This window comes from Pseudoclavibacter chungangensis, from assembly GCF_013410545.1.
Lineage (GTDB): Bacteria > Actinomycetota > Actinomycetes > Actinomycetales > Microbacteriaceae > Pseudoclavibacter > Pseudoclavibacter chungangensis.
In genome coordinates, this window is sequence record NZ_JACCFV010000001.1 from 2178696 (window position 1) to 2235877 (window position 57182).

General features: G+C 68.1%; 52 protein-coding genes, 1 tRNA gene and 5 pseudogenes (2 of these 58 cut by a window edge). 25 read left to right on the top strand and 33 right to left on the bottom strand.

Going from position 1 to position 57182, the window contains the following annotated elements:
- The 14 genes from HNR16_RS09770 to HNR16_RS09835 form a co-directional block, all read left to right on the top strand.
- Window positions 1–201, top strand: the 3' end of a protein-coding gene (locus tag HNR16_RS09770) for a helix-turn-helix transcriptional regulator (RefSeq protein WP_225737996.1). It extends 696 nt beyond the left edge of the window; the window shows 201 of its 897 coding nt (coding positions 697–897); the start codon falls outside the window, past its left edge; the stop codon is at window positions 199–201.
- Window positions 202–433: 232 nt separating this feature from the next.
- Window positions 434–1408 carry a bifunctional DNA primase/polymerase gene (locus tag HNR16_RS09775; RefSeq protein ID WP_158042068.1) on the top strand — a complete coding sequence of 325 codons (975 nt, stop codon included), beginning with the start codon at window positions 434–436 and terminating at the stop codon, window positions 1406–1408.
- Window positions 1409–1424: 16 nt separating this feature from the next.
- Window positions 1425–2054 (top strand): DUF2637 domain-containing protein, encoded by a 630-nt coding sequence (locus HNR16_RS09780; protein ID WP_158042067.1) that lies wholly within the window; start codon window positions 1425–1427, stop codon window positions 2052–2054.
- Window positions 2051–2491: a hypothetical protein gene (locus HNR16_RS09785; RefSeq protein WP_158042066.1), complete on the top strand. Its 441-nt coding sequence runs from the start codon at window positions 2051–2053 to the stop codon at window positions 2489–2491. The genes HNR16_RS09780 and HNR16_RS09785 overlap by 4 nt, the downstream gene beginning before the upstream one ends.
- A gap of 91 nt (window positions 2492–2582) precedes the next feature.
- Window positions 2583–3428, top strand: coding sequence for a hypothetical protein (locus HNR16_RS09790; protein WP_158042065.1), 846 nt, complete (start codon window positions 2583–2585; stop codon window positions 3426–3428).
- Window positions 3428–4408: a ParB N-terminal domain-containing protein gene (locus HNR16_RS09795; protein WP_158042064.1), complete on the top strand. Its 981-nt coding sequence runs from the start codon at window positions 3428–3430 to the stop codon at window positions 4406–4408. Before HNR16_RS09790 ends, HNR16_RS09795 begins: the two co-directional genes overlap by 1 nt.
- A 30-nt stretch (window positions 4409–4438) precedes the next feature.
- On the top strand, window positions 4439–5152 hold the full coding sequence (locus HNR16_RS09800; RefSeq protein ID WP_158042063.1) for a hypothetical protein: 714 nt from the start codon (window positions 4439–4441) through the stop codon (window positions 5150–5152).
- 17 nt (window positions 5153–5169) lie between these two features.
- Window positions 5170–6786, top strand: coding sequence for a M23 family metallopeptidase (locus HNR16_RS09805; protein WP_158042062.1), 1617 nt, complete (start codon window positions 5170–5172; stop codon window positions 6784–6786).
- The gene (locus HNR16_RS09810) at window positions 6786–7052 is read left to right on the top strand and encodes a DUF6112 family protein (RefSeq protein WP_158042061.1); all 267 of its coding nucleotides are present in this window, start codon (window positions 6786–6788) and stop codon (window positions 7050–7052) included. The genes HNR16_RS09805 and HNR16_RS09810 overlap by 1 nt, the downstream gene beginning before the upstream one ends.
- A gap of 110 nt (window positions 7053–7162) precedes the next feature.
- Window positions 7163–7432: a DUF6112 family protein gene (locus HNR16_RS09815; protein WP_158042060.1), complete on the top strand. Its 270-nt coding sequence runs from the start codon at window positions 7163–7165 to the stop codon at window positions 7430–7432.
- Window positions 7433–7470: 38 nt separating this feature from the next.
- On the top strand, window positions 7471–8829 hold the full coding sequence (locus HNR16_RS09820) for a conjugal transfer protein TrbL (protein ID WP_158042059.1): 1359 nt from the start codon (window positions 7471–7473) through the stop codon (window positions 8827–8829).
- A gap of 6 nt (window positions 8830–8835) precedes the next feature.
- Entirely contained in the window at window positions 8836–10308 is a 1473-nt protein-coding gene (locus tag HNR16_RS09825) for an SCO6880 family protein (RefSeq protein WP_158042058.1), read from the top strand.
- A 51-nt stretch (window positions 10309–10359) separates the two neighbouring features.
- Window positions 10360–11160 carry a hypothetical protein gene (locus tag HNR16_RS09830; protein ID WP_158042057.1) on the top strand — a complete coding sequence of 267 codons (801 nt, stop codon included), beginning with the start codon at window positions 10360–10362 and terminating at the stop codon, window positions 11158–11160.
- On the top strand, window positions 11157–12665 hold the full coding sequence (locus HNR16_RS09835; protein WP_158042056.1) for an ATP-binding protein: 1509 nt from the start codon (window positions 11157–11159) through the stop codon (window positions 12663–12665). Before HNR16_RS09830 ends, HNR16_RS09835 begins: the two co-directional genes overlap by 4 nt.
- 113 nt (window positions 12666–12778) lie before the next feature.
- Here the strand turns inward: HNR16_RS09835 and HNR16_RS09840 are convergent, their stop codons facing one another.
- The gene (locus HNR16_RS09840; protein WP_035733502.1) at window positions 12779–13144 is read right to left on the bottom strand and encodes a helix-turn-helix domain-containing protein; all 366 of its coding nucleotides are present in this window, start codon (window positions 13142–13144) and stop codon (window positions 12779–12781) included.
- 118 nt (window positions 13145–13262) lie between these two features.
- On the opposite strand from HNR16_RS09840, the gene HNR16_RS09845 reads away from it, so the two are divergent.
- Window positions 13263–14768 (top strand): SulP family inorganic anion transporter, encoded by a 1506-nt coding sequence (locus HNR16_RS09845; RefSeq protein WP_026937616.1) that lies wholly within the window; start codon window positions 13263–13265, stop codon window positions 14766–14768.
- Between the two features lie 92 nt (window positions 14769–14860).
- Here the strand turns inward: HNR16_RS09845 and HNR16_RS09850 are convergent, their stop codons facing one another.
- The 10 genes from HNR16_RS09850 to HNR16_RS18620 form a co-directional block, all read right to left on the bottom strand.
- A complete protein-coding gene (locus HNR16_RS09850; protein ID WP_244960556.1) occupies window positions 14861–15229 on the bottom strand; it encodes an arsenate-mycothiol transferase ArsC in 369 nt (122 codons plus the stop codon).
- 47 nt (window positions 15230–15276) lie between these two features.
- Window positions 15277–15699: an arsenate reductase ArsC gene (locus HNR16_RS09855; protein ID WP_054683684.1), complete on the bottom strand. Its 423-nt coding sequence runs from the start codon at window positions 15697–15699 to the stop codon at window positions 15277–15279.
- A gap of 27 nt (window positions 15700–15726) precedes the next feature.
- Entirely contained in the window at window positions 15727–16941 is a 1215-nt protein-coding gene (gene chrA / locus HNR16_RS09860) for a chromate efflux transporter (protein WP_158042054.1), read from the bottom strand.
- Window positions 16938–17942 (bottom strand): metalloregulator ArsR/SmtB family transcription factor, encoded by a 1005-nt coding sequence (locus HNR16_RS09865; protein WP_158042053.1) that lies wholly within the window; start codon window positions 17940–17942, stop codon window positions 16938–16940. The genes chrA and HNR16_RS09865 overlap by 4 nt, the downstream gene beginning before the upstream one ends.
- Window positions 17939–19042: an ACR3 family arsenite efflux transporter gene (gene arsB, locus HNR16_RS09870; RefSeq protein WP_179558189.1), complete on the bottom strand. Its 1104-nt coding sequence runs from the start codon at window positions 19040–19042 to the stop codon at window positions 17939–17941. The genes HNR16_RS09865 and arsB overlap by 4 nt, the downstream gene beginning before the upstream one ends.
- Complete coding sequence (gene trxA / locus HNR16_RS09875; protein WP_054683694.1) at window positions 19039–19365, bottom strand: thioredoxin; 327 nt, start codon at window positions 19363–19365, stop codon at window positions 19039–19041. Before trxA ends, arsB begins: the two co-directional genes overlap by 4 nt.
- Window positions 19362–20330, bottom strand: a complete 969-nt coding sequence (gene trxB / locus HNR16_RS09880) for a thioredoxin-disulfide reductase (RefSeq protein WP_054683697.1) — start codon at window positions 20328–20330, stop codon at window positions 19362–19364. Before trxB ends, trxA begins: the two co-directional genes overlap by 4 nt.
- 73 nt (window positions 20331–20403) lie before the next feature.
- A complete protein-coding gene (locus tag HNR16_RS09885; protein ID WP_179558190.1) occupies window positions 20404–21699 on the bottom strand; it encodes a hypothetical protein in 1296 nt (431 codons plus the stop codon).
- Window positions 21700–22163: 464 nt separating this feature from the next.
- Window positions 22164–22493, bottom strand: a complete 330-nt coding sequence (locus tag HNR16_RS09890) for a helix-turn-helix domain-containing protein (protein WP_158042051.1) — start codon at window positions 22491–22493, stop codon at window positions 22164–22166.
- A 3-nt stretch (window positions 22494–22496) separates the two neighbouring features.
- A complete protein-coding gene (locus HNR16_RS18620) occupies window positions 22497–22787 on the bottom strand; it encodes a tyrosine-type recombinase/integrase (protein WP_225737995.1) in 291 nt (96 codons plus the stop codon).
- On the opposite strand from HNR16_RS18620, the gene HNR16_RS09900 reads away from it, so the two are divergent.
- Window positions 22764–23914, top strand: a protein-coding gene (locus HNR16_RS09900) for an IS3 family transposase (RefSeq protein ID WP_179558065.1) whose coding sequence is annotated in 2 segments (ribosomal slippage) — window positions 22764–23034 and window positions 23034–23914 — 1152 coding nt in all. Because the reading frame shifts where the segments join, the coding sequence is not laid out codon by codon here. The two genes, HNR16_RS18620 and HNR16_RS09900, sit on opposite strands and share 24 nt — an antisense overlap.
- Window positions 23915–24091: 177 nt before the next feature.
- Window positions 24092–24646 (top strand): annotated as a pseudogene (locus HNR16_RS09905) (transposase); the annotation flags it as partial.
- Between the two features lie 123 nt (window positions 24647–24769).
- Here HNR16_RS09905 and HNR16_RS09910 read toward each other — a convergent pair.
- The 8 genes and pseudogenes from HNR16_RS09910 to HNR16_RS09945 all read right to left on the bottom strand — a co-directional run bounded on the left by HNR16_RS09910 (window position 24770) and on the right by HNR16_RS09945 (window position 35109).
- On the bottom strand, window positions 24770–25516 hold the full coding sequence (locus tag HNR16_RS09910) for an ATP-binding protein (protein ID WP_179558049.1): 747 nt from the start codon (window positions 25514–25516) through the stop codon (window positions 24770–24772).
- Window positions 25513–27078: an IS21 family transposase gene (gene istA, locus HNR16_RS09915; protein ID WP_179558349.1), complete on the bottom strand. Its 1566-nt coding sequence runs from the start codon at window positions 27076–27078 to the stop codon at window positions 25513–25515. Before istA ends, HNR16_RS09910 begins: the two co-directional genes overlap by 4 nt.
- A gap of 157 nt (window positions 27079–27235) precedes the next feature.
- A complete protein-coding gene (locus HNR16_RS09920) occupies window positions 27236–28555 on the bottom strand; it encodes an ISL3 family transposase (protein WP_420850445.1) in 1320 nt (439 codons plus the stop codon).
- Window positions 28556–28697: 142 nt separating this feature from the next.
- The gene (locus HNR16_RS09925) at window positions 28698–30017 is read right to left on the bottom strand and encodes an ISL3 family transposase (protein WP_420850437.1); all 1320 of its coding nucleotides are present in this window, start codon (window positions 30015–30017) and stop codon (window positions 28698–28700) included.
- 86 nt (window positions 30018–30103) lie between these two features.
- Window positions 30104–32239: pseudogene (locus HNR16_RS09930) on the bottom strand (YobI family P-loop NTPase); the annotation flags it as partial.
- A gap of 2 nt (window positions 32240–32241) precedes the next feature.
- Complete coding sequence (locus HNR16_RS09935; RefSeq protein WP_179558345.1) at window positions 32242–33276, bottom strand: IS30 family transposase; 1035 nt, start codon at window positions 33274–33276, stop codon at window positions 32242–32244.
- Window positions 33277–33339: 63 nt separating this feature from the next.
- Window positions 33340–33819, bottom strand: a pseudogene (locus HNR16_RS18820) (YobI family P-loop NTPase); the annotation flags it as partial.
- Window positions 33820–33856: 37 nt separating this feature from the next.
- Window positions 33857–35109, bottom strand: a protein-coding gene (locus HNR16_RS09945; RefSeq protein ID WP_158040531.1) for an IS3 family transposase whose coding sequence is annotated in 2 segments (ribosomal slippage) — window positions 33857–34827 and window positions 34827–35109 — 1254 coding nt in all. Because the reading frame shifts where the segments join, the coding sequence is not laid out codon by codon here.
- 110 nt (window positions 35110–35219) lie between these two features.
- Here HNR16_RS09945 and HNR16_RS09950 point away from each other — a divergent pair.
- A complete protein-coding gene (locus tag HNR16_RS09950) occupies window positions 35220–35756 on the top strand; it encodes a helix-turn-helix domain-containing protein (RefSeq protein WP_179558192.1) in 537 nt (178 codons plus the stop codon).
- A 21-nt stretch (window positions 35757–35777) separates the two neighbouring features.
- Here HNR16_RS09950 and HNR16_RS09955 read toward each other — a convergent pair whose 3' ends face one another.
- Genes HNR16_RS09955 through HNR16_RS09965 form a run of 3 tightly spaced genes read right to left on the bottom strand, consistent with a single transcriptional unit; the run spans window position 35778 to window position 39335 of the window.
- A complete protein-coding gene (locus HNR16_RS09955; RefSeq protein WP_218868424.1) occupies window positions 35778–37718 on the bottom strand; it encodes a GmrSD restriction endonuclease domain-containing protein in 1941 nt (646 codons plus the stop codon).
- A complete protein-coding gene (locus HNR16_RS09960) occupies window positions 37693–38181 on the bottom strand; it encodes a DUF4411 family protein (RefSeq protein WP_158040532.1) in 489 nt (162 codons plus the stop codon). Before HNR16_RS09960 ends, HNR16_RS09955 begins: the two co-directional genes overlap by 26 nt.
- A complete protein-coding gene (locus HNR16_RS09965) occupies window positions 38181–39335 on the bottom strand; it encodes an ImmA/IrrE family metallo-endopeptidase (protein ID WP_158040533.1) in 1155 nt (384 codons plus the stop codon). Before HNR16_RS09965 ends, HNR16_RS09960 begins: the two co-directional genes overlap by 1 nt.
- 321 nt (window positions 39336–39656) lie before the next feature.
- Here HNR16_RS09965 and HNR16_RS09970 point away from each other — a divergent pair, with 321 nt between their 5' ends.
- Both HNR16_RS09970 and HNR16_RS18240 read left to right on the top strand, forming a co-directional pair.
- On the top strand, window positions 39657–40259 hold the full coding sequence (locus HNR16_RS09970; protein WP_158040534.1) for a TetR/AcrR family transcriptional regulator: 603 nt from the start codon (window positions 39657–39659) through the stop codon (window positions 40257–40259).
- A gap of 404 nt (window positions 40260–40663) precedes the next feature.
- Window positions 40664–41749: pseudogene (locus HNR16_RS18240) on the top strand (recombinase family protein); the annotation flags it as partial.
- Between the two features lie 162 nt (window positions 41750–41911).
- Here the strand turns inward: HNR16_RS18240 and HNR16_RS18245 are convergent.
- The 11 genes from HNR16_RS18245 to HNR16_RS10025 all read right to left on the bottom strand — a co-directional run bounded on the left by HNR16_RS18245 (window position 41912) and on the right by HNR16_RS10025 (window position 51468).
- Window positions 41912–42055, bottom strand: coding sequence for a hypothetical protein (locus HNR16_RS18245; RefSeq protein WP_225737848.1), 144 nt, complete (start codon window positions 42053–42055; stop codon window positions 41912–41914).
- A gap of 253 nt (window positions 42056–42308) precedes the next feature.
- Window positions 42309–42381 (bottom strand) — tRNA-Ala (locus tag HNR16_RS09980).
- A 71-nt stretch (window positions 42382–42452) separates the two neighbouring features.
- The gene (locus tag HNR16_RS09985) at window positions 42453–43289 is read right to left on the bottom strand and encodes a sulfite exporter TauE/SafE family protein (protein WP_225737849.1); all 837 of its coding nucleotides are present in this window, start codon (window positions 43287–43289) and stop codon (window positions 42453–42455) included.
- Between the two features lie 156 nt (window positions 43290–43445).
- A complete protein-coding gene (rsfS, locus tag HNR16_RS09990; protein WP_158040536.1) occupies window positions 43446–43850 on the bottom strand; it encodes a ribosome silencing factor in 405 nt (134 codons plus the stop codon).
- Window positions 43851–43932: 82 nt separating this feature from the next.
- Window positions 43933–44445, bottom strand: coding sequence for a hypothetical protein (locus HNR16_RS09995; protein ID WP_158040537.1), 513 nt, complete (start codon window positions 44443–44445; stop codon window positions 43933–43935).
- Window positions 44446–45152: 707 nt separating this feature from the next.
- Complete coding sequence (gene nadD, locus HNR16_RS10000) at window positions 45153–45800, bottom strand: nicotinate-nucleotide adenylyltransferase (RefSeq protein ID WP_225737850.1); 648 nt, start codon at window positions 45798–45800, stop codon at window positions 45153–45155.
- 17 nt (window positions 45801–45817) lie between these two features.
- Window positions 45818–46036 carry a hypothetical protein gene (locus HNR16_RS10005; RefSeq protein ID WP_158040539.1) on the bottom strand — a complete coding sequence of 73 codons (219 nt, stop codon included), beginning with the start codon at window positions 46034–46036 and terminating at the stop codon, window positions 45818–45820.
- A gap of 10 nt (window positions 46037–46046) precedes the next feature.
- Complete coding sequence (gene obgE / locus HNR16_RS10010; protein WP_158040540.1) at window positions 46047–47564, bottom strand: GTPase ObgE; 1518 nt, start codon at window positions 47562–47564, stop codon at window positions 46047–46049.
- A 75-nt stretch (window positions 47565–47639) separates the two neighbouring features.
- A complete protein-coding gene (rpmA, locus tag HNR16_RS10015; RefSeq protein ID WP_158040541.1) occupies window positions 47640–47894 on the bottom strand; it encodes a 50S ribosomal protein L27 in 255 nt (84 codons plus the stop codon).
- An 18-nt stretch (window positions 47895–47912) separates the two neighbouring features.
- Window positions 47913–48221 (bottom strand): 50S ribosomal protein L21, encoded by a 309-nt coding sequence (gene rplU, locus HNR16_RS10020; RefSeq protein WP_158040542.1) that lies wholly within the window; start codon window positions 48219–48221, stop codon window positions 47913–47915.
- A 157-nt stretch (window positions 48222–48378) separates the two neighbouring features.
- Window positions 48379–51468: an Rne/Rng family ribonuclease gene (locus HNR16_RS10025; RefSeq protein ID WP_158040543.1), complete on the bottom strand. Its 3090-nt coding sequence runs from the start codon at window positions 51466–51468 to the stop codon at window positions 48379–48381.
- Window positions 51469–51863: 395 nt separating this feature from the next.
- Here HNR16_RS10025 and HNR16_RS10030 point away from each other — a divergent pair, with 395 nt between their 5' ends.
- The 5 genes and pseudogenes from HNR16_RS10030 to HNR16_RS18255 all read left to right on the top strand — a co-directional run.
- On the top strand, window positions 51864–52898 hold the full coding sequence (locus tag HNR16_RS10030; protein WP_225737851.1) for a phosphodiester glycosidase family protein: 1035 nt from the start codon (window positions 51864–51866) through the stop codon (window positions 52896–52898).
- A gap of 9 nt (window positions 52899–52907) precedes the next feature.
- A complete protein-coding gene (locus HNR16_RS10035) occupies window positions 52908–54770 on the top strand; it encodes a DUF4956 domain-containing protein (protein ID WP_179558194.1) in 1863 nt (620 codons plus the stop codon).
- Window positions 54767–55558: a polyphosphate polymerase domain-containing protein gene (locus tag HNR16_RS10040; RefSeq protein WP_158040545.1), complete on the top strand. Its 792-nt coding sequence runs from the start codon at window positions 54767–54769 to the stop codon at window positions 55556–55558. Before HNR16_RS10035 ends, HNR16_RS10040 begins: the two co-directional genes overlap by 4 nt.
- A 50-nt stretch (window positions 55559–55608) precedes the next feature.
- Window positions 55609–56598: pseudogene (locus HNR16_RS18250) on the top strand (carbohydrate-binding domain-containing protein); the annotation flags it as partial.
- Window positions 56599–57148: 550 nt separating this feature from the next.
- A protein-coding gene (locus HNR16_RS18255) for a hypothetical protein (RefSeq protein ID WP_225737862.1) crosses the window boundary here: on the top strand, window positions 57149–57182 show its 5' end (the start). The gene runs 209 nt beyond the window's last position; 34 of the gene's 243 nt are visible here — the first part of the coding sequence; its start codon is at window positions 57149–57151; its stop codon lies beyond the right edge, outside the window.

The following is a 57182-nucleotide window of genomic DNA, read 5'->3' on the forward strand; positions in this document are numbered from 1 at the left end:
TACGGCAAGACGCCTCTGGCGTTTCTGACGATGATCCGCGCTGAGAACCTGGCAAAATATCTCCGAGAGACAGACCTCACGGTCACCGCCGCCATGCAGCGGGTGGGGTGGCACTCCCGCTCCCACGCTACGAAGCTCTTCCACCAGTACGTCGGCCTCACGCCCGGCGACTACCGACGGCTCCGCGTCCAGGCAGCCTGACGATGTGAGCCGAATCTGCCAACTCTGGGCCGGTTCTTTCAGACCATGAGCCTCCGGCCGTTCGGACGCCGGATCGACTGGTAATCCGGTAGAGACTCGTCGGGTTCTTCGCGAAGCCTGATGGTCACCGTCTCGTCTCCTTGTCCGTCTCGTCTCCCCGATCCTCCCGACGCACCTCACGGTCGTACGGTCGCCCCGCTGCGGGGTGGCCTCTGGCGGAAGGAGGCCCGCGATGGACGAGGTACGCGACGCTCGCGCAGCGCGCGACGCTATGACGCGCCGAACCTCGGCGGTCGCCGGGGTCTTCAGTCTCCTCGCCGAGGGGATGCCCGTCTCCGTCGCGGCGCGCGAGTTGGCGCGGCGAGGCGTGCCGGTGTTCCCGTGCGCGCCGGGTGGGAAGCGTCCGATCCCTGAGCGTAGTTTCCATGAGGCATCTGTCGATGCCGGGCAGGTTGAGCTGTGGTGGCGGGAGCGGTCTCGGGCGAACCTCGCCATTCCGACTGGTGCCGCCTCTGGCGTGGTTGTCGTCGATGTCGACGTGCATGGCGTCAACGGCCACCTGGCGTTCGCTCGCGCGGCACGTTCGGGAATGTTCCCGGAGCCGTTGGCGACGGTGAGCACGCCGACTGGAGGCAGGCACCTGTACTTCCCGGCCGACCCGGAGCGGGAGCAGCGGTCATGGCAGGTGGGTCGAGCTGGCATCGACCTCCGGGGCGACGGCGGCTACATCATCGTGCCGCCCTCGCTTCGTGCCCTCGACGGTCGCTGGGTGCCGTATCGGGTGGAGGCCGTGGCTACCGGGCGGGTCGCTTCGTTGGATGCGCAGCGGCTGCGCGACTTCCTCGACCCTCGCCCGAAGTACGTGCCCGTGCCGGAGCCGCCGGGCGGCTGGCCGCTGGACGTTGCTCGGCTCGTCTCGAAGGTCGCACGTAGGCCCGAGGGCGAGCGCAACCTCGGGCTGTTTAAGGCCGCGTGCCGCATGGCCGAGCACGGGCGTCCGCAAGGTGAAGCGCTGGAAGCACTCGGCCCGGCGGCGAGCCAGTCCGGGCTGGGCGAGCGCGAGATCACCCGAACGGTCGGTTCGGCGTATCGCCATGTCGCCACTTACGGGCCGCGACGACGCGCCCCCGCGCGCCAAGCGAGTGGCGGGTTCGCTGGCGACGGGCCGCCCGTGGCGGCTGCGGCGAGTGGCCGGGGGTTGCGATGAGCGCTCGGCGGCCTGCATGGGTTGGGCGGTGGTGACGGCTGCGACCGGAACGGTGATGATCGGTCTGGGCGCGTTCTGGCTGTCGTTCATGGCGCTCGCCGATCTCGCGGCCCGTTCGGGCATCGTGCCGGAGCAAGCATGGATCTGGCCGCTGCTGGTCGACGGGCTGATCGTGGTGTCCACGATCGCGGTCGTCGCGCTCGATGGACGCCCCGGCGCGTGGTATCCGTGGGCGCTGCTGATCTGCGGGGCTCTGGTCTCGGTTGCCGCGAACTCCTTGCACGCGATCGTCGCCGCCGATGCCAGCGTGCCCGGCCTGCTCGCCGCGACGGTGGCGGCGGTGCCGCCGCTGGTGTTGCTCGCCAGCACGCACCTGACCGTCGTCCTCACCCGCTCAACCACGCGGCCGCTGAGCACAGCGCACGCACCGCAAGAGGCAGCTGTGGAGACCGAGACCGAATCTGAGCCAGAGCTCGAGGCGGTGGCTGGGCGGCGTGAGCGTGCCGCCCGGCTCAGGGAGGCCGGCTGGTCGAACAAGGCCATCGCCGACGAGCTGCAAGTACATCCCTCGACGGTGGGCCGGTGGTTCACCCCGCCGCTGGATGAACCCGAGATCACAACGAGAGAGATGGAGACAACATCATGAACACCGACCCACGAGAGCACGAGCACGAGACCGCGCACGTTCCTGAGCCGGACGGCCCGGAAGACCGGAGCGAGGTACGGCAGGCACCCGACGCGGTAGCAGCCGCCGACGTCACCCGGCAGAAGAACGCCGAGGCCCTCGAATCCGAGGTCACCGATGAAGTAGCTGAGGCGGCTGAGGTTGAGCGGAAGCTCGACGCGCATCGGGCGCGCGGTATCGAGTGGGTGCGCCCCACTGACCTGATCGCCCGTAACAGTGCGTCGCTGGCGGGGCGCGGGATCGACATGGAGGTTGAGATGTCGCGCAAGGCCCGGGCACCGTTGGTGGACGGGCTGAGGAATCTCGGCGACCGGGCACGGCGGCTGTCGCCGCTGTCGTCGTTCGGCCACGGTGCCCGGCATCATGCGCCGACGCGCGCTGCGGTCGGGAAGTCGTGAAGCGGTGAGTAGCGATGACTCGATCACGAACGCCCGACCACCTCCAACGCGGAGGCCTGCTGTGTGCACCTTGCCGCCAGGAGGTGCCATCATGACGACCCGCACGGCATTCCGTGAACCGGAAGACTTCACCCGCAGCGAGGGCCTGCGTGCCCTGCTGAACCGACTGCACGAGAGCGGCCCCGGCGCGTGGCAGTCCGATCCGGTCGCCGCCGAGCTGATGATCTATGCGGCCGACAAGTATGGCGCGCTGGCCCGCAAGCACGGCCTCGACCCGTGGGAGGCGGCATCAGCCGCGTTCGATGTGATGCGCACCGCCGCCGCCCGCACCGCGAACGACCCGTGGGGCGTGGTGACCCATGCGGTGCGCATCACCTGCATCGCCGAGGAACGCGGGCAGGGGCTCTTGTGTTCGGTGCATCAGGCCCGACGTCCGCACATCTCCGCGTTCCACGACGCCGAGCGTCTTTCGGATCGGGAGAACCCGCTCACGGACTATCACTCGGCGTTCCACGTCACCGACCCCGAGCCTGGCGGTTCCGAGGAACCGGCGAGCACGAGGGCGTGCTGTTCTGCGGACTCGGCGGTCGAGGACGCGATCGCGTTGTTCACGCTGCTGGGCTGGCCCCCGCACATCGCTCGTGCCGGGATCGAGCACGTCTGCCAGGCCCTCGCCCGTGCGGGCAGTCGCCAGAGCGCGTACGAGACGCTGCGCCGCGACAAGCACGCCCGCGCTCTGCTGGACGTGAACCGTACCGCCTGGGCCGCGCTGCTGAGAGCGCTGCTCGGGCACCCCAGCCCGGCGTGTGCCGCGACCGCTGCGGGCCGGGGCATCCTGCTCCGGTTGCTGATCGGTGAGAGTCTGCGCGCGCTGCTGCGCGACGACGACCTGGTGCTGATGATCTCGCTCGCCGCCCCGAAGCACGGGAGCCGGTGATGGGCGCGCAGACCGGGCACATCGAACTCGACCGCACCGTCGAGTCGATCAGCGTCGGCAACCGGCACCGCACCGACCTGGGCGACCTGACCGCGCTGTGCGAGTCCATCGCCCGCGACGGGCTGCTGCAACCGTTGACGGTCACCATCGACGGGGTGCTGGTGTGCGGGGCTCGGCGGCTGGCCGCGATCAAGCTGCTCGGCTGGCGCACGGTGAGCGTGTGGGTGCGCTCGGGCATCTCGGGCAGGCTCGGGCACCTGCTGGCCGAGCAAGACGACAACCTCTTGCACAAAGACCTCACTCCGGTCGAGGCGGCGGCGCTCTATCGCGAGCTGCGCACGCTGATGACCGAGGATGCCGCGCGCAGGCAAGCGGCGACGCGGTTCAGCGCCGAGAATCAGCCCAGCGGCGACGGTGCGGGAAAGTTTCCCGCACCGTCGGAGCAGACCGGACGCGCCAGTGAACAGGCCGCCGCAATGATCCCCGGCGGCGCGTCGTACAAGACGCTCGACAAGATCGATTACCTGCGACAGCTTGCCGACGATCCCGAACTGCCCGACACGCTGCGCGCGCAGGCGGAGGACGAGCTGGAACGCATCGACGCGGGCGCGCCGGTGCATCCCGGCTTCGAGCGCATCCGCGCCGCCGTCGCCGAGACCGGGAGCGAGGCCGCCGAGCTGGAGGCTCTCGCGCAGCAGGCCGTGGCCCGCGCCCGCGCCGGACAGTCCACGCCCGAGCCCGCGACGCCGACGGGCGAGGCGACGCCTGCGCGGTGGCCGGTGCGGGCGTTCGTCGCCACCTGGTCGGAGCTTGTCGACTGGTGGACGCACTACGACGCCGAGGTGCTGGCGACCGACCTGAGCGACGAGCAGGTCACCTCGTTCTTGGAGACCGCCGACGGCACGAGCACGTTCGCCGACGAGCTGCGCACCGCCCGGCAGGAACTCGGCAACCCTCGCAGGCATCTGCGCGCCCTCTGACCCCAGGTGTCGGCGGCGCACCTGGGGGTCATGAAGACACCCGATGATCCCGCCCGCACCCGCCGTCGCCTGATCTCCTTCGCCTGCGTTGGGGTCGCGTTCCTCGTCCTGGCCGGGATCGGCGTCTACGGGCTGCTGACTGGCCCCGACGAACCGAGCCCGCCACCGCGCAGCGGCACGACCACGCCGAACCCCGCTGATCCGAGCGGGCCGACGCCGAGCCTGCCCGAGATCGCCCCGTCGACCGACCCGGAAGCGTTCGCCCGCGACGTCGCGAACGTGTTGTTCACCTGGGATACGACGAGCGGGTTCTGGCCGCTGGACTACACCGCTGTGCTGCTGGACGTGGGCGACCCGACCGGAACCGAGCAAGCAGGGCTGGCCTCCGACATCGCCTCCTATCTGCCCTCCCGTGACGCCTGGGTGGAGCTGCGCCAATACAGCACGACCCAGCATCTGACGATCAGCGACGCCTACGTGCCCGAACAGTGGTGGCAAGCCGTCGAGCAGGCCCGCCCCGGCCAACTCCCGGCCGGGGCCACGGCGATCACGATCGAGGGCACCCGGCACCGCACCGGCATCTGGAACGACGAGCCCGTCGCCTCCGAGCATCAGGTGGCGTTCACGATCTTCCTCGCCTGCCCTCCCGAGGCCCCGCCGACCGGCACCCGCACGCCCGCGCCGAGCGTGGTGCCGTCCTGCTATCTGCTGCGGCTGTCGGTGCTCGACAGTCCGCTGCACTGACGAGCCGGGAGCCACTGATGATGAAGAAGGCCGCCCTCGCGCTCGTGCTGTTTCTGATGCTCGGCCCGTTCGTCGGGCTGCTCGCCATCGGCGTGCTGATGAACCCGGCCGCGAACGCCGCCTGCACCCTCGACGGCTCCTACCGGGTCGGGAACATCCCTGACAGCCTCACCGTCACCACCGCGAACGGCACCACCTTCACGCTGAACCGGCAACAGCTCACGCACGCCGCCACGATCATCGAGGTCGGCTCGGGAATCGACGGCGTAGGCCGGGCTGGGGTCAAGATCGCGCTGATGGCGGCCCTCACCGAGAGCACGCTGCGGATGCTCGCGAACACCAGCGCCTACCCGGAGAGCGCCAACTTCCCGAACGACGGGAACGGTTCGGATCACGACAGCTTGGGGCTGTTCCAGATGCGACCTCAATCGGGATGGGGAAGCGTCGCCGAACTGATGAACCCCACCTATCAGGCGCAGGCGTTCTTCGGCGGGCCGACCGGCCCCAACTACCCCTCGCCGAGGGGCCTGCTCGACATCCCCGGCTGGGAACAGATGGACCCCGGCGAGGCCGCCCAGAGCGTCGAAGTCAGTGCGTTTCCCGACCGCTACCGCAACTACGCGCCGGTCGCTGACGCCATTCTCGAAGCCCTCACCAGCACCAGTGCGAGCTCTGGGCGCGGCGGGCCGGTCGTGGCGGCGGAGTCGTCGCGGGTCGTGTTCCCGCTCCCGGAGGGAACGTGGGTGAAGACCGATGACTTCGGGCCACGCATCCACCCGATCACCGGCGAGCACTCGTTCCACACTGGGCTCGATCTCGGCACGGCCGACGGCACCCCGATCCTCGCGGCCGCCGATGGTGTCGTGACGGTCGCGGAGTTCTCCGGCGGGTACGGCGGCCTCATCGTCATCGAGCACACCATCGACGGCCAGACGGTCGCGACCGCGTACGCCCACATGTGGCAGAGCGGCATCCATGTCCACGTCGGCGACCGCGTGCAGGCCGGGCAGCACATCGGGGATGTCGGAAGCTCCGGGATGAGCACGGGCGCGCATCTGCACTTCGAGGTTCGTCCGGGCGGCACGAACGCCGAAGCGATCGACCCGGTGGGCTGGCTCAACGCCCACGGTGCCGCGAACCTCCCCGAACCCGCCGGTAGCGCGGGCGCGGGATGCCAGGCCGGGAGTGCCGGAGCGCCGTCGCCGCTCACGGGCGACCCGGATCAGCTGGTGGACGATCCGACGAGCAACGGGCAGATCACTGCTCGGCTGGCGCATCTCATGGCCCAGACCAAAGCGGTGTTCCCTGACACGGGTTGGGGCTGCTACTCGCCAAGGCCGGGCACAAGGTCCGAGCATCCGCTGGGCCGGGCCTGTGACATCACCTTCGGCAACGCGATCGGCCACTACCCGACCCCGGCACAGCTGGAGGCGGGCTGGCAGGTGACGAACTGGATGAAAGACAACGCCGCCGCGCTCGGGGTCGAGTATCTGATCTGGCAGGGCAAGATCTGGTCGGTCGCACGCGACGCCGAGGGCTGGCGTCCATACAACGGCGGCGGGATGCACGACCCCGGCAACGTGACCGGAGGACACTTCGACCACCTGCACGTCACCGTGAAAGCAGGTGCGTGATGGGCGTGTTCCCCGACTTCGACGGCCTGGCCGGGATCGGCGATCTGAAACAGGTCGTGGGCGCGCTGTTCATGTTCGCGCTGGTGATCGCCGTGCTGATGCTGATCGTCTCCGCGATCATCTGGGCGGTCTCGTCGAGCAGCGGCAACTACGCTGCCGCGTCCAACGGCCGCGTCGGGGTGCTCGTCGCCCTCGGCGGCGCGGTTCTCGCCGGTGCCGGTGTCGCCTGGATGAACTGGCTCATCGGCATCGGCCAGCAACTCTGACCTCGCCACCACGCTGAGCGCCCACCCCACGCGGGTGGGCGCTCTTGTGCGTATGGAGGCGGGGCGCACCTGGGGGCAGAAGCAACCCTCAGCGTGAATGGAGAACCGTCGTGATCGACATCGACCCCAATGGCACCGGCCTTCCCGGTATCGAGCAGCTGCGCACCATCGTCGGCGCAGTCATGACCGTGGGCCTGATCCTCAGCGTTCTGGCGCTGATCGTCAGCGCGATCATCTGGGCCTACGGCTCCAACTCGTCCAATCCACATCTGGCGGGCAGGGGCAAGATCGGCGTCCTGGTGTCCTGCGGTGCCGCTGTCGTCTGTGGCGCGAGTGTGACGCTGATCAATTTCTTCTGGGGCGTCGGCCAAGCCGTCTGACCCGCTCATCCACCACTCCGATTCAGAGGAGGTTCGTGATGGGCGTGTGCGATATTCCCGTCATCTCCAGCGTCTGCGACGTGGCTGGTGAAGCCGCCGCGACGCTGATCTCGGCCCCATTCGACTGGCTCGCAAGCGCGATGGGTGAGGCCGCCGGCTGGCTCTTCGAGGCCGTCTGGACGGTCTTCGATACCACCACGCTGGTCGACGTCACCGGCAGCGAGTACGTCGGCGTCTACAACCTGATCTTCGGGATCGCCGTGTTCGTGATGCTGCTGTTCTTCTGCTTGCAGCTCATCACCGGCATGATCCGCCGAGAACCCGCCGCGCTCTCCCGCGCCGCTCTCGGGCTGGCCAAAAGCGTGCTCGGGTCGTTCGTCGTCATCACGCTGGTGGCGCTGCTGCTGGAGATCACCGACCAACTCGCCATCGGGATCATCCAAGCCGCCGGGGAGACCACCGCGACGATGGGCGACAAGATCGCGATTCTCGTGGCCGGGCTGACGGCGCTGAACGTGGGTGCGCCCGGTGTCGGGGCGATCCTCACGATCTTCCTCGCCGCCTTGGCCATTGCCGCCGCTGCGATCGTGTGGCTGTCGCTGCTGATCCGCAAGGCGTTGCTGCTGGTCGCGGTCGTGCTCGCCCCGTTCGCGTTCTCCGGGGCGTCCTGGGATGCCACGCGCGGCTGGATCTCCAAGTGGGCCATGTTCGTCGTCGCGCTCATCTTGTCCAAGCTCGTGCTCGTCGTGATCCTGCTGGTCGCGGTCACCCAGGTGTCAGCTCCGATCGACGCCGACCTGTCGAACATCGCCGACCCGCTGGCCGGGGTCGTGCTGATGGCGCTGGCCGGGTTCGCGCCCTACATGACGTATCGGTTCCTGTCGTTCATCGGCTTCGACCTCTACAACTCGATGGGCACCGAGCAGGAAGCCAAGAGCGCACTGAACCGTCCGGTGCCGGTGCCCGGCAAGCCGCAGGGCAACGCGCCCAAGCGCGTGCTCGACGAGGGCAGTGGGGGCGGCGACAAGAAGCCCAGCGGCGGGAGCGGCGGCGGGGCTGGCCCCAAGACGAAGCCCGCGCCCGCAGCGTCGTCAGCGGCCGGTGGTGCAGGCGGTGCGGGCGGCGGTTCTGCCGGAGCGGGTGCCGGTGCTGCGGGCGGCGGTGCTGCGGCTGCGGGGCCGATCGCCGCCGGGGTCGTGGCCGGGGCCGCCGTGGTCAAGGGCGCTGCGACAGCAGGCCCGAAAGCAGGGCAGGCACTCGCCGATCAAGCCGATCACGCGGCGGGCGGTGCCGAGCAGTCGGGGCCGAGCCAAGTGACCCCGCACGCGCCGCCGCCCTCGCAACCGCTGCCGAAGACCCCGAGCAGCACGCCGCCGCCGAGACCGACCAAGGAGTGACCTGTCATGTCCAGTACCGAAACGGCTCACGAGCGCGGCGGCGGCGAGTTGGTGCCGGTGAAGTTCAGCCGCTTGACCCGGCGCGGCATCCTGCTCGGCCTGTCGCTGTCGCAGCTGCTCACCCTCGGCATCGGCGGGGCGAGCCTCGTGGCCGCGTTCTACGGCGGCGGCGGGGTGCTGTTCGTCATCACCGCACCGATCTGGGTGCTGGCCGCTGCGGTCACCTGGACTCCGGTCGCGGGTCGCCCGCTGGTCGAATGGCTGCCGGTCGCTTGCTGGTGGCTGTGGCGCAAGACCGGCGGGCAGCTGGCCTACCGGCGCAGGATCGTCACGCCTCGGCCTGCGGGCACGCTCGCGCTGCCCGGTGACATGGCGCGGTTGCGCGAGTACGTCGACCCGGAGACCGGTGCCGGGATGGTGCACGACCCCACCGCCGCTACGCTCACCGTGGTCACGGAGATCACGCACCCGGCGTTCGTCTTGCTCGATCCCGGTGAGCAGGAACGCCGGGTCACCGCGTGGGGGCGGGTGCTGGCGACGGTGTGCCGGTCGGGGCGGATCGCGACGCTGCAAGTGCTGGAGCGCACCCTGCCCGACTCCGGGCAGGGCCTTGCGGAGTGGTGGGCCGCGCACGGCACCGCCGACGGCTCGTGGGCGGCGACGACCTATCAGGAGCTGATCGACCGGGCCGGGCCTGCCGGGGAACGTCACGCGACCACGCTCAGCCTGTCGCTGGACATGCGCGCCGCCGCCCGGCAGATCCGCACCGCAGGCGGCGGCATCAAGGGCGCGGCTGCCGTGCTGCGTCAGGAGATGGGCACCCTGTCGGCGGCGCTGCGCTCGGCAGACCTGACGAGCAAGGGCTGGCTCGGCACGGGGCAGATCGCGGTCATCCTGCGCTCGGCGTATGACCCGGCGATCGCTGCGACGCTGGAACGCCACGGCGACCTCGGCCACGACCTCGCCACCGCCGGGCCGGTCGCGGTCACCGAGTCGTGGGGGCATCTGCGCAGCGACTCGGCGTTCCACACCGTCCTCTGGATCAGCGAGTGGCCGCGCTCGATGGTGCATCCGGGGTTCCTCTCGCCCGTGCTGCCCAGTACCGGAATTCACCGTTCGTTCTCGCTGATCTGCACCCCGCTGCGCACCGATCAGGCCGCCCGCGACATTCGCCGCAAGAAGACCGAGTACATCTCCGATGCCGCCCAGCGCGCCCGGATCGGGCAGATCGAGGACGCAGGCCAGACCGCCGAGTTCCACGACGTTCTCCAGCAGGAGGCCGACTTGACGGCCGGGCACGGGGTGCTGCGCTACACCGGCCTGATCTCCGTGTCGGCCGATTCGCTGCCCGAGCTGGAGGCGGCGGTCGCCGCGATCGAGCAGGCCGCCATCCAAGCCTCGTGCGAGACCCGCACCCTGGTCGGCCAGCAGGCGCAGGCGTTCGCCGCCGCTGCGCTGCCGCTGTGCCGCAAGGCCTGACCCGTCTCGTGCACCTCGAAGCCAACCGCACCGATCACGGGGAGGCCCGACATGCCCACGTTCCACGATCCATCCGCCGACGCCGAAGAAGCCCGCCAAGCCTTGCGGGGCCTCGCGCACGCCACCATCCGCATCGACGACCCCGACGTGCTGTACGGCGTCGTCGGGGAGCTGCTCGGCGCGGCCCGCTCGCTGGAGCAGTCGCTCATCCAACTCGCCGGGGCGAGTCTCACCTATCAAGGGCGTGCCGCCCACGATGACGGCGACCTGGGCCTCGGTGCCGCCGACGCCTGGGCCGCCGCCGACGCGCTCCGCCAAGCCGCCCAGCATGTCAGCGCCGCCGAGACCGTGCTCGATCAGGCGGCTGGGCATCTGGGCCGCATCGCCTGGCAGCCTCCGCAGCGGCAGTGGGTGACGGTGGTGTTCTTGCAGGGCGAGGAAGCCGAGCCGGTGCTCGACCTCATCGACCGCGACGGCACCGTCGTAGCGATCGAGCAGCTGCGCGGCTACGACTACGGCGACGAGACCACGAACGCGGCGCTGGCGAACGGGCACGTCTACGACGAGCCGCCTCGCGGTGCGAACGACCGGCAGGTCATCGCGGGCGAGTACGCCCTGACCTACAGCCATGCGTTCGGGAACGTCGCCCTCTACCGCGCCTACACTCCGCCCGCCGACACCCCGGCGGCAGGCGACGGGCCGCAGCGCAGCGGGCCTGCGCAGGACGCCGCGACCGCCGACGCTGCACGGCGGGCGCTCGAGGAACGCCGGAACCGGGTGCGCGGCGACGGGTCGTGGTTCACCCCCGATCGGATCACGGACATCAAGCGGAACCGGGGGCTGGAGCGATGAGCGCCCGCGACGAGGAGAAGCTGCACGCCTCGGTGCTGGTGACCCCGGCCCGCGAGAAGCGCCGCTACCGCAAGCAGCGACGCCAGGCCGCGACGCAGCTGCACCGCGAGCAACGGCAACAGCGGATGGACGAGGCCAAGGCCCGCGCCGACGCCGAGAAAGCCGAACGTGCCGCGCGCCAGTATCTGCCCGCCGCCGGGGAACCGGGCCCGGCGAAGCTGCGCACCGCTGGTCGCTTCCGGCTACCTCGGCATCAGGACACCTCCGCCACGCTGTCGGGGGCCTACCCGTTCGTCGCAGAGGGCGGACTCGGCTCCAGCGGCGTCTTCGTCGGCCAGGACTTGTACAGCGGCGGCTCGTTCGTCTACGACCCGTGGGTGCTCTACGCACGCGGAATCATCACCGCCCCGAACGTCGTGCTGGCCGGGATCGTCGGCTCCGGCAAGTCGAGCCTCGCGAAGTCGCTGTACACGAGGTCGTTGGCGTTCGGCAGGCGCGTCTACATCCCCGGCGATCCGAAGGGCGAGCACACTGCCGTCGCCGAAGCGGTCGGGGGCCGGGCGATCGCGCTCGGGCACGGCATGGCGAACCGGCTCAACCCTCTGGACGAGGGCTACCGGCCGAGCAACCTCACCGACACCGAGTGGGAGACCACGGTGGCCGCGCGTCGCCGCGACCTCATCGGCGCACTGGCCGAGGTCGTCCTTACCCGCGCGCTGACCCCGTTGGAACACACCGCGATCGACACCGCCCTGACCGCGACCGTGCGCGAGAACGCCGTGCCGACCCTCCCGATGGTGGTCGAGCGCATCCTCACCCCCACGAACGATGCCGACGGCAGGCTCGCCGACGACGGCAGGCTCGTCGGCCACGCACTGCGGCGTCTGGTAGCCGGGGATCTCGCGGGGTTGTTCGACGGCCCAAGCACCGTGCAGTTCGATCCGACCCTGCCGATGATGAGCCTCGACCTGAGCCGGGTCACGGAGAACTCAACGCTCATCAGCGCGCTGATGACATGCTGCTCGGCGTGGATGGAGTCGGCGCTCCTCGATCCCGCAGGCGGGCAACGCTGGGTGATCTACGACGAAGCATGGCGTCTCATGTCGCAGCCATCGCTGCTGCGCAGGATGGACGCACACTGGAGGCTCGCCAGGCACTACGGCATCGCCAACGCCCTGATCTTCCACAAGCTGACCGACCTTGAGAACGTCGGCGACGCGGGTTCCGCGATGCGCTCGCTGGCGAACTCGTTGCTGGCCAATGCCGAAACGCGAGTGATCTACAGGCAAGAGAGCGACCAGCTGGGCGTCACCGCCAAGACCCTCGGCCTGACCACGACAGAGCGCAAACTGCTGCCCTCGCTCGGGGTCGGGCAGGGCTTGTGGCGCATCAAAGAACGCTCGTTCGTTGTCCAGCAACAGTTGCACCCCGCCGAGCTCGCGCTCTTCGACACGAGTGCCAGGGCATCGGGGGAAACCCGCAAGTTCACGATTCCTGAAGGCTAAATCGCCGGAAGATGCGGGTTCAGGCCATGGTTTCTGAGGTGTGGGGTTGCATGTTCCGCGAACATGCAACCCCACCGGTGAACACTTGGGCCGGGCGTGCACCTGCCGCAGGCTTATACGTCGCGGAGGCGCGCGATGAGTTCGTCGGCGGCGTCCAGTTGTTTCGCGAGTTTCTCGCGACGCTCCTCTGCGTCGGTCACGAACGTATCCAGCGCTGCGCGCGCGGCGCTGTCTGACGGATCATCCGCCAGTGCGTCAGCAGCGGCGAGGACTTCGCCCATCTGGTCGAGGGAGAACCCGAGCGGCTTCATCTGGCGGATCAGGAGGAGCCGCTCGACGTCGGCGTCGGTGTAGAGGCGGAACCCGCCACTGGTGCGGTCGCTCGGGGAGACGAGCCCGATCTCGTCGTAGTGGCGGAGGGTGCGCAGCGACAGGCTGGTGCGCTCAGCGACCTCGCCGATATGGATCGTTCCTGCCATCGGGTACTCCTCTGCCTCGATTTGGCACCCAACCCTCACGTAACGGTAGAGTTGGGTTTGGCGGGCTCCGACCTCGACCGCCGTCACCCTATTTTCCCGCACCTCTCTGGGAGGCAGAATGAGCGCGCCCGCACGCGACAAGGAACGCTACTGGCCTCGGCCGACCGTGATGGATGTGTTCCGTTCGCCGAAGCTGTTGACGAAGGAAGTCCTCGCGGGTATGGTGGTCGGCCTCGCGCTCATCCCGGAGGCCATCGCGTTCGCGATCGCCGCAGGCGTGCCGGCCGAGGTGGGCTTGTTCTCCTCGATCGTGATGGCAATCTCGATCGCGTTCCTCGGTGGGCGGCCCGCGATGATTACCGCGGCGACCGCAGCGATCGCGCTCGTCATCCGGCCGGTCGCCGACGAGTACGGCCTCGACTACCTCATCGCGACCGTGATCCTCGGCGGCATCTTCCAGATCGTTCTCGGCCTGCTCGGTGTCGGCAAGCTCATGCGGTTCATCCCGCGCAGCGTGATGGTCGGGTTTGTCAACGCCCTCGCGATCCTCATCGCTGTCGCCCAATTGGAGCATTTCACCGGCGCGTCCTGGCTGATGTACCCGATGATCATCGTCAGCATCCTGATCCTATGGCTCTTCCCGAAGCTCACGAAGGCTGTGCCCGCGCCTCTGGTGGTCGTGATCGTGATGACCCTCGCGGTGTGGCTGCTGAACCTCGATGTGAAGACCGTCGGCGGTCTCGGCGAACTGCCCGGCGGCCCGCCGATGCCGTTCTTCCCCGATGTACCGCTCACCTTCGAGACACTGCAAATCATTGCCCCGTATGCCCTCGGCATGGCCGCGGTGGGGCTCATGGAGTCACTGATGACCGCGAAGCTCGTGGACGACATCACCGACACGCACTCGAACAAGACCCGCGAGGCGATGGGGCAAGGCGGCGCGAACATCCTCTCTGGCCTCTTCGGTGGCATGGGTGGCTGCGCGATGATCGGGCAGACCATGATCAACGTGCGCGCCTCCGGCGCCCGCACCCGCGTCTCCACGTTCGCCGCCGGCGTGTTCCTCCTGATCCTGGTGTGGTTCCTCGGCCCGATAATGAACCTGATCCCCATCGGGGCGCTGGTGGCGATCATGTTCATGGTCGCGTTCCTCACCTTCGACTGGCACTCCATCGCACCCTCCACGCTGAAGCGGATGCCCAAGAGCGAGACGATCGTGATGCTCGTCACCGTCATCCCGGTGCTCATCACCCACAACCTCTCCGTCGGGGTCATCATCGGCGTGTTCGTCGCCGCGATCCTGTTCGTGCGCCGCGTCGCCCACTTCACCACCGTCACCCGCACCTTCAGCGCTAACGAAGACACGGCGCACTATGAGGTCGATGGCGAGCTGTTCTTCGCGTCCTCGAACGACCTGACCACCCAGTTCGAGTACGCCGACGACCCGAAGCGTGTCGTGATCGACATGTCGAAGTCGCACGTGTGGGACGCCTCGACCGTCGCAGCGCTCGATGGAATCGAGCAGAAGTACCGCGAACACGACATCGAGGTCGAGATCATCGGCTTGAACGAGGCGAGCGGAACCTTCCACGCACGATTGAGCGGGAACCTGCCCTCACACTGACCCGACTGCGTGCTCGGCTCATGCAAGGCTCATCGGCCGTCCGCCGCGCTGGACGGGAGGGCCAGCGACTACTCCTGCCCTCCCGTTCAGAGTTACGACATCGCGGCGCTGAGCTCGCTGGCGAGGCGCAGGACGCGTTCGGCGATCTGATCCCGGATCGCCCGCGTGCGGTCGCCGCCGCCGACGTCGGATGCAGCCTGGTCTTCGAAGGTCCAGGTCTCGATCGTTCCGGCCATGCCGTCGACCGGGGCGACCTTCGCCTCGTCGCCGAGCACGATGACCCGATCCACGCTGCGGAGGATCTCGGGATCGATGGGCTTCGGATACTCGCCCTCCATCGACGCACCGACCTCGACGATCGCTTCCTCGGCGAGGGCACTAAGCGTATCGCCCGGCGCAGTACCGGCCGAATAGACGGTGATGGCGTCGCCGGCGTGCTGCCGCATGAGCGCGGCGGCCATCTGCGATTTGCCGCCGTTCTTCTTGCAGACGAACAGCACCGACGCGATCATGCGCTGGCCGCCTCGGTGCTCGCGGGCTCGAGGGAGGCGATGAGTTCCTGGATGCGGCGTTTGATGTCGTCGCGGATCGGACGGACAGCGTCGATGCCCTGGCCCGCGGGGTCATCGAGCTTCCAATCCTCGTAGCGCTTGCCGGGGAAGAACGGGCAGGCGTCGCCGCAGCCCATCGTGATGACGACATCGGAGTCCTGCACGGCGTCGGTGGTGAGGATCTTCGGGGCCTCGCCGCGGATGTCGATGCCCTCTTCGAGCATCGCCTCGACGGCGACGGGATTGATTTGGTCCGCGGGGATCGAGCCTGCCGAACGGACCTCGATGCGGTCGCCCGCGAGGTGGCGGAGGTAGCCTGCGGCCATCTGGGAACGGCCGGCGTTGTGGACGCAGACGAACAGGACGGTGGGAGTAGACATGAGGGTTCTCGTTTCCGATCGGGTCGGTCAGGTGAGGGTGGTGGCGAGGATGCCGCCTGCGGCTCCGATGATCACGACGATCCAGGGCGGGAGCTTCCACGCGACGAGCAGCACGAAGCAGACCAGCGCGAGTGCGAAGGCGGGCGGGGTGAGGATCGCGGTGGTGAGCACGGGTGTGTAGAGGGCGGCGGCGAGGATGCCGACGACGGCCGCGTTCGCGCCCCGCATGATGGCCTGCACCCGCTCGTGGTGCTGCAGGCGGTTCCAGAACGGCAGCACGCCGATGAGGAGGAGGAAGCCGGGCAGGAAGATCCCGGCCAGCGCGATGCCCGCCCCCGCCGCCCCGCCCGGGCCGACGTCAGCGGCGCCGCCGAGGAAAGCGGCGAGGGTGAACAGCGGGCCGGGCACGGCCTGGGCTGCACCGTATCCGGCGAGGAAGTCCGCGTTCGTGACCCAGCCGGGATCGACGACGCCGGATTGCAGGAGCGGGAGCACGACGTGCCCGCCGCCGAATACGAGCGCTCCGGCCCGCGCGAACGCATCGAACAGGGCGACGCTGTCGTTGCCGGTGACGGCGGCGAGGATCGGCATCCCGGCCAGGATTGCGACGAACAGGGTGAGCGCGGCGATCCCCGCGGCCCGGGTCACCGGGAACCGCACCGCTGTCGCCGTGTTCGCGGCGGGTGCGCGGCAGACGAAGTATCCGGCGATCCCGCCGAGGACGATCGCCATGATTTGGCCGAGCGATCCGGCCAGCAGCAGCGCGGCGAGGGCTGCGACGGCTGCGATCGCGGCGCGCTGCCGGTCCGGGGTGAGTGTCTTCGCCATGCCGAGGACGGCCTGCGCGACGATCGCGACCGCCACGATCTTCAGCCCGGCGAGGATGCCTTCCCCGATGGTGCCGGTGAACAGGGCGGCGCCGGAAGCGAAGGCGAGCATGAGGGCCGCGGACGGGAGCGTGAAGGCGATGAATGCGGCCAGCGCGCCCCGGTATCCGGCGCGGTGCAGGCCGATGCCGAACCCGACCTGGCTCGAGGCCGGGCCGGGAAGGAACTGGCACAGCGCGACCAGGTCGGCGTAGGCGCGGTCGTCCATCCAGCGTCGGCGTTCCACGATCTCGGTGCGGAAGTAGCCCAGGTGCGCGATCGGCCCGCCGAACGAGGTCACCCCGAGGCGCAGGAACACCCGGAACACTTCCCACGCCGACCCGCGCACCGGCGCACGTCGCGTCTCGCTTGTCATGCGCCGTCACCGTCGACGGGAACGCACAGCTCGGCGAGCAGGCCACGGACGCGAGCCTCGATGTCAGCGGCGATCGCCGCAACGCCGTCTTCGGAGGCGAGGGCGGGGTCACCGACAGCCCAATCTTCGTAGCGGACGCCGGGGATGATCGGGCACACGTCCCCGCAGCCCATCGTGACCACGACGTCCGCGGCGCGGACGGCGTCGTCGGTGAGCGGCTTCGGGAACGCGGCCGCGGCGTCCTGCTCGCCTTCGATGTCGGCGAGGATCGAGCGCACGTGCGGGTGCACCTCGGCCGCTGGCGTCGACCCGGCCGACCGGGCAACAACCGCACCGCCGGAGAGCTGATTGACGAGGGCGGCGGCGAGCTGAGAACGGCCCGCGTTTGCGACGCACACGAACAGCACCTGCGGCATCCCCGTTTCGCGATCCCGTGTGAGGTCGGCGAGACGCTGACGGGCGAAACGTTCGGTGAGCGGGATCATATGCTGGGTGAGCTTCGCCGAGCGGACGAGACCCGCGAACGACTCGCGCACGATCGTGACGACGAGGTTGCGGTTCAGGTGCGTCATCTCGTCGGCGAGCTCGGCGGCGAGGTGCTCGACCTTCGCGTCGAGGGCGGCCAGTGCCGTCGCGCGGTCTTCCTGCTCGGCCTGCGCGTCGGCGATCGCGGCGGGCGCGAACGCGTCCAGCAGCGCGGTCACGGCCTGCTTCCGCGCCGGCAGGATGCTGTAGTACACCCAGGTGCCGCGCCGCTCGGAGGCCAGCAGCCCGGAGTCCTTGAGCTTCTTCAAGTGATGCGAGACGGTGGGCTGGGAGACGTCGGCGAGCTCGGCGAGGTCGCACACGCAGGCCTCGCCGCGCGGGTCCGTCGCGATCGCCGACAGCATCCGCAGCCGGAACGGATCGGCCAGCGCCTTGAGCGTTGAAGCGACAGCATCGGCAGCGTCTTCGCCGATGACGTGCGTCGGGGTCGGTGTGCAGAGCTCGGTGGTGGTCATGATGCCCTCGATTTGGTGACGGCGGGAACCGCATACGGGTCGGTGTGGAACCACGTGCGGGCGGCCCAGAGCGAGACATAGACCAGACCCACGAGCACGGGCACCTCGATGAGCGGGCCGACGACGCCTGCGAGGGCCTGGCCGCTGGTCGCGCCGAAGGTGCCGATCGCGACGGCGATGGCGAGCTCGAAGTTGTTGCCTGCCGCCGTGAACGCGAGGGTCGTCGAGCGGGCGTAGTTGAGGCCGATGCCCTTCCCGAGCAGGAGGCCTGCGAACCACATGATCGCGAAGTACGCCAACAGCGGCAGCGCGATCCGGGCGACGTCCCACGGCTGCGACGTGATCGCCTCACCCTGCAGCGCGAATAGCAGCACGATCGTGAACAGGAGGCCGTAGAGCGCGAACGGGCCGATAAAGGGGATGAACTTCGCCTCGTACCAGTCGCGGCCCTTCGCCTTCTCACCGAAGAAGCGAGTGAGGAACCCAGCCGCGAGCGGGACGCCAAGGAATACGAGCACGTTGATCGCGATCTGCCCGATCGAGACATCCAGGCCTTCGGAGTCGAGGCCGAGCCAGCCCGGCAGCACGGTGAGGTAGAACCAGCCGAGCAGCGAGAACGCGACGACCTGGAACACGGAGTTGATGAACACCAGCACCGCGGTCGCTTCACGGTCGCCGCAAGCGAGGTCGTTCCAGATCACCACCATCGCGATGCAACGCGCGAGCCCCACGATGATGAGACCGGTGCGGTACTCGGGCAGATCGGGCAGGAAGAGCCACGCGAGGGCGAACATCACGGCAGGCCCTGCGATCCAGTTCAGGATCAGCGATGAGACGAGGAGCTTTTTGTCTCCCGTGACAGCGGCGACCTTGTCGTAGCGGACCTTCGCCAGCACCGGATACATCATCACCAGCAGTCCGAGACCGATCGGCACCGAGATACCGCCGACCTCCATATGCGCGAGCAGGTCGGACAGTGCGGGGATGAAGCGGCCGAGGAGGAGGCCCGCGACCATGGCGAGCCCGATCCACAGCGGCAGCCACCGGTCAAGGGTGGACAGCTTCGCCGGCATCGCGCGGGTCTGGGTTGCGGTGCTCATACGATCAGCTCGTCAATCTTGCCCGCGATGATCGGCTTCGGGTGTGCGCCGATGAGCACGTCGACGCGCTCACCGCCCCGGTAGAACCCGAGAGTCGGGATCGACGTGACATCAGCAGCCATCGCGGTCTGCGGGTTGGCGTCCGCGTCGAGCTTCACGATCTTCACGCGGCCGTCGTACTCGCCGGCGAGATCGTCGAGGATCGGTGCGATCGCCTTGCACGGCCCGCACCAGGTCGCCCAGATGTCGACCACGACGGGGATGTCGGACTGCAGCACCTCGGCCTCGAACGTGGCGTCGGTGACGGTGATGGTCGCGCTCATGCGGACACCTCCAGAAGTTCGGTCTCGGTCTCGTCGGCAGGCAGGCCGGCGAGGAAATGCTGCGCGTCAAGGGCCGCGGCACAGCCCGTGCCCGATGCCGTGATCGCCTGCCGGTAACGGCGGTCGACGAGATCACCCGCGGCGAACACGCCAGGCAGGTTCGTCGCGGTCGACGGATGGTCGACGAGCACGTAGCCGTCGTCGTCGAGATCGACCTGCCCGGTCAGCAGCTCCGAGCGCGGGTCGTGCCCGATCGCAACGAACACGCCAGAGATCGGAAGGGCACGCTCGTCACCGGTGACGGTGTCGCGCAGGCGGAGCGCTTCGACGGCGTTCTCACCGACGAGCTCGGCGACTTCACTGTTCCAGGCGACCTCGATCTTCGGATCGGCGCGCACCCGCTCGGCCATGATCTTCGACGCCCGGAAGTCATCACGCCGGTGCACGATCGTGACCTTCGACGCGAAGCGCGTGAGGAACAGTGCCTCTTCCATCGCGGAGTCCCCGCCGCCGACGACGGCGATCTCCTTCTCGCGGAAGAAGAAGCCGTCGCAGGTCGCGCACCATGACAGGCCGTGACCGGAGAGCCGAGCTTCCTCGGCGAGGCCGAGCTTGCGGTAAGCGGAACCGGTGGTGAGGATCACGCTACGCGCCTCGAACGTTTCGCCCGAGCCGGTCTCGATCGTCTTGACCTCGCCTGCGAGGTCGAGCCGGGTCGCGTCGTCGTAGACGATACGCGCCCCGAAGCGCTCGGCCTGCGCACGCATCGCGTCCATCAGGTCCGGGCCCTGCACCCCGTCGGTGAAGCCCGGGAAGTTCTCGACCTCGGTGGTCGTCATGAGCGAACCGCCGGCGGTCACCGAGCCAGCGACCACGACGGGAGAAAGCCCCGCCCTGGCCGCGTAGACCGCGGCCGTATACCCCGCCGGACCAGACCCGACGATCACCACCTGTTGCATCGACATGTCTCTATATTGACATTCATCGAACCAAGCGGCAAGTCGGGTAGGTGCGTTCGGGAGGTTGTTCGCCGAGTGTTCACCCGGCGGAGTCGCCGCCGTCATCTACAGGACGGTCGACTCGGGCGGGATGCGCATAGCGGAGGGCGGTGTCGATGCCGATGCCGAACAGGTCGCAGATGCGTCGCACATCGCCGCCGGTCTGTTCGACCTCGTAGAGGATGCGGTCAGTGCGCAGCGCCTGCGCGGTGACTCCGGCCTTCTTCCAGGGGAAGTTCCGGCCCGGTGGCGACAGGCGCGGCGCGGTCTGGATCGTGACGAGCAGGTACGGGTTCTTCGTCTCGGGCCAACGCGTGGCGCGATGGTCGAGCCAGGCGGCCAGGCGCACCCGCACGGGTTCGGCGAGCGGGATCGTACGGCCGTCGGGCATGCGGAGTCTGCCGTCGATGATATCGGTGAGCTGGACGTGCTGCACCTGTTGCGTGGTGAGGGCGTGGAAAGCGACGAGGGCGACGGACAGAGCGATTGCGGGGTCAGGGCTGGTGAGCGCGTCACGGATCGCGGACTTCTCCATCGGGAGCGGGATCGTGCGTTTGGGGCCGCGCAGCGGAATCGGTTTCGTCGGGTCGGCGAAGACGATCTTGCGGCCGCGCAGGATCGTGAACAGGGTGCGGAAGCCGAGCATCATCGTGTGCTGGCGGCTCGGATCATCCGGGAGCGCGTCGAGGATGTCTTCAGTGCTGATCCGGGTCAGGCTGGTGCGGCCTTCCTCGACCCAGCGGGTGATCGCGGGGAGGATGCCGTACATCTGCCCTTTCACGGTCATCGTGTCGCGGGGTTGACGGCGCGGCGTGGTCTTCGATCCGTCGGCCATGATGTCGCGCCAGAGTTCGAGCTGGGAGCGCATCGGCTCGGGCAGATGCCTGGTCTTACGGGCGAAGAGCTGCTCGAACGTCGGCACTCGGTCGTCGATGAGGAGGTCGGCGTCGCCCAGGACTTCGATCGTGGAGCGGATGTTGCCGTCATCGTCGTAGCGGCGCATCGCGAGAATGTCGGAAGCACGGAAGTGCAGATTCGCGCCGGGGAACACGAGCTGGAGAATCTTCAACGTGCGCCGCACCTGGTTCGTCTGCCGTTTGCTCCACGCATACTCGGCGGCGCGGGCGTACAGGAAGTGATCGGTGCGGGAGGTGATGTCGCGCAGCCGGATCTCGTTCGAGCGCTGCCGCACCCGTTCCGGGTCGGGATCCAGATCGAACAGCACCGGCTGGGTGCTCTCGGCGACCGGCGGCGGCGCGGCGACGAGCCGGATCGCTTGGCGCAGGCTCATCGCCATCGGCCGGTGCTTCTCGGCAGGCCTGCGGGGATCGTTCATCACGGCGAAGAACAGTTACGCCCCGAACTTTCGCGGTGCGTCGAGGTCGAGCGGTTCGCCGAGTACTTGCAGCATCCGGGCGGTCTCCAGGCAGAGGCGGCAGTAGCCCTGCTCACCGATGGTGACGTCGCGATGGCACGAGACGCATTCGCCTTGCGGGTAGTACTTGAACCACCAGCGGCACTTCGGGCACCGCCAGTTGCGATTCCGGTAGACGCCCCAGGCCAGGCAATCACGGCAGGACCCCATGAAGCCGGGACTTCCCGGATGGCAATGCGCGCACAATCCTTGGCTGTAGTACTCGCTCGATCCGCATCTGCGGCATAGCGGCGGAGCGAAGGGGCCGCCGGGGATGCAGTCGTAGCAGTAGTCGACGCGAGGCTGGAGCCACGCGGCCGGTTTCACGCCGCACCCCGTGCAGGGCGGCGGCGGGCTCAGCGGCCCGTTCGGACCGCGTGCCGGACTCATAGCGGCGGGGCGGGCCGGTCATCCTTCGCGCCCAACCGTGGCGTCACTCGCGGTGTCGAACCGTTGGCCTCGCTGTGCTGCTCGAGCCTTCGCGTGCGCGCGCTGACCTTTTCCGGTTCGGGCACGAGGAGGTCTGTCGGCTGGCAGTCCAGGACGTGGCAGATCACGTCGAGATCATCGAGGCGGATCGTCGTCAGAGTGCCCGTCCACAGCCCCGACATCTTGCCCTGGCTCATCTCCAACCCAGCGGCGGCGAGCATGCGCCGCAACTCCGCAGACTTCCAGATGCCGCGCTCAGCGGCCTGGACTCTCAGGTTCCACTTCATCAGTCACGCCATCCCTTCGAATCGTTCCTCAACGCTCTTGTTCGCGTGCGCCCACGCATCCTCGATGTGCTGGCTCGAGACGTGGATGTACTGCGTCGTCGTCGACAGCCACTGATGCCCGAGCAGTTCTTGGAGGGCTTTCAAGTCCATACCCGCCAGATACAGCGACGACGCGCAATAGTGCCGCTGGGCTGACCCCGTTTTGTAGGTCCAGTCGTTATGTGAGTGGTCCTGTCGCCCGAGGGTTCGGGCAGGGAGACTGGTCAGATCATGACGAATAGCAGGAAGCGCCACACCCCGGAGCAGGTCGTCCGAAAGCTTGGGCAGGCCGACAGAATGCTCGCCGACGGCGCGGACGTCGCGGCGGTGTGTCGGGAGCTCGGCGTGTCCGAGCAGACGTACTACCGGTGGCGGAACCAGTATGGCGGCCTGAAGGCCGACGACGCGAAGCGGCTCAAGGAGCTCGAGAAGCAGAACGCCACTCTGAAGCGACTGCTGGCCGAAGCGGAGCTGGAGAAGGCCGCGCTCAAGGAGTTGGCTGAGGGAAACTTCTAGGCCCGGGTAGGCGCCGCGCCGCCGTCGCTCACCTGATCAGGACACTGCAGGTGAGCGAGCGGATGGCGTGCCGGCTGGCCGGGCTGAGTAGGTCCGCGTACCGTCGCCCGCTCAAGGGCGACACGACCGCCGACCCGGACAGGGCGTTGCGGGACTGGCTGCGCGCGTACGCAAAGAAGCACCCGCGGTGGGGATACCGCAGGGCCTACCACGACGCTCGCGGCGAGGGGTGGGCCGTGAATCACAAGAAGATCCAGCGGCTCTGGCGCGAGGAAGGCCTCCGTGTCCCCCAGCGGCGGCGGCGCAAACGCGTCGGATCCTCGACCGTCGATGCCCCGGCAGCGGTCGCCCCGAATCTCGTGTGGGCGGTGGACTTCCAGTTCGATGCCGACGAGCAGGGCCGCCCGATCAAGATCTGCTCCATCGTCGACGAGCACACCCGTGAATGCATCGGAGGGCTTGTCGAGCGGTCGATCACCGCGGACCGACTCACTGCCCACCTCGAGGACCTCGCCGCCGTCCGCGGCGCGCCCGCGGTGCTCAGATCAGACAACGGCCCGGAGTTCATCAGCGACGCGATGGCCGACTGGGCCGGCACCCGCACCGGCCTGTTCTACATTCCGCCCGGCTCGCCCTGGCACAACGGGTATGTCGAGTCGTTCAACAGCAGGCTCCGCGACGAGTGCCTGAACATCAACAGCTTCTACTCGCTGCTGCACGCCCAGGTCGTGATCGGCGACTGGAAGACCGAGTACAACCACGACCGCCGACACTCATCGCTCGGATACCTCGCACCGGTCGACTACGCTCGGCAATGCACCCATCAACTGGAAACCGACGACTCGCACAGCGACCGGACCGAATGAAGGGGGCGGCCCACCGCAGCACGTGCGGAGTCAGATCACCCGACCACGCAGGCAGAAACCGCGCGGTCGCACGCACCAGCCCGCGCCGGAGCACATCGTCGCTGGCCCTCCCCGGTGGTGTCATAGCGTCGAAGCAACACTCCTGTTCGGCGGGGGTCTGATCGATGGAGTGTGTGGATGTCGCGGGTGGGGTTGTCGTTCAGTGACAGGTCGGAGATCTCCACGGCGTCGAAGGCGGGTTGGGGTGTGCGGAAGATTGCCCGTCACCTGGGGCGTTGCCCGTCAGTGGTCTCCAGGGAGCTGCGTCGGAACGCGACGAAGACCCGCGGCTACCAGGCCGTGACCGCAGACGTGGCCGCGCAGCGTCGCCGGGCCCGTCCGCAGCAGCGGAAGGTCGCGGCGGATCCGGTGCTGCAGGCGCGGGTGAATGCTGACCTAGCCGCATCGTGGACGCCGAACGAGATCGCGGGCCGCTTGCGCCTGGAGGCAACAGACCCGACTGTTGGCCGTATGGCGAACTCTCCTGATGCGCAGGGCCGCACCGTCTCTGGTGAAGCGATCTACCAGTACATCTACGCGATCCCGCGCGGGGAACTGGCCCGGCGCGGGATCTTTCTGCAGTCCAAGCGCACCAAGCGCAGGCCCCGCACTACGGGCCGGTCCCGGGGCGGGCCGATCATCGGGATGGTCCCGCTCTCAGAACGGGGCGAGGACGCCGCCGAGCGCCGGGTGAGTATTTGGAGTCTTGAGGGCCACTGATTATTGCGGTTCGGGGCCAGCCGATATTTGCTCTCGGGGCCAGGGGTATTGCCGGTGAGCGCCACCCCCGCGGGCGCGACGCTCACCGGCGCCGACTCAGCTGGACGCGGCGGTCTGTTCGCGCATGTTGACGTCGCCGGTCTCGATCCAGAGGGTGTTGTGGACGATGCGGTCCATGATCGCGTCGGCGTGGACCCCGGAGCCGAGGCGCTGGTGCCAGTCCTTCTTCGCATACTGGGTGCAGAACACCGTCGAGGTCGCGTCGTATCGGCGTTCGAGGAGCTCGAGCAGCATGGATCGAACGTCGTCGGTGGGTGGGTCGAGCAGCCATTCATCGATCACGAGGAGCGTGAACGTGCTGTATTTCCGCAGCCACTTCTCCCTGCCGGCGGGCTTGTCTTTCGCCGCGGCCCAGGTCTCTTCGAGGTCGGGCATGCGGATGTAGTGCGCTCGGTAGCGGTGCTGACAGGCCTGTTTCGCCAGCGCCGATCCGAGGTAGCTCTTCCCGGACCCGGTGAACCCTTGGAACACCACGTTTTGCTGCCTGCTGATGAACTGGCAGGTCCCGAGCTGCGCGATCACACCCCGGTCGAGGCCGCGTTGTTCGAGCAGGTCGACCCTGCGCAGGTCCGCGTTCGGGTATCGGAGCCCCGCCCGCCGGATGAGGCCCTCGACTTTCGCGTGGGTGAACGCGGCGTGGGCGTCGTCGACGGCGAGCTTGATGCGCTCTTCGAACACCATCCCCATCGTGAGGGCATCGTCTTGGATGTCGATCGCGTCGACCAGGGCGGAGATGCCCATCTCCCGCAGCTTCCGTTTCGTCTCGGAGTCGAGCCGGCTCATCGGGTGCCTCCGGCGTAGTAGTCGGCGCCGCGGACGTAGCCTGCCGGCTCCTCCCAGACGGATGGTTCGAACCTCGGTTGCCGTCTGCCGTTCTGGTCCTGATTGGAGTCCAGGATCGGCCGCAGATGCGCATACCTGGGCGACCTCACCCGCGACTGCAGCGCGATCCCAGCAGCAGCTTCGACCCGCGCAGCCGAGTAGCGGCGAGTCATCCGCAACACGGCCAGCGCAGCGTCCAAACCCTGCTCGTCGACCGGGACGGACTCGAAGATGCGGTTCACGATCGTCGTGGTGTCCTCCCCGATCCGAGCTGCCCACTCCCGAACCCGCTCCGCGTCCCATTGCCGATACTGGGGTCCGTCGGGCAGATCCGAGTCGTGCGTGCGGTACTCGTTGATCACCCCGGCTGGGGCGAGGAGATGGCTGGTGAGCCGCTGATCGGCGGCGAACACCTCGAGGGTGGTCTCGGTGACGCGCAGGTCGACGTTGCCTCCGATGTTGGCGTAGGGGACGGAGTAGAAGTTCCGCTCGAACACCACGTGCCCGTTGCGCTGAACCTTGCGTCCGTAGTGCCATCGGGAGATCTCGAACCCGACGGCCGGCAGCGGCCGTAGCAGCGGCTTCTCCTCTGCCTCGAACACGGAGAGTCTGGACCCGGCGCGCTTCTGGAACGGCTCGGCGTTGTAAGCGGTGACCCGCTCACGGATCACCGCGCGAAGCTCCGGCAGCGTCGCGAAGGTGCGGTCACGGAGCGTGGCGATCACCGCTGTCGCGACGTTGCCGACAGTGTTCTCGACGCTCGCCTTGTCTTTCGGTTTCGCGGGCCGGCCCGGCAGCACCGCCGCGGAGTAGTGCGCGGCGAGTTCCCGATACGCGTCGTTGAGTACGACCTCCCCCTCGGCAGGGTGCTTGATCACCCCGGTCTTCAGGTTGTCCGGCACGATCCTGGGGACGCTGCCGCCGAACCAGTCGAACATCGCCGCGTTCGCCCGCAACCAAGTGTCCTGCCGCATATCCAGGGCCGGTTCAACGAACGCATAGCGGGAGAACGGCAGCGTCGCGACGAACAAGTAGACCCTCATCGCCTGGCCGGTGACCGGATCAGTGAGCCGCATCGTCTTTCCGGACCAGTCGACCTCGACCGTCTGCCCGGCCTTGTGACCGACCCGCGACGCCGCCCCGATCACCAGCACGTGACGCTGATACGACTTGCAGAACCTGTCGTATCCCATCGCCGTCTCACCCCTACTGTGGCAGGCGTCGACATACTCGCCGTGCAGCAGCTTCAACGTGACCCCGACCTTCGCGAGCTCCTTATGGACCTTCTCCCAGTCCGGCTGCGCGTGAACACTGTCATGCTCACCCCGCCCGGGGAACAGCCGCGCATACACGTCCGCCTCATCGAGCGCGGCGACGTCGTCCCAGCCGATGCCCTCCCGGTCAGCGGCATCGAGCACCATCGCCACGCTGGTGCGGGACATACCCTGCGCGGCGATCTGCCGACCCGTGAGCCCCTCCGAGCGCAACCGAAGCACGAGCTTCGCCTTGATCTTGCGTACCATCCGAATCACTCCTTCTGCCGCGTGATCAGCCACACGGCAGAAGGAGCCTAAGAAAGCGGCCCCGAACCCCAATACTCGGTGGCCCTCAACGACGCGATCGCCTCGACGGCAGGGTGGCCCCGAACCCCAATATGGCTCTTCGGACATTCGGTGGGGGTCATGGGGTGAGTCCGCCGGCGGCGAGGAGCATGCGGAGTCGGTAGTTGTCGCGGTTGCGGAAGCCGCGGGCGAGGCGGCGGTGGAGCTCGATGATCCCGTTCACGGCCTCAGTGCCGCCGTTCGATGATCGTCCGGTCGTGAAGTAGGCCAGGAACGCGGCTCGCCAGCGGCGGAGGGTGCGGCCGAGGCGGGCGATCTCGGGGATCGGGCAGGTGTGGAATGTGTCGACGACCTTCTCGGCGATCCGCCGCCCCTCGACGAGGTCCTTCTGGTGGTAGGCGGAACGCAGTTGCTGGGCGCACTGCCATGCGACGAACACCTCGTCGTGCGCGGGGTCGGCCTCGATCGCTGCCGCGAGCCTGGTCCGCTGCTTCTCGGTGAGGTTCTCGGCGCCGGCGCGGAGGATGGTCTGGATCCCGTAGAGCGGGTCGCCGGTCCGTCCGCGATGCCCGAGGGTGTCTTGCTGGACGCGGCGGCGGACCTCGTCCACAGCGGCGGTGCCGAGCTTGACGACGTGGAACGCGTCCAGCACGGCCGTGGCGTCTTCGAGCTTGTCGTCGATCGCGGTCTTGTAGCCGGCGAACGGGTCCAACGCCGCGACCTGCACGTTCTGCCGGAACGCTTCGCCGCGTTCGGCGAGCCAGGACGCGTAGGCCTTCCCGGAGCGGCCGGGCACGAGGTCGAGCAGCCTGGCCCGCGTCTTTCCGGTGCTGTCGCGGCTGAGATCGACCATCCCGGTCAGTTCCTTCGGGCCGCGCTTTCGGGGGTCGACGTGATGCCAGATGTGCTCATCGACGCCGAGGGTGGTGACGTTCTCGAACCGGGACTCGTCCTCAGCCAGTTTGACCAGCTCGGGCTCGACGGCCCGCCACACCGTCTTCCACGACGTTCCGAGCTGACGGGCGATACCGTGCACGGTGGCGTGCTCGCGGCGCAGCTGCCCGATCGCCCAGCCGACGGCGCGCGTGGTGATCGACCCGCGCCGGGCCACCAGACCCGGGAGCTGCTCCACGAACGTCCGTCGCACGCATCCCACCTCGTCGCACCGCCAGACCCGCTGCCGCCACACGATCCGCACCCGCGTCACGCCGGGCACATCATGAAGCACCCGTCGGCGACGTCCGCGGCCGGTCGCGACGACCCCGCACGACGGGCAGCCGGTCGGTGCCGCCGGGCTCGAGACGGTCACGATCAGCAGCCCGTCACGGCGGTCAACGTCCTCGACATGGACCCCATCGAGGCCGAGCAGCAAGTCGCAGCGGGAACACGGGCAGGCGGCGGAGCACGCGTCAGCGCACCCCGAACTATCGTGAGACACGTCGAGGTCCTCGGTTGGAGCAGCAGTTGGCGCTACTGATCCTCGGGGACCTCGACCCCTACCCGCCGACCATCACCCGGCGAGCCTCACCCCCACCGAATGTCCGAAGAGCCCCCAAGGCTCTTCGGACATTCGGTGGGGGTCATGGGGTGAGTCCGCCGGCGGCGAGGAGCATGCGGAGCCGGTAGTTGTCGCGGTTGCGGAAGCCGCGGGCGAGGCGGCGGTGGAGCTCGATGATCCCGTTCACGGCCTCAGTGCCGCCGTTCGATGATCGTCCGGTCGTGAAGTAGGCCAGGAACGCTGCCTGCCAACGGCGGAGGGTGCGGCCGAGGCGGGCGATCTCGGGGATCGGGCAGGTGTGGAATGTGTCGACGACCTTCTCGGCGATCCGCCGCCCCTCGACGAGGTCCTTCTGGTGGTAGGCGGAACGCAGTTGCTGGGCGCACTGCCATGCGACGAACACCTCGTCGTGCGCGGGGTCGGCCTCGATCGCTGCCGCGAGCCTGGTCCGCTGCTTCTCGGTGAGGTTCTCGGCGCCGGCGCGGAGGATGGTCTGGATCCCGTAGAGCGGGTCGCCGGTCCGACCGCGATGCCCGAGGGTGTCTTGCTGGACGCGGCGGCGGACCTCGTCCACAGCGGCGGTGCCGAGCTTGACGACGTGGAACGCGTCCAGCACGGCCGTGGCGTCTTCGAGCTTGTCGTCGATCGCGGTCTTGTAGCCGGCGAACGGGTCAAGAGCTGCGACCTGCACGTTCTTCCGGAACGCTTCGCCGCGGTCTGCGAGCCAGGACGCGTAGGCCTTCCCGGAGCGGCCGGGCACGAGGTCGAGCAGCCTGGCCCGCGTCTTTCCGGTGCTGTCGCGGCTGAGATCGACCATCCCGGTCAGTTCCTTCGGGCCGCGCTTTCGGGGGTCGACGTGATGCCAGATGTGCTCATCGACGCCGAGGGTGGTGACGTTCTCGAACCGGGACTCGTCCTCAGCCAGTTTGACCAGCTCGGGCTCGACGGCCCGCCACACCGTCTTCCACGACGTTCCGAGCTGACGGGCGATACCGTGCACGGTGGCGTGCTCGCGGCGCAGCTGCCCGATCGCCCAGCCGACGGCGCGCGTGGTGATCGACCCGCGCCGGGCCACCAGACCCGGGAGCTGCTCCACGAACGTCCGTCGCACGCATCCCACCTCGTCGCACCGCCAGACCCGCTGCCGCCACACGATCCGCACCCGCGTCACGCCGGGCACATCATGAAGCACCCGTCGGCGACGTCCGCGGCCGGTCGCGACGACCCCGCACGACGGGCAGCCGGTCGGTGCCGCCGGGCTCGAGACGGTCACGATCAGCAGCCCGTCACGGCGGTCAACGTCCTCGACATGGACCCCATCGAGGCCGAGCAGCAAGTCGCAGCGGGAACACGGGCAGGCGGCGGAGCACGCGTCAGCGCACCCCGAACTATCGTGAGACACGTCGAGGTCCTCGGTTGGAGCAGCAGTTGGCGCTACTGATCCTCGGGGACCTCGACCCCTACCCGCCGACCATCACCCGGCGAGCCTCACCCCCACCGAATGTCCGAAGAGCCGGCAACGTATCGGCTCACATTGTTCAACGTTGCGGGGAACCGCTGATGCAAGGCCAACGCCGGCCACGCTCCCTCGGAGATGGCACCAAGATCGACGACCTGACATCCTGGCGCAGCACGCTCAACCACGTCGGCCAGACGAGGCGCTCCTTGCTCGAGTAGATCCTCAAGCACAGCGATGAACTGCTCACGCGTGTCGACCGTCGCCGAGGAGCCCTCGACCGCATCTAGATACGCACCCACGTTTTCGAGCACGTAGTCATAGACCGTCTTGTCCGCCGCTCGAATGATGTCGAGCGCCACGGTCCCCTCATTGCCAATCGCGATGGCCAGGTTCTCATGCGTGATGTCATACAGGCTGCGCGAGACGAACGACGGACGGGCACTTGCTGAGAGGGGCGTCAGACGAGGCACCGTGATGCTCGCCTCGGCGAAGAGCGCTCCAACTCTCTCTGCCTGAGCGGACGTCCCGCCGTCCGTGAGGACGGAAAACTCCGCGTAGTGCGTCCGCAGGTAGTCGATGACTGCCGCGTCCGTACGCTGCGCCGATGCTGAAAGGTTTGCCAGCGCGGCATCCACCAGCTCCAGCTGCGAAGCTTCGTCGAGCTCGGCCTGGCTCACGAGATACATGAGCGCTCTTGACGACATGGCTGTAAACCGCTCGATGAGCTGTGCACGCTTCTCACCTGCAGCCAGGTACGCCTGCAGGAAGCGCGCCTGGTTTTCTCCTAGACCAACCAGTGAGCGGATCATGATGTCAGCTGCGTCAACGTCGGTAGCAAGGAGACGATCGAGGATCGCGATGTTGTAGAGTGCTGGCTCCTTCAGCGCGCTCTTGCCGCGCTCTCGAACAACGGCGTCGACATCATCGGGAGCGAGTTCGAAATGCTCGTCCATCAGGTCTCGCTCGACATGGTGGATGATGAAGTTCGTCGCGGCGGGGCCTACCCGATCACCGTGGAAAGTGGAGGTGTACAGCGTGAAGTTGCGGTTGATGTGTCCTGCCCGAACAAGCTGGTAGGCCAAGCCGGGCTTGAGCAGTGCCTCGGCGACGTACTCAAGCGACTGCGCGCTCTCCTTGTAAGTCGCAGGCGTACCTTCGCTCGCAGGCGTGTCGAGTTCCTTGAACATGACAAGAAACTCCGGGCGCTTGATCAGATCTCCCATGTCCGCACCGCGAAGGAACTTGATGTCCTCGATCTTCTCGTCGAGCTGTTCATTCAGCGAATCCCGATCCGCATCGCTCCAGCTGTCAGCATCCAATGGATCACCAAGCGCGCCGACAAGGCTGGATCGCGAGAACGTTAGTACGTTGCCGGACGACATCTGCTGACGGAGTTCTGGGTCACCATCAGCCGCAACGAAAGCGGCCCAGAACTCCACACTTCGGAGATCCGCGTCCGACTTAGGGGAGCCATCAACCGAGGATGTCAAACCGTTCCGACGTCGGCTTCCTAGCGCTGCTGCCGAGGTAGCCGTCCGTTCAATGTGTGCTGCCAGCAAGCCCCCAAGGTGAGAGCTGCGCGACTCTGCGCCGCTCTTGCGTGCAAGCCGCTGACGCAGCGCACGCCGCTCACCCTCGATCCGCTTGATGTTTTCAGTCACCAGCTCGCGACTGAGCTTGTAGAGAGTGTCCAGATTGCTCTTGCCGAGCCGGATCGTCTCGAAGTCCGTGAGGTGCGTGCTCTTGTAGAGCATCATCGCGAACAGATCGGTCTCGCTCAGGTCGAGTTGCTCACCGTCGCCTGAGAAGATTCGATCGCGGAAGACGACGAACTCGTTGCGGACGTTCTTCAGCAGCCGCATGTCAGGGACGTACTGCGCAGCCAGATCGAGCAGTTCCGGCGCCACCTTGTGCTCGATCTTGCCCAACAACTGGGTCGCCAGATTGCGAGCGCTGCGATGCGTGATGAACGGAACCACGGGAATCACGAGATCGAAGAACTTGGTGCGGTTCGCACGCACCGCCTCGGCTTGCGCAGGATCTTCGATTGCGAGCACGCCGGTTTCGAGCTTGCGGCCTTCCGCCTCCAAGCCGATTCGGTCGAAGATGCTGTCCTTGATCGCGTAGATGAAGCGGATCGGCTTCTCGATCTGGGGCGAGGGCGATGTCAAGGCGTGGAAGCAACATGGGGCTCGCCGGCCAGTAGTCGAGCGAATGCTTCGGTCGGTGTCAGGAAGCCGAGCCGGCGGCGGGGCCGGTTGTTGATCTCCTCGGCGATCGTGGTCAGGTAGGGCTGGTGGTCGGGTATCGCCGTGCCTTTGGGCAGGTACTCGCGGTAGAGCCGGTTGGTGTTCTCGTTGCTGGGTCGCTGCCAGGGCGAGTGGGGGTCGGCGAAGTAGACCGGCATGTTCGTGGCCAAGGTGACCTTCGCGTGGTGGGCCATCTCGCTGCCCTGGTCCCACGCGAGTGACGCCTTCATCATCTGGGGCAGCTCGTTGAAATACTCGATGACCGCGTCCGCGGTGCCCTCGGCGTGCTTGGAGGGCAGAGCCAGCAGCCCGGTGAAACCACTCATCCGCTCCACCAGTGTCGCCGCGCAGGAGGCACCGTTCTTCCCGATGATCAGGTCCCCCTCCCAGTGGCCTGGCACCCGGCGCTCGGCGGCGTCCTCGCCCCGTTCTGAGAGCGGGACCATCCCGATGATCGGCCCGCCCCGGGACCGGCCCGTAGTGCGGGGCCTGCGCTTGGTGCGCTTGGACTGCAGAAAGATCCCGCGCCGGGCCAGTTCCCCGCGCGGGATCGCGTAGATGTACTGGTAGATCGCTTCACCAGAGACGGTGCGGCCCTGCGCATCAGGAGAGTTCGCCATACGGCCAACAGTCGGGTCTGTTGCCTCCAGGCGCAAGCGGCCCGCGATCTCGTTCGGCGTCCACGATGCGGCTAGGTCAGCATTCACCCGCGCCTGCAGCACCGGATCCGCCGCGACCTTCCGCTGCTGCGGACGGGCCCGGCGACGCTGCGCGGCCACGTCTGCGGTCACGGCCTGGTAGCCGCGGGTCTTCGTCGCGTTCCGACGCAGCTCCCTGGAGACCACTGACGGGCAACGCCCCAGGTGACGGGCAATCTTCCGCACACCCCAACCCGCCTTCGACGCCGTGGAGATCTCCGACCTGTCACTGAACGACAACCCCACCCGCGACATCCACACACTCCATCGATCAGACCCCCGCCGAACAGGAGTGTTGCTTCGACGCTATGACACCACCGAGGCGTTGAGCAATGTATTGAGCGCGCGCAGCGTCTCGAAGATGTGTGAGTCGTTGAAGCGGTCGATGTCCTCGAAGATCACGACGTCACGATCCGACATGTCGAAGAAGTAGACGATCTCGTCGAGGTACTGATCGAAGTACGACACAGAGTTGTCATCGAGCGTGACAGTCGCTGCGCCGGCAGACAGCTGCTTGATGCGGAGCTTCCCGTAGAACAACCAGCGCACCAGAAGCACCGCGGCCGTTGCCACGCCACAGATGATCAGGTGCGTCCAGACTCCGAGATCGTTCAGCGCCGTGAAGGTGCCAGCGATCTGTGCGGTCCAGCCGGTTAGCAGGAAGATGACAGCGACAGCGAGACCGAGCAGTGCAGCCGTGCCGAACTCTCTCCACCACCGGAAGCGCTCGATTCGACGAAACCGGGAGGCAGGAGTCTTGCCCGGATCTTCCCGGTAGAGCAGCTGCTTGACGATCTGACTCGCCCCGGCGTGTCCGGAGAGTTATTGACTGGTGTCAGGCCGCTGTTTCCAACGACTGGTGGCGAGCGTAGTCGATCTGCTCGACCTCGCTCGGGGTGAGGTCGTCGAGTGAGCTGTGCATCCGCTCCGTGTTGAACCACGACACCCACTCCGCGGTCGCGGCCTCGACATGCGCGATGTCCCGCCACGGCCCCTCGAGATGGATCAGCTCGGACTTGTAGAGCCCGATCTGGGACTCCGCGAGGGAGTTGTCATACGCGTCACCGACGCTGCCGACTGACGGGTCGATATGTTCGTCGGCGAGGCGCTCGGTGAACGCGATCGACGTGTAGACCGACCCGGCATCCGTGTGATGCGTCAGCCCCGCGAACCTGGTGGCGCCCTCGCGGCGGCGCGTGAACAGTGCCATCTCGAGACAGTCCAACACCAGCGGCGTCGCCATCGATGTCGCGGCCCGCCATCCGAGGACGCGGCGTGAGTACGCGTCGAACACGAACGCGACATACACCCAGCCCGTCCACGTCCACACATACGTGAAATCCGCCACCCACAGCTGATCGGTGCGGAACCGACGGAAGTGCCGGTCGACGAGGTCCGCCGGCCGCGTCTGCCGCTCACCGGTATCGGCAGGCTTCTTGCGGCCGCCACGAATCACACCGCTGACCCCGAGCTCGCGCATGAGGCGCTCGACGGTGACGCGGGCAATGGAGTGGCCGTCTCGGCGCAGCCGGAGCCAGAGCTTGCGCGCCCCGAGGCGACGACGCTGCTTCTCCCAGGTGGTGAAGATGATGTCCTTCCACCTCTCGTCACGCTGTTCACGCGCCGACAGGCCGCGATCTCTCGCGTCGTAGTAGGTCGATGGGGCGATCCCGACACCATGCGAGGCGAGCACGGCACAGATCGACTCGACACCCCACCGCAGACCTCCATCAGCTCGGTCCTTGTGATCGGTGATGAACCTCACGATCGCTTCTGTGGCCGGTCGAGCTCGGCCGCGAAGAAAGCCGACGCGGCCTTCAGGATCTCGTTCGCCCGCCGCAACTCGGCGTTCTCGCGCTTGAGGCGCTTGTTCTCCTCGGCCTGCTCGGTCGTCACCCCAGGACGCTCGCCCGCGTCGATCTCGCGCCGCCGGATCCAGGTCCGCAGCGTCTCCGGGGAGCCGATGCCGAGAAGCCCGGCGACATGCCGGATCGCGGCGAGCTCGCTCGGATGATCGTCGCGGACCTCCGCGACCATCCGGACCGCGCGCTCACGCAGCTCGGCGGGGTATTTGCTGGGTCGTGCCATGAGACTGATCCTTCCAAGGAATCCAGTCTCCGGACACGCCGGGGCGAGTCAATCAGATCACCAGACGGCTCGACAACCTCACCGACACCTACGCCGAGGCCCGAACAGGCTTGGACCAGCTCACCGAACTCCTGGTCGACCTCGACGAGCTCTACAACAAGTGCGAACCAGCCGAACGACGCATCCTCAATCGCGCCCTGTTCACCCGCATCACGATCGACGACGAAGAGAACGCCACCTACACCCCCGAGCAGACCACCGCCAGCGTCCTCGCACACACCAGCATCGATGCCCCGGCCCACGTCACCGCAGAAACAAAACTGCCCCGCCATCAGGCGGGGCAAGTTTCGATTTTCTCATCTTACGTGGGCCCAATGGAGCACTGCGGGAACAGGCGACCGAGGGTTGAGAGGCTTGTTTCCGCGTGGAATCAAGGCGTTCGTGGGGACGCCGAGCCCGATGGCGAGGCCGACGACCCGCTGATCGGCGCGTCCGCGGAACCAACGAAACGACCTCGAACTCGGCTCACAGGAGAGGAAGTGGACGCTATGCGAACAGCCCGCGCCGACGGTGTCAGTGTGAACGCGCTGGCGCGGCAGTTCGGGGTGCATCGCGGCACTGTGTGGGCCAAGCTCCGCGAGCATTAGCAAGTCGGACAGGACTCCATCTCACAAGGCGTCAGACCCGAGGTCCTCGATTTCGGTCGGGTCCTCATCGAAGTCACCGTCTAGCTCAGAGCCCTCAGTGACGATTACGGGCTTTCCGATTGCCTTCTCGATCAGGACCACAAGCTCGTCTCGACGCTTGCGGAAGGCTGCCCCGAAGTCATCACTGCGCAGCAGGCTCGGGTCCACGAGGTGGCTCCGAAGCCTGCTATCGACTGCCTCGGTCTCCGCGCCGTCATCTTCGATCCGTGCGAGGTACTCGCTCGGCGCAACGCCTCCGATGATCCGATTCGTCCGGGCCGTGAGCGGGGTCTTATTGATGATGGAGTCGTAGACCTGCTTCGCGATGCCCTGCTTCTTGCACCAGTCCTGCGGGAAGATGTGGTGAATGTCGACGTTCTCATCGAAGAAGATGGTGTGGCTGAAGGTTTGGCCTGAACGGAAGTCTTCTGCTCCTCGGTTCATCAGCAGTGCGTTGACTCCCTTGTACGCCGCCGAGAGCCGCATGCGCATCGTGTCCAGGCGGTCAGCTCGCACCGTTGCATCGCGGACGGTCGAGGGTTCCGAACCGCCACGCACCCACTCCACGACCTCGATGAAGTCCTTCGCGATGCGAGTCTCCGTCGAAGAGCCGTACAGCTCACCGAATACGCCGTTCCAGTACCACCTGCGAATCTTCTCGATTGCCGCCGGAGAGTCAGCGTCACGACCGAGTTCCGCAAGAATCGCTGCAAGCGGGACAACTTGGCTCTGGTAAGGAAGGTCCTTCACACGGTAGATGTCGAGTTGAATGAGGAACCTGGCTGCTGCGAGGAAACCTTCTTCGACTCGGTGCTGATACTGCACGTAGGCGTTCAGTGGGAGGTTGAGCAGGACTTGCCTGGTCGCCGAGACCTGAGGCAGTTCTCTGCCCGTCTTGCCTTCCGCCTTAGCGGCCTCTCGCAGGTCTCGGGTATGGAACAACGAGATGGCCTGCAGGAAGTCCGTGTTGCCGACGCCAGAGAGGACGCCCTCGGCCGCAGACGGCAACCGCATTGCGGCACGTAGCCTGCCGTGCCGCCCCTCGCCTTCCTCGGTGCCAAACCAGTCCTTGCGCAACTCGTATCCATCGGCCGCATACATCGCGGTGATGAGCTCGAAGGCGTCGAGCGCCTTGCCACCGGTGTTCACCTTCTCGAATACAACGCAGACCGCTTCCTTGCTCGTGGACGCTGAAAGCTCGATCTGAGGGACGAGGTACTCCGTGAAGTTCTTGATGACCCGCTCGTGAAACTCGTTCAGTCGCTGGAATCGGGCCTGGAAGTCGCCCGTAGCGCTGTATTGCATCACGAACGCCGTCTGCCAGTCGGCATAGTCAAGAACCGAGGTCAGCGGGAACATCATGTTCTCGAACTCCAGCTCGCGCGTGGAGAGATCGAGGTCGATCACCCGTCCGAACTCTGATGTCACTCGCCGGCCTTCGGGCAGGATGACAACCGCTTCGTCGCGGTCACCAGCTTCATCGAGGCACTTCTCAATGTCTAGGTAGAACCATCGCCGAACCCGCTGACGCCGTGGAGTCAGAGTAGCCACGACCTGCTTGCGCACGAGCACTTGGTATAGCGAGGTGAGCCGCTGCTGACCATCCAACAAGAGGGAATCGGGCGTTTCGTCTGATGCAGAGGAGGGTGCTCCCTCCAACGGTCGTGGTTTGAAATCAACTGCGCCGCCCGTGCGTAACGTCATGACGGCTCCAACTGGGAACCCCCGAGAAATCGAAGCAATCAGGCCTCGGATACGCTCTTCGTCCCACACCCAGCTGCGCTGGAAGTCCGGGAGTTGGAGGCGTCCCTCCCGTGCGTTCTCAAGCAATGTCTGGAGCTTCACGGAGCTCGCGGTGAAGCTGGTGTTCGGGTTGATCAAGGTTCCTCGCTCATTCTCAGGCACGTAGATCCAGGTGTGCACCGGTCAACCGGAGCATTTTGAATGTGTCGGCGTACTCGACACCGAGCGCGATGCAGGCATCGGGGATAAAGATCCGCGCCTTGGCGTTTGGATCGGGCCGTTCGTGTGTGACGAGGATGTGCTCATGCTCCTTGGCATACGCGACCAGCAAGTAGTCGGCGGCGGTGCCCGTAAACGCAGCGATCGCTGCCGGTGTGAAGTCGCGTGAACTCGCCCAAGTTGTCAGCGGAGCGAAGTGTCGCGTGGCGCCTTGGTCGAGCGGTCGGAAGAAGTCAGGGTGCTGCCGAGTCCAATCGGCGAGTTCGTCATTACCAGCCAACAACTCGTCGCGGACTGCCTCGATGCTGCAAGCAAGTTTCTGGTCGTGAGCGCGGTCCAGCCACGCCCAGAAGCCGGGAGCGATATCGAAGGCGTAATACCGGTTCTTCGCCTCGATGAGCACATTCGTGTCCAGTAGGTACATCACGCCACCCCGAGTTCCGCGGCGAGATTCCTGAACGTCTCGTGCTTCTTCGTCCCAAGCAGCCGGTAAGCATCACGAAATCCCGTTGCTCCCTCGAATGCGCTAGAGATCACAGCGCGAGCGAACTGGCGGCTGAGTCGCAGTGGCTGAGTGTAGTAGTAATTCCCTCCAGTTGCTTCTCCACGTCGAGTTGCAAGGATCGCTATCAGACGCTCAAGCTCTTCGTCGTAGAGTTGCTCGAAGGTTCCCCAAGTGAGCAGCCGAGCGGCGAAGAGCTGTTTGAGTACGACGAGAGTGCTCACACGGTATCGGCCCGCAAGCCGCTCCAACTCTGCGACTGTCGGCTCGCCACAGTAGTCACTGCGAAGGAGGGCCTGTGGAACGAGCACCTCGGCAGCGACCTGATTGCACCACAACTCGGCTTCCTGACCGTGGTCTGCGTTCATTGCAGCATCAGACAACGCGCTCTCGCCAAGCCAAATATGAGCAAGCTCATGGATCATCGTAAATATCTGAGCAGCCTTCGTATCGGTACCGTTGACGAAGATCAACGGGGCGATCGGGTCCGCGAGTGCAAAGCCTCGGAACTCCTCTGGGCGGAGGACCCTGTGCGTGTTCGCGCCGACGATCCCGCTCACCATCACCAGCACCCCGATTGCTTCGATGCGGTCGATGAGACGGCGTAGCGCATCCTCCCAGTTGCTGAACACTGCGCGGTCAGCGACATCGAAGTTCAGCAAGTTGCGGATACGATCGGCCACGAGAGCGGGGCGGTCATTAGTCGTCGCGGAACCAACGAACTCCAGTGGCGTATGGCCGTGCTCGACAGCGTAGCCGCGGTACCACTGCTGGCGATCTTGGCAAATGTAGATCGCATCGAGCATGTCTGCGGACGGCCGAGCCACCCCGGCGTTACTGAGCGTGCGCAAGTCCGGAATAGGAACCTCCTCGTCAGGAGGCTCCGCCAAGAAGAGCATGCCAAGAGGTGTGTGAGTGTCGCTGGCGAACTTCTCAAGCTGCTTGAGCGTCGGTTGCCGACCAGCGACCCACTCGTCGAGCTTAGGGGCGCGTCTGTCGACCGTCTCGTCGTCCCACCCGGCCCGCTCCACCGCCCAGTGGAGAAGATCGGGAGCAACTGCTACCCGAACAGTCACGCTGATCATCTCCTTTAATGCTGGCGGAGTCGGCCTTCGAGGCTCTTCATACGATTCTACGGTGACCTACTGACACTCCCCGAGAGCCCCGCCGAGGGGGCCAGCGGCCGCCAAGATACAGCCCGCCCCGCAGGTGCGAGACAAACTCACCCTGCCTGCTTGGTACCGCGGTGAGGCACCTCTCGGCGACCCCGCTCAGAGAATGCCATGGTTCGAGACGCTTGATCTGCGATGTCCACGCGTCTTGCAGATCAAGGTACGTACTAGTCTGTACGAAATTGCGGAAGCGCCCAGCTGGCAGTGGAGCATGGAGGGGTTCAGATGGAGAAGCGGCGTGGTCCGGGGCGTCCGGCGTATGACTCGAAGCAAAAGCTCGTCGCGGCGGCGTGCGCGCTGTTGGCGGAGCGGGGGTTCGAGGCGACGAGCCCGCAGATGTTCCAGCAGCGCTCCGGGGTGGGGCACGGGAGCATGTATCACCACTTCCCGGGCAAGGGGAAAGAGGGGCTGGCGCTGGACGCGATCAGTCGTATGCGGGCGAGCACGATCGCATTCCTCGACGGCAGCCCCGCGCCCGAGAGCTCCGAGCCCGAGGAAGTGCGGGCTAGCATCGTGACGGCACTGGATCGACTGTTTGCTCGCAACGAAGGTCAAGCCCTGGTCAGGCTCCTCGCCGACGCGGTCGCCGGAGTTCTCCCGTCACTGGCAATCGCGACCCAGGACTGGTGTGACGACATCCGTGCCGTGATCGTCGTGCGACTGCGCGCTGACGAGCAAGGCGCCGACCTCGACATCGCGGACGCGGCAGCACAGTTCCTCGCGCCAGAGTTCGATGCTCTGGCGGAGGAACTGTTCACCGCGGCTCTCGGACGGGGCTTGCTCCACCTGCCAAAGTTCGCCCTGCCCGAGGCGGCCGAAGAGCGGTAGTCTGACCTCATCACAATTCCATACGTACTAGTCCGGTCCTTGATCTGCAAGAGGCGTGTCGTCTGGATCAGGGTTGCGATCGCGGGCAGTAATTCACTCCTGTGCTCGGGTCTTGGGAGGTGCTGCGCACCTACCTGGCATGAAGACTGAGGATCAGCGTCTGCGCCTTCGGACGACGCGACGAGACGAGCCTGATCTGGGCAAGCTCATCGAGTGGGTGCTGAGCATCGCCGAGGCGCGGCACCGTGCCTGGCGGGACGGCAAGCCAGACCCCTATGGGCTCCCGCCGCCCGAGAGCATCCGAGCAGAACAGTCGGATCATCTCGACGGTGGGGCAAAATTTGCACCACCGTCGGCCCGCTGCCGAGAGCAACGACAAAGCAATCTCCGATGAGGAGGACATTATGAGAACCACGGCCCTCGATGCCACGGCGTCCGAGCACACCGAAGAGGCACCAGTCCTGCTGGCCGTCTCGTACTTGCGTGTCTCGACGCGGGAGCAGGCCGAGCGCGGCGGCACTGACGAAGGCTTCTCGATCCCCGCACAACGGGAGGCGAACCAGCGCAAGGCCGACGAGCTGGGTGCGCGGATCGTGCGCGAGTTCGCAGACGCCGGGGAGTCCGCACGCTCGGCCGATCGTGACGGGTTGCAAGACATGCTCGCGTTCATCGCCGCAACACGGGTGCAGTTCTGCCTCGTTCACAAGCTCGACCGGCTCGCCCGCAACCGTGCCGACGACGTGAAGATTCACGAAGCCCTCCTCGCCGCTGGTGTCACCCTCGTCTCTGCCACCGAGTCCATCGACCAGACTCCTTCGGGGATGCTCGTTCACGGCATCATGTCGAGCATTGCGGAGTTCTACTCCCGGAACCTCGCTACTGAGGTCACCAAGGGGCTCACGCAGAAGGTCGCGCAGGGTGGCACGCCGATGCGTGCTCCCATCGGCTATCTCAACGTGCGCCGCACCGACGAGCAGGGCCGCGAGATTCGCACGGTGGAGGTCGATCCCGAACGGGCACCGCTCATCACCTGGGCGTTCGAGCGGTACGCCGACGGCGAGACCTCAGTGACCGGGCTGCTGCGCGACCTGACTGCGCGGGGTCTGGTGACGGTGCCGACGCCGAAGCGCCCGTCAAAGCCGTTGGGGAAGAACACGCTCTACAAGCTGCTGACGAACCCGTACTACGCGGGCGTAATCCGGTACAAGGGCGGGCTGTATCCCGGCGCGCACGAGCCCATCGTGGAACCGGCCTTGTTCGACACGGTGCAATCGCTGCTACGGGCGCGCACCGCGAAGATGACTAGGCACGTTCAGCACGCCCACCACCTGAAAGGTCTGCTGCACTGCGGCACCTGCGGGTCGAGGATGCTGCTCGACTTCGCCACCAACCCACGCGGCACCACTTACGCCTACTTCGTCTGCTCCGGCCGCGCCGCCAAGAAGACAAACTGCACGAGGCGGGCGGTGCCCGTCGCGGTCGCGGAACGCCTCGTCGCAGACTCCTACGCCTCCATCACGATCAACGACCAGACCTACCGCGACCTGGCCGCGAAGGTCGATGCCGCGTTCGACAAGCGCATGTCCGGCCGCGACCAAGAGATCGCCGACCTCATGGCAAACCGAGCCCGCCTCGAATCCGAGAGCGACAAGCTACTGGCCGCGCACTTCGCCGACGCGATCGACCTGCCCACCCTGAAACGGCATCAAGACCGCATCCGGGCGGGCCTCGCGGACGTGAACCGGAAACTGGCCGAGCACGACGAGCACCACACCGGCGGGCGGACGTTCCTGCACGACTCCCTGCGGCTGCTCACCGACGCCCACCATGCCTACGCCCGATCAGGTGATGCCGACAGGCGGTTGGCGAACCAAGCCTTCTACACCCGCCTCGACATCACCGACGACGAGCAACTACGCCCGAGACTCGCGGAGCCGTTCTCCACTATCGTCCGCGAAGCCCACGAGCACAGCGAAGACGAAGGCAAGGGGGCGGAACACGAACACGACGAACCTACGCATGTCGCGTGTTCGCGTAAGACACTTTGGGTGGATCTGAGGGGACTCGAACCCCTGACCCCCTGCATGCCATGCAGGTGCGCTACCAGCTGCGCCACAGACCCGTTTGCTTCCGATTCACTCGGATGCAACTCGACGATCATAGCGAACGAACCGCGTCGATGCGAAATCGACCTCAGCGTGCGGGCGTGTCCCCCGCCGGAGCGGCACCGGCGTCACCGTCGAGGCCGCGCTTGCGACGCTCCGACACCATCGTCGCGATCATGCGCGCGGCGATGAGCACGAGGAACACGGCGAACGCGACGTTCGCCTCGAACGGTGGGATCGCCGCCGCGACGATCGCGCCGAAGGCCGTCGTCAGGCACGCACCGATGCCGATCACGATCGCAGCCGGGAAATCGACGTTCCGATTGCGGGCGTTGCTGATCGTGCCCGACATGCTCGTCACGATCATCATGAGCAGCGACGAGCCCTTCGCGACGAGGTCACTCGCCCCGAACAACAGCACGAGCATCGGCACGATGATGACCCCGCCACCGATGCCGAGGAGGCCCGAGAGGATGCCCGTCACGAAGCCGAGCACCACGAGCGCCGCCCCCGACCACAGATGGATGTCGACGACCGCGTCCCGCGACGAAATCACGAGGAACAGCGACACGATCACGACGACGATGAAGCCGATGAACGCCCACTGCAGCGCGGTTCGCGAGATGCGGCGCAGCAGTCGCGTGCCGATCTGCGAGCCGCCGATCGAACCGATCGCCATGAGCAGCGCGATCCACACGTCGATGTGGCCGCCGATCGAATAGGTCACGACACCGACGACCGCGACGGGCAGGATCGCGAGCAACGACGTTCCCGTTGCGATCTTCGGATCCATCTTGATGAGCAGGATCAGCGCGGGAACGATGAGGATGCCACCACCGACACCGAACATGCCCGACAGGAATCCGGCGACGAGCCCGAGCAGGACGAGCCACACCCACTGCGACGTCGAACGCGACTGCGACACGGCAACCTCCGAACGACCCGCCGGCATGACCGTCATCACCGCCCGAGCCCCGCCGACCGTACCACTCCCCCGCAACCGACACGTCCGATCCACGAGCGCGAACGGCGGCGGGCCGCCACCGCATCGCTCGAACCGGCCGGCGACGAGCGGCGATGCTCAGTCCTGCACGGGGGCCGAGTCCTCGGCCTGCGCCGCCGCACCCTCGACCTCGAGCGGGATCGACGGGGCGTCGCGCCAGATGCGCTCGAGGCCGTAGTACATGCGGTCCTCCTCGTGGAACACGTGCACGACGAGGTCACCGAAATCGAGCAGCACCCAGCGCCCCTCGTCACGCCCCTCACGCCGGATCGCCTTCTGCCCCAGCTCCTGCTGCAGACGATCCTCGATCTCCTCGGCGATCGAGAGCACCATCCGCTCGTTGCGCCCCGTCGCGAGCAGGAACACGTCGGTCAACGGCATCGTCGCGGACACGTCGAGCGCGACGAGGTCGCTGCCCTGCTTCGCATCGGCGGCCTCCGCCGCCACGCGGGTCAGCTCGAGGGCACGGGGGGTTGCGGTCATGAGTTCCTCTCGTGGGAGCGCGCACGCGACGATCGCGCGCGCGAGTCGATGGCGTGCGATGGGAGGGTGCGGGCGCGGACGATCAGAACCATCCGTTCACGAACCCGAACACGATGACGCCGGCACCACCGACGGCGACGACGAGTGCCCCGACGAGCACGCCGATCCACACCTTGATGCCGCGCTCGTGCGTCGGCGTGAGCCCGAGGCCCGTCTCGCGCTGCGCGGAGACGGATCGACGTGCCGGGACCGGTCGGTGCTGGCCACGCACGTTGTCCGTGATGAGCTCGACATCGACATCCGGCGACTCGAGATCGTCGCGGAAGCCGCCGTAGCTCGACAGCTCACGCGACACACGCAGCGAGCCGGTCAGCATGACGTCGCCCGTCCGGTTCAGGGCGCCCGTGAGATCGGGATCGAAGGTCTCCGGCATGACGATCATGCCCGTCGGCGCATCGCCACCGTGGCTCGCGACGACGAGCCGGTGGAAGTAGTCGTCCGCATCCGCGGAGGGCGGACGCACGAACGAGGCGCCCGTGTGCGGATGCGGGTCGTCACCCGGCGAGCGATCCGGCTCGCGTGGCCCGTCGAGCACCGGCGGCTCGGTCCGGGTGGGCGGGACGTCGCGACGGGGTTCCCTCGGTGGCCTCGGCCCGCTCTCGGGACCGGGCTGCACGGTCGACGCCGCGGCCCGCCCGCTCGGGCCCAGGTCCTGCGGACGCGTGCGCGGGAGCTCGCCCGCACCGTCCGCACGCGGTGGCGTTCCCACGGCACTCGCGGGCGGCACCTCCGCCGGGCGTGTGGGTGCGGGTGTGTGCGCGGGCTCGTCGGAGCGGTCGTAGGAACCGGGGCGTGCGCCACGCGACTCGGTGGGCCGAACGGGCTCCCGGGGTGGACGCGGGCCACCCGACGCGGTCGTCTCGGAGGACGACGTGGCGGCCTGGCGGGGCGATCGCCCCTCGTGCGCCGGCGCGGCCCACGTGGACTGCACGGTGGAGGGTTGCGACGCGTCGGCGCCGGGCCGTGTGGGACCACGATCGGAGCGCACCGTACCGGCGTCCGGCACACGGGCGGGATGGCCCTGGGGTGGACGCGGCGCCGTCGGCCGCTCGGTGGGGAGCGACCGGCTCGCATCGGCGGATGCGCGCGACGGTTCAGGACGGCGAGGCGGTTCGGGGGCGCTCGGCGGTTCCGCGGCGCGGTGCGGCTCGGCCGAGTTCGTCGTCCCGCCGTCCGGTGCGGCCGCACCCTCGGCCCGCGCCCGCTCCCGCTCCCGGAGCTCGCGTCGCGTGGGCTGATCGCTCACAGTGCCGCCACCTCCTCCGCCTGGTAGAGGTGGTGCTTCGCGACGTACTGGACGACCCCGTCCGGCACGAGGTACCAGATGGGGAACCCGCGCCGCGCGCGCGCCCGGCAGTCGGTCGACGAGATGGCGAGCGCGGGCACCTCGAGCACGCTCACGCGATCGGTCGGGAGCCCGTCCAGGACGAGTTCGTGGCCCGGACGGGTGACCGCGACGAACTGCGCCACGTCGAACATCTCCTGCGCGTCCTTCCACTGCAGGATCTGTGTGATCGCGTCGGCCCCCGTGATGAAGAACAGGTCGGCGTCCGGCAGCAGGCGACGGACGTCACGCAGCGTGTCGATCGTGTACGTGGGGCCACCGCGGTCGATGTCGACCCGGCTCACGCGGAAGCTCGGGTTCGACGCGGTCGCGATGACGGTCATGAGGTAGCGGTGCTCGCTCGACGAGACGTTCGTCTTCTTGTACGGGTTCCCCGTGGGGACGAAGACGACCTCGTCGAGTTCGAACACCTTCGCGACCTCGCTCGCGGCGACGAGGTGGCCGTGGTGGATGGGGTCGAAGGTGCCACCCATGATGCCCACGCGTCGTCGACGGGGCCCGTCGTCGGGGCCGGCGGTGGGTGCTGAGTTCGGTGCGGGGGTCACGAGTGGCAGCGGCCCCGTTAGTGCGATGCGTCGCCGGAACCGTGCTGGAACGGCACGTACGGGTGGACCTCGGAGTGCTCGGGGTGACGGTTGGCCGAGTTCCGGGCGAGGAACGTGACCCACGTGAGGACGAGGAACAGCACCATCGCGATCACGCCGAACATGACGGGCGGCATCGCGAGCTCGTTGACGACGTGGTGGCCCTCTTCGGCCGCTGCGGTGATGAGGTCGATCATGTTCGCCATCCTATCCGTCCTGCCCCGCGTCCTCGGTCCAGAGCCCCGCCTCGCGCTCCCGCTCGAGCTCGGCTCGCGCCTCCGCCTTCGCGTCCATCCGGTCGAAGTAGGCGTCCTTGCGCTCCCGGCGGGTCGCGCGGTGGTTGTCGTCGAGGCGTGCGTCGCTTCCGCGCGGGCTCGTGATGAGCTCCGCCGCGGAGGTGAGCGTCGGCTCCCAGTCGAACACGACACCGTCGCCGGGGCCGATCACGACCGTGGACCCCGCGACCGCGCCGGCCTTGAACAGTGCGTCCTCGATACCGATCTTGTTGAGTCGGTCGGCGAGATACCCCACCGCCTCGTCGTTGCCGAACATCGTCTGGGCGACCCACCGCTCGGGCTTGCGGCCGAGGATGCGGTACACGTTGCCGTACGTGCCGCCCTCGACACGGATCTCGAAGTCGCGCTCGTCGACGGGCTTCGGCCGGAGCACGATGCGCGGAGCGACCTCCTGCTCGGCGACCTTCTCGGCGCGGTCGCGCTCGACGAGGTCGGCGAGCGCGAAGCTCAGCTCCCGCAGCCCCTCGTGGCTCACCGTCGAGATCGGGAACACGCGGAAGCCGCGCGCCTCGATCTCGCCCTGTACGAACTCCGCGAGCTCTCGCGCATCGGGCACGTCGATCTTGTTGAGCGCAGCGAGCTGCGGGCGGTCGAGGAGGGGAACCTGCCCCTCGGGCACCGGGTAGGCGCGCAGCTCCTCGAGGATGACGTCGAGGTCGCTGATCGGATCGCGGCCGGGCTCGAGGGTCGCGCAATCGAGCACGTGCAGGAGGGCCGAGCAACGCTCGACGTGCCGGAGGAACTCGTGGCCGAGCCCCTTCCCCTCGCTCGCACCCTCGATGAGGCCGGGCACGTCGGCGATCGTGTAGCGCACGTCACCGGCCTGGACGACGCCGAGATTGGGGTGGAGCGTCGTGAACGGGTAGTCGGCGATCTTCGGCTTCGCGGCCGAGAGCGCGGCCACGAGGCTCGACTTGCCGGCGGACGGATAGCCGACGAGGGCGACGTCCGCGACGACCTTGAGCTCGAGCCCGATCTGGGTCTCGTCGCCGAGGGTGCCGAGGAGCGCGAATCCGGGCGCCTTCCGCTTCGTCGTGGCGAGCGCCGCGTTCCCGAGCCCGCCCTGCCCGCCCTCGGCGACGACGATGCGCATGCCGGGCTCGGTGAGGTCGATGAGCTCCGTCCCGTCGGCGTCACGGACGACCGTGCCGACGGGAACGGGCAGCTCGAGCGTCGCGCCCGTCGTACCGTTCCGGAAATCGCCCATGCCGAAGCCACCCTTGTCGCTGCGCCGGTGCGGCGAGTGGTGGTAGGCGAGCAGGGTCGTGACGTTCGGGTCCGCGACGAGCACGATGTCGCCACCGTCGCCGCCGTCGCCGCCGTCGGGGCCCGCGAGCGGCTTGAACTTCTCACGCTTCACGGAGGCGCACCCGTTGCCGCCGTCACCGGCCTTGAGGAACAGGGTCACGTGGTCGACGAAAGTGGCCATGGGTCTTCTCCTGAAACGACGAGTGAGGGGCGGCCCGAGCCGCCCCTCACTCGAGAGATCGTGTGGTTCGCGAGGCTAGGCGCTCGCGACGATGTTGACCACCTTGCGGCGGCCCTTGTCGCCGAACTCGACGACACCGGCCTCGAGGGCGAACAGCGTGTCGTCGCCGCCACGGCCGACGCCCGCGCCGGGGTGGAAGTGGGTACCGCGCTGGCGGACGAGGATCTCTCCCGCGTTCACCTGCTGGCCCGCGTAGCGCTTCACGCCGAGGCGCTGCGCGTTGGAATCACGGCCGTTGCGAGTCGAGCTCGCACCCTTCTTGTGTGCCATGGAAGTATCGCTCCTCGACTACTTGATGTCGGTGATCTTGAGGCGCGTGAGCTCCTGACGGTGGCCCTGGCGCTTCTTGTAACCGGTCTTGTTCTTGAACTTCTGGATGACGATCTTGGGGCCGCGGAGGTCCTCCAGGACCTCGGCCGTGACCGTCACCTTCGCGAGCTTGTCGGCGTCGCTCGTGACCGTCTCTCCGTCGACGAGGAGCAGGGCAGGCAGCGTGACGTTGCCCTCGTCGTCGGCAACAACGCGGTTCACGGTGAGCACGGAGCCCACTTCGACCTTCTCCTGCCGCCCACCGGCGCGCACAACTGCGAATACCACTTGAGGTCCTTTACATCGGTGCTCGGCGGACCGAGCGGATTGTCTCACGGATGAGGAAGTCTTCACACGAACACCGCGACGCCCGAGGGTCACGCGTAGCGTGTGCAACAGCGTTCGAGTTTACCCGACGCGGTGCGCCGGGTCAACTCGCGCGCGATCACGCGTCGTCGGTCGACACCGTCACGCGGCGGCGCTTCGTTCGCGTCGGACGCGATGCCGGGGCGTCGTCGGTGCTCGTGTCCGAGCCCGTCGACGCGACCGCCGGTTGCGGTGCGACCGGCGGGACGACGGCCGCCGGAACGACGATCTCGGGCACGACGGGCGCGTCGGTCGAGACGTTCGCGGAGACGACGCGACGGCCACGGCGTCGGCCGCGAGTCGCTGCCGCCGGCTCGTCGGGTGCGGCCGGTTCGTTCGAGGCCACGGGCTCGCTCGGTGCCGTCGGCGCCACAGGCTCCGTCGGTGTCCCGTCCGCGGGCGTCGCATCGGCCGCAGCCCGTGCCCCGAGGCGGGACGGGGCCGTCGTGGCACGCTCCGATCGCCTCGCCGGAGCCGGCTCGGCCTCGCCCCGCGCGTCCTCGACGCGCGCGACGTGATCGCCCGACCCGTCCGAGTTCGCGTGCTCCCCCGCCCCCTGCGCGGTGCGCGCCCGGCGCGAACCACGCTGGCGACGGCCGGACCGTCGCTGCGCCGCTCGTGCCGCGGCATCGTCCGCGATCTCGGCCGGCGCCGCCTCGGGCTCGGCCGCTGCGGAATCGGGCGACGCGGGCTCGTCCGCAACGGGCTCGTCATCGGTCGGGGTCGGCGCGGGTGCCGCCGCGTCATCGGCCGACGAGCCGATCGAATCCAGCAGCGAGTCGAGGGCCGCGAGCGCCGTCGGGTCGGCCGACGTCCGCTCGTCCGCGAACGCCTGCTTCGGCTCGGGCAGTTCGAGGACGGGAAGTCCCTCACTCGATGCGTCGTCACCCGTCGCGGCAGGCGCCTGTGACTCGTCGCCCGACCGGCGCCCCTCGCCGTCGCCACGACGGCGCTTGCCCCGGCGCGACCGTCGACGCCCCTCGCGCGGCTCGTCCGCCTCGCGCTCGGGCGCCGCGTCCTCGGCCGTCTCGGTCGGCGCCGCCGCCTCGATCGGATCGACGGGCGCGTCCTTCGGCGGCGTCCCGGCGATCGTCGATGCCGCGATCTTCGAGAGCGCGCCACGTGCCTCGTCCGTGATCGAGTGGGCACCCGATCCGTTTCCGCCGGACTGCCGCGGTGCAGCGTCGTTCGACTGCTGCTGTCCGCCACGCCCTCGACGTCCGCGGCCACCACCGTTCTGGTCACCACCGTTCGACGCGTGGTGCTTGTGGACGGGTTCGTTCGACACGACGACGCCGCGCCCCGCGCAGATCTCGCACGGCTCGCTGAACGTCTCGAGCAGCCCGAGGCCGAGCTTCTTGCGCGTCATCTGCACGAGCCCGAGACTCGTCACCTCGGCCACCTGGTGCTTCGTGCGGTCGCGGCTCAGGCACTCGACGAGCCGCCGCAGCACGAGGTCGCGGTTCGACTCGAGCACCATGTCGATGAAGTCGATGACGATGATGCCGCCGATGTCGCGCAGCCGGAGCTGGCGCACGACCTCCTCGGCCGCCTCGAGGTTGTTCTTCGTGACGGTCTCCTCGAGGTTGCCCCCGGACCCGACGAACTTGCCCGTGTTGACGTCGACGACGGTCATCGCCTCGGTGCGGTCGATCACGAGCGAACCGCCCGAGGGCAGCCACACCTTGCGCTCGAGGGCCTTCTCGATCGCCTCCGTCGCCCGGTACTCGGCGAACACGTCGTCGCCCTCGTAGCGCTCGACGCGCTCGAGGAGGTCGGGCGCGACCTGGCGCAGGTAGTTCGAGATGACCTCGAGCTCCGCGTCGCCCTGGATGACGAGCTTCTGGAAGTCCTCGTTGAAGACGTCCCGGATGATCTTGATCAGCAGGTCCGGCTCGGCGTGGAGCAGCGCGGGGGCGGGCCCCTGCGTGGAGCGCGATTGGATGTCGTTCCACTGACGCGTGAGACGTTCGACGTCGCGCTCGAGCTGCTCGCGCGTCGCCCCCTCCGCCGCCGTGCGCACGATCACGCCGACGCCCTGCGGAAGGACCTCCTTGAGGATCCTCTTGAGTCGCGCCCGCTCGGTGTCCGGCAGCTTGCGGCTGATGCCGTTCATCTGGTTGCCCGGCACGTACACGAGGTAGCGGCCCGGGAGCGACACCTGGCTCGTGAGCCGGGCGCCCTTGTGACCGACGGGATCCTTCGTCACCTGCACGAGCACGCGGTCGCCCGGTTTGAGGGCGTTCTCGATGCGCCGCGCCTGGCCGTTGCCGAGATCCGCGGCGGCCCAGTCGACCTCACCCGAGTAGAGCACGGCGTTGCGGCCACGGCCGATGTCGACGAACGCGGCCTCCATGCTCGGCAGCACGTTCTGCACGCGGCCGAGATAGACGTTGCCGATGAGGGACGATTCGCTCGAGCGCGCGACGTAGTGCTCGACGAGCACGCGGTCCTCGAGGACACCGAGCTGGACGCGGTTGTCCTTCGCGCGGACGATCATGACCCGGTCGACGGCCTCACGGCGAGCGAGGAACTCCGACTCCGTGACGACGGGGCGACGACGGCCGATCTCGCGTCCCTCGCGACGCCGCTGACGCTTCGCCTCGAGTCGCGTCGAGCCCTTGACGCGCTGGGGCTCGGTGATGAGCGGCACCTCGGCCTTGGGCTGGGGCTCGCGCTCCTTGCGCGTGCGGCGCTTCGACCTCGCCTGGTCCTGCGCCTCGTCGGTCTCCTCCTGCGGCTCGGGCCTGCTGCGTCGCCGGTCGCCCGATCCACGCTCCGGCTCCGCGCGCTGCGACTGCCGCTCGCGTTCGGCGAGGGGCGGCAGGTCGGGAGCGAGGAAGAAGAGCGTCGTCGTCGTGATGACGGCGGGCACCGGACCACCCGATGGCGCGTCGTCGTCCTCGTCATCACTCGGCGTCGCGGCCTCGGCGTCCGACGCCGCGGGGACGTCGACCGCCGCGTGCTCGGTGCTCGCGTCGGCCCCGACGGCTGCCGGTTCGTCGGCGCCCTGTGCGGCGTCGTCCGTCGACTCGTCCGCCGCGGGTGCGAGGACGAGCGCCGTGCCGGGTGCCGCATCCGGTGCGTCGAGCCCGACGTGCACCCCCTCGGCGTCCGATTCGGTCGTGGGCAGGGTGGGCTCGTCGCCCGCTTCGTTCGTCTTCACCATTCCTGGTGCACTCCTCTGCGGCGCGTCGCCACCTGGGCGCGCGGCCGGTCGTCCGTGGAGGGCGCGAGCCCTCGTCTCATAACGCCTACTCGCGCTCGTCGTCCGAGCGCGTGCTCTTTTCATGCGGTGCCGCTGGTGCGGCTGTGCGGGGCTCGCGAGCAGGCTCCGTGCCCGGCCGCGCGGTGCCCCGCGAAAACTTTGTGGTGCCACCGTCGCCGATGGACCGGGACCAGTATCGCACGTTCGTCCGCTCCGGCCACGGCCCGGCCTCGCGCGCACGCGCCCCGCGAACACGCGCCGCCGGGGACGAACCCGCTCGGAGGCTGTGAATCCGTCGGTCACGAGGGACGGGCTCGGCGTTCATATGCGCTGCATAGCGACAGCACGCTGCACACATGAACGCCATCGGTACAACCGGTTTCGTGAACATGAACGAACCCGACCGTCGTCCGGCGGACACGCCGTCGCCGTCGGCAGCGACCCCGCCGCAGGAATCGGCCTCGTCGCCACGTGCCTCCCGGGGGCCGACCCGGCGACAGGTGCTCGGTGCGGTCCTCGCGACCACCGTGCTCGCGGTCGGCGGCGGCGCGGCCTGGGCCGCCGACCGCTTCCTCATCCCCCACGTCGACGTCGGGGACGCGAGCGCGTACGAGGCCGCCCAGCTCGACGCGAACGGTGGCACGGTCGACGACGCCGCACCGAGCGGGACGTCGACCGTCTCGATCTCGACCGTCGTCACGGGGTCGGGCGACGAACAGGTCACGGCCTTCGTGGCCGACGTCGTGCTCGGCGCCGCGACCGATCTGCGATCCGCGTTCGCCGACGACGCGTTCGGACGCAACATCGTGCAGACGACGTCGGAGATCGCGGCCGCGAACGATGCCGTGTTCGCGATCAACGGCGACTACTACGGCTTCCGGGAGACGGGCATCGTCGTGCGCAACGGTGTCGCCTACCGCGACGCCGGTGCCCGGGCGGGACTCGCGTTCTACCGCGACGGCCGCGTCGAGGTCTACGACGAGACCGCGACGAACGCGCAGGCGCTCGTCGACGCGGGCGTCTGGAACACCCTCTCGTTCGGACCGGCGCTCCTCGAGAACGGCGAGGTGCTCGCCGGGATCGACGACGTCGAGGTCGACACGAACGTCGGCAACCACTCCATCCAGGGCGCGCAACCCCGCACCGCGGTGGGCGTGCTCGGCACGAACCACCTCGCGCTCGTCGTCGTCGACGGACGCAGTCCGGGGTACAGCGCGGGCCTCACGATGAGCGGCCTCGCCGAGTTCATGCGTGATCTCGGCGCGACGACCGCGTACAACATCGATGGCGGCGGCTCCTCGACTATGGTCTCGAACGGCTCGCTCGTCAACGACCCGCTCGGCAAGGGCGAGGAGCGCGGCACCTCCGACATCCTGTACATCGCGGCATAGGTGCGTGCCGTGTATCTTCTCGTCCCCGCATTCCGCCCCACGCACCGGCTGCCGGCACTCGTCCGCGCCGTCCGGGCCGCCGAGCCGGCGCTCGATGTCCTCGTCGTCGACGACGGCTCGGGCCCCGCGTTCGCGGACGTCTTCGAGGCCGCCCGTGACGCGGGCGCCGAGGTCGTCACGACGGCCGTCAACCACGGAAAGGGGTGCGCGCTCAAGACGGGATTCGCGACGATCGCCGAACGCGCACCGGGCGCCGCCGTCGTGACCGCCGACGCCGACGGACAGCACGCGCCCGAGGACATCCGTCGGGTCGCGCACCGACTCGACGAGGGCGATGCGGACATCGTGCTCGGCGCGCGCGCATTCGGACGCGGCACGCCGCTGCGCTCACGCATCGGGAACGCCGTCGCGTGCGTGCTCGTCCGAGCCGTCGGCCGGGTGCGGGCGAGCGACATGCAGACGGGGCTGCGCGGTTTCGATCCGGCCCTGCCCGACTGGCTCGTGGGCGTGCCCGGGGAGCGTTTCGAGTACGAGCTGCGCGTCCTGCTCGAGGCCGGTCGGCGCGGCCTTCGCACCGCCGAGGTGCCCATCGAGACGATCTACCTCGACGAGAACGCCGGATCCCACTTCCGCCCCCTCACCGACTCGGTCCGCGTGCTCGCGCCCCTGCTCGCCTACCTCGGCTCGTCCCTCGCCGGCTTCGTCGTCGACGTCGTGCTGCTCGAACTCGTCATGTCGGCCACGGCATCACTCGCCCTCGCCGTCGTCGCGGCACGCCTCGTGAGCGGCAGTGTCAACTTCGTCCTCAACCGTCGGCTCGTGTTCCGCGATGCGCGGACGCCCCTCGGCCGTGCGATCGGAGGCTACGTCGCGCTCGCGACCGTGCTGCTCGCGGCCAATTGGCTCCTGCTCACGTGGCTCACGGGGCTCGGCATCGCACTCCTGCTCGCGAAGGTCCTCACCGAGGCGATGCTCCTCGTCGCCGGATTCGCGGTCCAGCGCTTCGGCATCTTCCGTGCACCCACGACACGCATCCACGCGCACGCGGACCGGGGGACAAGGTGTGCCGCGCCGACTCGCCACGCCGCCACGCATCCACGCGCACGCGGACCGGGGGCCCGGTCCCCCGCCGGTTCGACGCGCACATCGCTCACGCCGCGGCGCACGATCCCCGATCCTCCGACCACTCGAAGAAAGCAACCATCCGTGAACACGCTCCTGCTCCTCGGCGCCGACCTCGTCGCGATCGCCGTCCTCACATACGGACTCTTCCTGCACCGCCATCATCGACGCGACCTCGCGGGCGCGTTCGTCGGCGTGAACATCGGCGTCTTCGCCGTCGCCGCCGTCCTCGGCTCGACCGATGTCGGGCTCGGCGTCGGCCTCGGACTGTTCGGCGTGCTGTCGATCATCCGGCTCCGTTCCTCGGAGATCTCGCAGCGCGGGGTCGCCTACTATTTCGCGGCGCTCGCGCTCGGGCTCGTCGCCGGCCTCACGACGTCCGCCCCGCTCGTCCAACTCGCGCTCATGGCCCTCATCGTCGTCGCGAGCTACGTCGCCGATCACCCTGCGCTGTCGAAGCGGTCACGCCACCAGGTGCTCGTGCTCGACGAAGCGATCACCGACGAGGACGTCCTGCGCTCTCGCGTCGAACAGTTGCTCGGCGCTCGTGTGCGCCAGTTCACGGTGCTGCAGACCGACTTCGTGACCGACACGACCCGCGTCGACGTGCGCGTGCAACTGCCTCGGCGCGATGAACCGGCGCCGGACGGGACCGAGAAGGTGAAGGCACCCGGCGCCGCTCGACGGGAGTCGTCGAGCGCTCGCGACGAGGGCATGCGGATGCCGCAGCCGACGCGGGTACGCCCATGATCCGCACGGCCGATGCACCTCGCCCGCTCGGCGCGGCACGGTTCGCTCCCGTCTCGCTCGACGTCCTGCAGGACCGGGCGCCCCTCCTCACCCGGACCGACCGGAAGTACGTCGTACCGATCGACGAACTCGAGGCGCTCGTCCGCGCGCTCCCGGCCGACACGCGGGTTCTGGACATCGGGGGCCGGAGCGCCTTCCGCTACGACTCGATCTACTTCGACACCCCCGAGCTGCGCAGCTTCCACAGCGGTGCACTCGGACGACGACGACGATTCAAGATCCGCTCGCGCCGCTACCTCGACTCCGGGGACACGTTCCTCGAGGTGAAGACGAAGGGACTCCGGGGCTGCACCGTGAAGGAGCGTCTACCGGTTGCGCCGAGCGCGTTCGGCACGCTCGACGGGGACGGGCTCGACTTCATCGACCGGGCGCTCCGCGAACTCCGCCTGCCGCCCGCTCGCGAACTCGAACTGCGCCCGACCCTCCGCTCGCGCTACCTCCGCACGACGCTCCTCACGGACGACGGGACCGGCCGCGCGACGATCGACACCGCACTCGAATGGTCGCTCCCGGACGGGCGTTCGCTCCGGCCCGTCACGACGAGCATCGTCGAGTCGAAGACGGCCGGACCGGCGGGGTCGATCGACCGCGCCCTCTGGCGTCTCCATCGACGCCCCTGTGCCATCAGCAAGTACACGACGGGACTCGCCGCGCTCGACGACCACCTCCCCGGCAATCGCTGGCACCGGCTCCTGACGGGGCCGCTCGCGGCTCGCCCGCCCCGATGAGCGCGAGCTCGCACCCCGCCGCTCACGACCGACACGAAAGCACCGCAACCATGAAACGATCCCTCCGCACACGCCTCCTCACGGCGGCCCTGCCCGCCCTGTTCGCCGCGACCGCCCTCGCCGGATGCACCGTCGCGGGTGACACCGCGACCGACACGGCCTCGACCGATGCGGCCTCGGCCTCCGGCACGGCGGCCGAGGTGCGCGCGGCGAACGACACCGCCACGGTCCTCACCGAGGATGAACTCGACGCATCGGATGCCGTCACCGTGACGCTCGCCGGGACGACGGCCTCGTCCGACGGTGACGGGGTCACCGTCGACGGCAGCACCGTGACCATCACGCAGGGCGGCGCCTACCGACTCACCGGGACGCTCACGGGCGGCATCGTCGTCGCGGCCGAGGACGACGCGACCGTCGTCCTCGTGCTCGACGGTGCCGACATCACGAACACGACCGGCCCAGGCATCCGCGTCACGACGGCGGACGACGTGGGCATCGTCCTCGCGAGCGGCTCGAGCAACAGCGTGAGCGACACGGCCGGTGGGACGAGCGACGCGGACGCCGCGGCCGCGATCGCGAGCGAGGCCGATCTGACGATCGCGGGCGACGGCGCCCTCACCGTCGCGGGCGAGGTCGAGGACGGCATCTCGAGCGACGACGACCTCGCGATCACGGGCGGCACCATCACCGTCACCGCGACCGACGACGCGCTCCGGGGCAAGGACGCCGCCACCGTCACGGGCGGCACGACGACGCTCACGGCCGGTGGCGACGGCATCACCTCGACGAACACCGAGGAGGCGACCCGTGGCTTCGTCGACGTGTCCGGCGGGACCGTGACGGTCACGAGCGGCGGCGACGCCGTCTCCGCTGCCTCCGACGCCGTCCTCACGGGCGGCACGCTCACCGCGCAGGCCGGCGGCGGACACACGGCGACGCTCGCCGAGGACGCGTCGGCGAAGGGCGTCAAGGCTGGGGCCGTCCTCGTGGTGGAGGGAGCCGTGCTCGACCTCGACACCGCCGACGACGCCCTGCACGCGGACGCTCAGGTCGTCGTGAACGACGGTGACGTGCACCTCGCGAGCGGTGACGACGGTGTGCACGCCGAGTCCTCCCTGCGCATCACGGGTGGCACGGTGACCGTGAGCGCATCCGTCGAGGGCCTGGAGTGGGCGGCGATCGACATCGCCGGTGGCACGATCGACGTCACGTCGAGCGACGACGGCCTCAATGCCTCGACCGGCTCGTCGACCGACGAGGGCGGCTTCCCGGGCGGTGGCGGCTTCCCGGGCGGTGTCGGCGGTTCGGGCGACGGCTCGACCCTCGTGGTCTCCGGTGGTGACCTGCGCGTCGACGCCGAGGGTGACGGGCTCGACTCGAACGGGACGGCGGAGATCACGGGCGGCACGATCGTCGTGAACGGCCCCACCGGGAGTGGCAACGGGGCGCTCGATGCCCAGGCCGGGCTCCTCGTCTCCGGCGGCACGCTCGTCGCGACGGGTAGCGCGGGCATGGCCGAGTCGCCCGAGACCGACTCGGCCCAGGGGCTGGGTCGCCGAGGCCGCCTCCGGCGGAGCGGGCGCCACCGTGCAACTCGTCGACGCCTCGGGCACCGTCATCG

What these genes read in the sequence shown, in the direction of transcription:
- HNR16_RS10030 (WP_225737851.1), top strand. Translation starts at nt 51,864, where the DNA reads ATGAACGCCATCGGTACAACCGGTTTCGTGAACATGAACGAACCCGAC.
- trxA (WP_054683694.1), bottom strand. Translation starts at nt 19,365, where the DNA reads ATGAGCGCGACCATCACCGTCACCGACGCCACGTTCGAGGCCGAGGTG.
- HNR16_RS09885 (WP_179558190.1), bottom strand. Translation starts at nt 21,699, where the DNA reads ATGAACGATCCCCGCAGGCCTGCCGAGAAGCACCGGCCGATGGCGATG.
- HNR16_RS09910 (WP_179558049.1), bottom strand. Translation starts at nt 25,516, where the DNA reads ATGAGCCGGCTCGACTCCGAGACGAAACGGAAGCTGCGGGAGATGGGC.
- trxB (WP_054683697.1), bottom strand. Translation starts at nt 20,330, where the DNA reads ATGTCGATGCAACAGGTGGTGATCGTCGGGTCTGGTCCGGCGGGGTAT.
- rpmA (WP_158040541.1), bottom strand. Translation starts at nt 47,894, where the DNA reads ATGGCACACAAGAAGGGTGCGAGCTCGACTCGCAACGGCCGTGATTCC.
- obgE (WP_158040540.1), bottom strand. Translation starts at nt 47,564, where the DNA reads ATGGCCACTTTCGTCGACCACGTGACCCTGTTCCTCAAGGCCGGTGAC.
- HNR16_RS09865 (WP_158042053.1), bottom strand. Translation starts at nt 17,942, where the DNA reads ATGACCACCACCGAGCTCTGCACACCGACCCCGACGCACGTCATCGGC.
- arsB (WP_179558189.1), bottom strand. Translation starts at nt 19,042, where the DNA reads ATGAGCACCGCAACCCAGACCCGCGCGATGCCGGCGAAGCTGTCCACC.
- HNR16_RS10005 (WP_158040539.1), bottom strand. Translation starts at nt 46,036, where the DNA reads ATGATCGACCTCATCACCGCAGCGGCCGAAGAGGGCCACCACGTCGTC.
- rsfS (WP_158040536.1), bottom strand. Translation starts at nt 43,850, where the DNA reads ATGACCGCAACCCCCCGTGCCCTCGAGCTGACCCGCGTGGCGGCGGAG.
- HNR16_RS09845 (WP_026937616.1), top strand. Translation starts at nt 13,263, where the DNA reads ATGAGCGCGCCCGCACGCGACAAGGAACGCTACTGGCCTCGGCCGACC.
- HNR16_RS09800 (WP_158042063.1), top strand. Translation starts at nt 4,439, where the DNA reads ATGAAGACACCCGATGATCCCGCCCGCACCCGCCGTCGCCTGATCTCC.
- HNR16_RS09850 (WP_244960556.1), bottom strand. Translation starts at nt 15,229, where the DNA reads ATGGCCGCCGCGCTCATGCGGCAGCACGCCGGCGACGCCATCACCGTC.
- HNR16_RS09780 (WP_158042067.1), top strand. Translation starts at nt 1,425, where the DNA reads ATGGGTTGGGCGGTGGTGACGGCTGCGACCGGAACGGTGATGATCGGT.
- HNR16_RS10040 (WP_158040545.1), top strand. Translation starts at nt 54,767, where the DNA reads ATGATCCGCACGGCCGATGCACCTCGCCCGCTCGGCGCGGCACGGTTC.
- HNR16_RS09790 (WP_158042065.1), top strand. Translation starts at nt 2,583, where the DNA reads ATGACGACCCGCACGGCATTCCGTGAACCGGAAGACTTCACCCGCAGC.
- HNR16_RS09840 (WP_035733502.1), bottom strand. Translation starts at nt 13,144, where the DNA reads ATGGCAGGAACGATCCATATCGGCGAGGTCGCTGAGCGCACCAGCCTG.
- istA (WP_179558349.1), bottom strand. Translation starts at nt 27,078, where the DNA reads ATGGTACGCAAGATCAAGGCGAAGCTCGTGCTTCGGTTGCGCTCGGAG.
- HNR16_RS09890 (WP_158042051.1), bottom strand. Translation starts at nt 22,493, where the DNA reads ATGAAGTGGAACCTGAGAGTCCAGGCCGCTGAGCGCGGCATCTGGAAG.
- HNR16_RS09775 (WP_158042068.1), top strand. Translation starts at nt 434, where the DNA reads ATGGACGAGGTACGCGACGCTCGCGCAGCGCGCGACGCTATGACGCGC.
- HNR16_RS09825 (WP_158042058.1), top strand. Translation starts at nt 8,836, where the DNA reads ATGTCCAGTACCGAAACGGCTCACGAGCGCGGCGGCGGCGAGTTGGTG.
- HNR16_RS09795 (WP_158042064.1), top strand. Translation starts at nt 3,428, where the DNA reads ATGGGCGCGCAGACCGGGCACATCGAACTCGACCGCACCGTCGAGTCG.
- HNR16_RS09830 (WP_158042057.1), top strand. Translation starts at nt 10,360, where the DNA reads ATGCCCACGTTCCACGATCCATCCGCCGACGCCGAAGAAGCCCGCCAA.
- HNR16_RS09970 (WP_158040534.1), top strand. Translation starts at nt 39,657, where the DNA reads ATGGAGAAGCGGCGTGGTCCGGGGCGTCCGGCGTATGACTCGAAGCAA.
- HNR16_RS09805 (WP_158042062.1), top strand. Translation starts at nt 5,170, where the DNA reads ATGATGAAGAAGGCCGCCCTCGCGCTCGTGCTGTTTCTGATGCTCGGC.
- HNR16_RS09935 (WP_179558345.1), bottom strand. Translation starts at nt 33,276, where the DNA reads ATGTCGCGGGTGGGGTTGTCGTTCAGTGACAGGTCGGAGATCTCCACG.
- HNR16_RS10025 (WP_158040543.1), bottom strand. Translation starts at nt 51,468, where the DNA reads ATGGTGAAGACGAACGAAGCGGGCGACGAGCCCACCCTGCCCACGACC.
- HNR16_RS09855 (WP_054683684.1), bottom strand. Translation starts at nt 15,699, where the DNA reads ATGTCTACTCCCACCGTCCTGTTCGTCTGCGTCCACAACGCCGGCCGT.
- HNR16_RS09810 (WP_158042061.1), top strand. Translation starts at nt 6,786, where the DNA reads ATGGGCGTGTTCCCCGACTTCGACGGCCTGGCCGGGATCGGCGATCTG.
- chrA (WP_158042054.1), bottom strand. Translation starts at nt 16,941, where the DNA reads ATGACAAGCGAGACGCGACGTGCGCCGGTGCGCGGGTCGGCGTGGGAA.
- HNR16_RS09960 (WP_158040532.1), bottom strand. Translation starts at nt 38,181, where the DNA reads ATGTACCTACTGGACACGAATGTGCTCATCGAGGCGAAGAACCGGTAT.
- HNR16_RS09835 (WP_158042056.1), top strand. Translation starts at nt 11,157, where the DNA reads ATGAGCGCCCGCGACGAGGAGAAGCTGCACGCCTCGGTGCTGGTGACC.
- HNR16_RS09820 (WP_158042059.1), top strand. Translation starts at nt 7,471, where the DNA reads ATGGGCGTGTGCGATATTCCCGTCATCTCCAGCGTCTGCGACGTGGCT.
- HNR16_RS09785 (WP_158042066.1), top strand. Translation starts at nt 2,051, where the DNA reads ATGAACACCGACCCACGAGAGCACGAGCACGAGACCGCGCACGTTCCT.